General features: G+C 63.2%; 58 protein-coding genes (1 of these 58 running past the window's edge). 33 read left to right on the forward strand and 25 right to left on the reverse strand.

From position 1 onward, the window contains the following. Window positions 1-155: 155 nt before the first annotated feature. The 3 genes from GY769_08895 to GY769_08905 form a co-directional block, all read right to left on the reverse strand. A complete protein-coding gene (locus tag GY769_08895) occupies window positions 156-800 on the reverse strand; it encodes a deoxynucleoside kinase (protein MCP4202037.1) in 645 nt (214 codons plus the stop codon). Continuing rightward, window positions 797-1933 (reverse strand): aminofutalosine synthase MqnE, encoded by a 1137-nt coding sequence (gene mqnE, locus GY769_08900; protein ID MCP4202038.1) that lies wholly within the window; start codon window positions 1931-1933, stop codon window positions 797-799. Before mqnE ends, GY769_08895 begins: the two co-directional genes overlap by 4 nt. Before the next feature lie 102 nt (window positions 1934-2035). Beyond that, window positions 2036-2650: a UbiX family flavin prenyltransferase gene (locus GY769_08905; GenBank protein MCP4202039.1), complete on the reverse strand. Its 615-nt coding sequence runs from the start codon at window positions 2648-2650 to the stop codon at window positions 2036-2038. A gap of 114 nt (window positions 2651-2764) precedes the next feature. On the opposite strand from GY769_08905, the gene GY769_08910 reads away from it, so the two are divergent. Next, window positions 2765-3841, forward strand: coding sequence for a prephenate dehydrogenase/arogenate dehydrogenase family protein (locus tag GY769_08910; GenBank protein MCP4202040.1), 1077 nt, complete (start codon window positions 2765-2767; stop codon window positions 3839-3841). A 159-nt stretch (window positions 3842-4000) separates the two neighbouring features. Then, window positions 4001-4825: an NYN domain-containing protein gene (locus GY769_08915; GenBank protein MCP4202041.1), complete on the forward strand. Its 825-nt coding sequence runs from the start codon at window positions 4001-4003 to the stop codon at window positions 4823-4825. A gap of 1 nt (window position 4826) precedes the next feature. Here GY769_08915 and GY769_08920 read toward each other — a convergent pair whose 3' ends face one another. Further along, window positions 4827-6461 (reverse strand): glycerol-3-phosphate dehydrogenase/oxidase, encoded by a 1635-nt coding sequence (locus tag GY769_08920; protein MCP4202042.1) that lies wholly within the window; start codon window positions 6459-6461, stop codon window positions 4827-4829. Between the two features lie 152 nt (window positions 6462-6613). Between GY769_08920 and GY769_08925 the strand changes: the two genes are divergently transcribed. Genes GY769_08925 through GY769_08955 form a run of 7 tightly spaced genes read left to right on the forward strand, consistent with a single transcriptional unit; the run spans window position 6614 to window position 14736 of the window. After that, window positions 6614-7093: a roadblock/LC7 domain-containing protein gene (locus GY769_08925; protein MCP4202043.1), complete on the forward strand. Its 480-nt coding sequence runs from the start codon at window positions 6614-6616 to the stop codon at window positions 7091-7093. Window positions 7094-7100: 7 nt separating this feature from the next. Continuing rightward, complete coding sequence (locus tag GY769_08930) at window positions 7101-7685, forward strand: GTPase domain-containing protein (GenBank protein MCP4202044.1); 585 nt, start codon at window positions 7101-7103, stop codon at window positions 7683-7685. Between the two features lie 16 nt (window positions 7686-7701). Beyond that, complete coding sequence (locus tag GY769_08935; GenBank protein ID MCP4202045.1) at window positions 7702-8334, forward strand: hypothetical protein; 633 nt, start codon at window positions 7702-7704, stop codon at window positions 8332-8334. Between the two features lie 28 nt (window positions 8335-8362). Next, window positions 8363-9325 (forward strand): uridine diphosphate-N-acetylglucosamine-binding protein YvcK, encoded by a 963-nt coding sequence (gene yvcK, locus GY769_08940; protein ID MCP4202046.1) that lies wholly within the window; start codon window positions 8363-8365, stop codon window positions 9323-9325. Between the two features lie 3 nt (window positions 9326-9328). Then, window positions 9329-10738, forward strand: a complete 1410-nt coding sequence (gene glmU, locus GY769_08945) for a UDP-N-acetylglucosamine diphosphorylase/glucosamine-1-phosphate N-acetyltransferase (GenBank protein ID MCP4202047.1) — start codon at window positions 9329-9331, stop codon at window positions 10736-10738. Beyond that, on the forward strand, window positions 10738-12561 hold the full coding sequence (gene glmS / locus GY769_08950; GenBank protein MCP4202048.1) for a glutamine--fructose-6-phosphate transaminase (isomerizing): 1824 nt from the start codon (window positions 10738-10740) through the stop codon (window positions 12559-12561). The genes glmU and glmS overlap by 1 nt, the downstream gene beginning before the upstream one ends. 3 nt (window positions 12562-12564) lie before the next feature. Further along, window positions 12565-14736 (forward strand): UvrD-helicase domain-containing protein, encoded by a 2172-nt coding sequence (locus GY769_08955; protein MCP4202049.1) that lies wholly within the window; start codon window positions 12565-12567, stop codon window positions 14734-14736. A gap of 159 nt (window positions 14737-14895) precedes the next feature. Here the strand turns inward: GY769_08955 and GY769_08960 are convergent, their stop codons facing one another. Together GY769_08960 and GY769_08965 are read right to left on the reverse strand one after the other, a co-directional pair. After that, window positions 14896-15465, reverse strand: a complete 570-nt coding sequence (locus GY769_08960; protein ID MCP4202050.1) for a GNAT family N-acetyltransferase — start codon at window positions 15463-15465, stop codon at window positions 14896-14898. Further along, window positions 15465-16982, reverse strand: a complete 1518-nt coding sequence (locus GY769_08965) for a glycosyltransferase (GenBank protein MCP4202051.1) — start codon at window positions 16980-16982, stop codon at window positions 15465-15467. Before GY769_08965 ends, GY769_08960 begins: the two co-directional genes overlap by 1 nt. Before the next feature lie 50 nt (window positions 16983-17032). Between GY769_08965 and GY769_08970 the strand changes: the two genes are divergently transcribed. From GY769_08970 to ybgF, 10 genes are all read left to right on the forward strand, one after another. Further along, a complete protein-coding gene (locus GY769_08970) occupies window positions 17033-18364 on the forward strand; it encodes a hypothetical protein (protein MCP4202052.1) in 1332 nt (443 codons plus the stop codon). Further along, window positions 18349-19128 (forward strand): tRNA pseudouridine(38-40) synthase TruA, encoded by a 780-nt coding sequence (truA, locus tag GY769_08975; GenBank protein MCP4202053.1) that lies wholly within the window; start codon window positions 18349-18351, stop codon window positions 19126-19128. The genes GY769_08970 and truA overlap by 16 nt, the downstream gene beginning before the upstream one ends. A gap of 50 nt (window positions 19129-19178) precedes the next feature. After that, window positions 19179-19982, forward strand: coding sequence for an isoprenyl transferase (locus GY769_08980; protein ID MCP4202054.1), 804 nt, complete (start codon window positions 19179-19181; stop codon window positions 19980-19982). Window positions 19983-19997: 15 nt separating this feature from the next. Further along, window positions 19998-20819 (forward strand): phosphatidate cytidylyltransferase, encoded by an 822-nt coding sequence (locus GY769_08985; GenBank protein ID MCP4202055.1) that lies wholly within the window; start codon window positions 19998-20000, stop codon window positions 20817-20819. Between the two features lie 63 nt (window positions 20820-20882). Beyond that, a complete protein-coding gene (rseP, locus tag GY769_08990; GenBank protein MCP4202056.1) occupies window positions 20883-22205 on the forward strand; it encodes an RIP metalloprotease RseP in 1323 nt (440 codons plus the stop codon). Window positions 22206-22221: 16 nt separating this feature from the next. After that, window positions 22222-22737 carry a peroxiredoxin family protein gene (locus GY769_08995; protein ID MCP4202057.1) on the forward strand — a complete coding sequence of 172 codons (516 nt, stop codon included), beginning with the start codon at window positions 22222-22224 and terminating at the stop codon, window positions 22735-22737. A gap of 53 nt (window positions 22738-22790) precedes the next feature. Then, on the forward strand, window positions 22791-23558 hold the full coding sequence (locus GY769_09000; GenBank protein ID MCP4202058.1) for a PASTA domain-containing protein: 768 nt from the start codon (window positions 22791-22793) through the stop codon (window positions 23556-23558). Then, the gene (gene rpe / locus GY769_09005) at window positions 23555-24217 is read left to right on the forward strand and encodes a ribulose-phosphate 3-epimerase (protein MCP4202059.1); all 663 of its coding nucleotides are present in this window, start codon (window positions 23555-23557) and stop codon (window positions 24215-24217) included. Before GY769_09000 ends, rpe begins: the two co-directional genes overlap by 4 nt. After that, window positions 24214-24951 (forward strand): outer membrane protein assembly factor BamD, encoded by a 738-nt coding sequence (bamD, locus tag GY769_09010; protein ID MCP4202060.1) that lies wholly within the window; start codon window positions 24214-24216, stop codon window positions 24949-24951. Before rpe ends, bamD begins: the two co-directional genes overlap by 4 nt. Window positions 24952-24955: 4 nt before the next feature. Continuing rightward, window positions 24956-25774 (forward strand): tol-pal system protein YbgF, encoded by an 819-nt coding sequence (ybgF, locus tag GY769_09015; protein MCP4202061.1) that lies wholly within the window; start codon window positions 24956-24958, stop codon window positions 25772-25774. Between the two features lie 19 nt (window positions 25775-25793). On the opposite strand, the gene GY769_09020 is transcribed toward ybgF, so the two are convergent. The 4 genes from GY769_09020 to GY769_09035 form a co-directional block, all read right to left on the reverse strand. Then, a complete protein-coding gene (locus tag GY769_09020) occupies window positions 25794-26753 on the reverse strand; it encodes a hypothetical protein (GenBank protein MCP4202062.1) in 960 nt (319 codons plus the stop codon). Between the two features lie 150 nt (window positions 26754-26903). Next, window positions 26904-27563, reverse strand: coding sequence for a nickel pincer cofactor biosynthesis protein LarB (gene larB / locus GY769_09025; GenBank protein ID MCP4202063.1), 660 nt, complete (start codon window positions 27561-27563; stop codon window positions 26904-26906). Then, window positions 27560-28357: an adenine nucleotide alpha hydrolase gene (locus tag GY769_09030; GenBank protein ID MCP4202064.1), complete on the reverse strand. Its 798-nt coding sequence runs from the start codon at window positions 28355-28357 to the stop codon at window positions 27560-27562. The genes larB and GY769_09030 overlap by 4 nt, the downstream gene beginning before the upstream one ends. Window positions 28358-28379: 22 nt before the next feature. Further along, the gene (locus GY769_09035; GenBank protein ID MCP4202065.1) at window positions 28380-29591 is read right to left on the reverse strand and encodes a LarC family nickel insertion protein; all 1212 of its coding nucleotides are present in this window, start codon (window positions 29589-29591) and stop codon (window positions 28380-28382) included. A 44-nt stretch (window positions 29592-29635) separates the two neighbouring features. Between GY769_09035 and GY769_09040 the strand changes: the two genes are divergently transcribed. The 5 genes from GY769_09040 to GY769_09060 all read left to right on the forward strand — a co-directional run bounded on the left by GY769_09040 (window position 29636) and on the right by GY769_09060 (window position 34109). Next, on the forward strand, window positions 29636-30541 hold the full coding sequence (locus GY769_09040) for a terpene cyclase/mutase family protein (GenBank protein ID MCP4202066.1): 906 nt from the start codon (window positions 29636-29638) through the stop codon (window positions 30539-30541). 44 nt (window positions 30542-30585) lie between these two features. Next, the gene (locus tag GY769_09045) at window positions 30586-31593 is read left to right on the forward strand and encodes a DUF362 domain-containing protein (protein ID MCP4202067.1); all 1008 of its coding nucleotides are present in this window, start codon (window positions 30586-30588) and stop codon (window positions 31591-31593) included. Window positions 31594-31828: 235 nt separating this feature from the next. Continuing rightward, on the forward strand, window positions 31829-32899 hold the full coding sequence (locus GY769_09050) for a LysM peptidoglycan-binding domain-containing protein (GenBank protein MCP4202068.1): 1071 nt from the start codon (window positions 31829-31831) through the stop codon (window positions 32897-32899). A gap of 88 nt (window positions 32900-32987) precedes the next feature. Beyond that, the gene (locus GY769_09055; GenBank protein MCP4202069.1) at window positions 32988-33266 is read left to right on the forward strand and encodes a histidine kinase; all 279 of its coding nucleotides are present in this window, start codon (window positions 32988-32990) and stop codon (window positions 33264-33266) included. 123 nt (window positions 33267-33389) lie between these two features. Next, window positions 33390-34109 (forward strand): transglycosylase SLT domain-containing protein, encoded by a 720-nt coding sequence (locus tag GY769_09060; GenBank protein MCP4202070.1) that lies wholly within the window; start codon window positions 33390-33392, stop codon window positions 34107-34109. Between the two features lie 18 nt (window positions 34110-34127). Here GY769_09060 and GY769_09065 read toward each other — a convergent pair whose 3' ends face one another. Both GY769_09065 and GY769_09070 read right to left on the reverse strand, forming a co-directional pair. Continuing rightward, window positions 34128-34310 (reverse strand): twin-arginine translocase TatA/TatE family subunit, encoded by a 183-nt coding sequence (locus GY769_09065; GenBank protein ID MCP4202071.1) that lies wholly within the window; start codon window positions 34308-34310, stop codon window positions 34128-34130. 52 nt (window positions 34311-34362) lie between these two features. Continuing rightward, a complete protein-coding gene (locus GY769_09070; protein ID MCP4202072.1) occupies window positions 34363-35340 on the reverse strand; it encodes a phosphotransferase in 978 nt (325 codons plus the stop codon). A gap of 125 nt (window positions 35341-35465) precedes the next feature. Here GY769_09070 and GY769_09075 point away from each other — a divergent pair, with 125 nt between their 5' ends. Further along, entirely contained in the window at window positions 35466-35756 is a 291-nt protein-coding gene (locus GY769_09075) for a hypothetical protein (GenBank protein MCP4202073.1), read from the forward strand. On the opposite strand, the gene GY769_09080 is transcribed toward GY769_09075, so the two are convergent. Continuing rightward, complete coding sequence (locus GY769_09080) at window positions 35671-36456, reverse strand: laccase domain-containing protein (protein MCP4202074.1); 786 nt, start codon at window positions 36454-36456, stop codon at window positions 35671-35673. The genes GY769_09075 and GY769_09080 overlap by 86 nt on opposite strands. 70 nt (window positions 36457-36526) lie before the next feature. Here GY769_09080 and GY769_09085 point away from each other — a divergent pair, with 70 nt between their 5' ends. Together GY769_09085 and GY769_09090 are read left to right on the forward strand one after the other, a co-directional pair. Continuing rightward, window positions 36527-37234, forward strand: a complete 708-nt coding sequence (locus tag GY769_09085; protein MCP4202075.1) for an ATP-binding cassette domain-containing protein — start codon at window positions 36527-36529, stop codon at window positions 37232-37234. After that, complete coding sequence (locus tag GY769_09090; GenBank protein ID MCP4202076.1) at window positions 37231-38124, forward strand: hypothetical protein; 894 nt, start codon at window positions 37231-37233, stop codon at window positions 38122-38124. Before GY769_09085 ends, GY769_09090 begins: the two co-directional genes overlap by 4 nt. 65 nt (window positions 38125-38189) lie before the next feature. Here the strand turns inward: GY769_09090 and GY769_09095 are convergent, their stop codons facing one another. The 7 genes from GY769_09095 to GY769_09125 all read right to left on the reverse strand — a co-directional run bounded on the left by GY769_09095 (window position 38190) and on the right by GY769_09125 (window position 43388). After that, complete coding sequence (locus GY769_09095; protein MCP4202077.1) at window positions 38190-39359, reverse strand: tetratricopeptide repeat protein; 1170 nt, start codon at window positions 39357-39359, stop codon at window positions 38190-38192. Between the two features lie 246 nt (window positions 39360-39605). Beyond that, complete coding sequence (locus GY769_09100; GenBank protein MCP4202078.1) at window positions 39606-40319, reverse strand: energy transducer TonB; 714 nt, start codon at window positions 40317-40319, stop codon at window positions 39606-39608. Between the two features lie 9 nt (window positions 40320-40328). After that, entirely contained in the window at window positions 40329-40766 is a 438-nt protein-coding gene (locus tag GY769_09105; protein ID MCP4202079.1) for a biopolymer transporter ExbD, read from the reverse strand. A gap of 3 nt (window positions 40767-40769) precedes the next feature. Beyond that, on the reverse strand, window positions 40770-41210 hold the full coding sequence (locus GY769_09110; protein MCP4202080.1) for a biopolymer transporter ExbD: 441 nt from the start codon (window positions 41208-41210) through the stop codon (window positions 40770-40772). 24 nt (window positions 41211-41234) lie between these two features. Then, window positions 41235-41900, reverse strand: a complete 666-nt coding sequence (locus GY769_09115) for a MotA/TolQ/ExbB proton channel family protein (GenBank protein MCP4202081.1) — start codon at window positions 41898-41900, stop codon at window positions 41235-41237. A 230-nt stretch (window positions 41901-42130) separates the two neighbouring features. Continuing rightward, a complete protein-coding gene (gene ruvC, locus GY769_09120) occupies window positions 42131-42643 on the reverse strand; it encodes a crossover junction endodeoxyribonuclease RuvC (GenBank protein MCP4202082.1) in 513 nt (170 codons plus the stop codon). 1 nt (window position 42644) lies between these two features. Next, window positions 42645-43388 carry a YebC/PmpR family DNA-binding transcriptional regulator gene (locus GY769_09125; protein ID MCP4202083.1) on the reverse strand — a complete coding sequence of 248 codons (744 nt, stop codon included), beginning with the start codon at window positions 43386-43388 and terminating at the stop codon, window positions 42645-42647. Between the two features lie 127 nt (window positions 43389-43515). Between GY769_09125 and GY769_09130 the strand changes: the two genes are divergently transcribed. The 3 genes from GY769_09130 to GY769_09140 all read left to right on the forward strand — a co-directional run bounded on the left by GY769_09130 (window position 43516) and on the right by GY769_09140 (window position 48612). Beyond that, window positions 43516-46335 carry a protein kinase gene (locus GY769_09130; GenBank protein ID MCP4202084.1) on the forward strand — a complete coding sequence of 940 codons (2820 nt, stop codon included), beginning with the start codon at window positions 43516-43518 and terminating at the stop codon, window positions 46333-46335. 79 nt (window positions 46336-46414) lie between these two features. Beyond that, on the forward strand, window positions 46415-47269 hold the full coding sequence (locus GY769_09135; protein MCP4202085.1) for an acetyl-CoA carboxylase carboxyltransferase subunit beta: 855 nt from the start codon (window positions 46415-46417) through the stop codon (window positions 47267-47269). Beyond that, complete coding sequence (locus GY769_09140) at window positions 47266-48612, forward strand: bifunctional folylpolyglutamate synthase/dihydrofolate synthase (GenBank protein ID MCP4202086.1); 1347 nt, start codon at window positions 47266-47268, stop codon at window positions 48610-48612. The genes GY769_09135 and GY769_09140 overlap by 4 nt, the downstream gene beginning before the upstream one ends. On the opposite strand, the gene GY769_09145 is transcribed toward GY769_09140, so the two are convergent. The 3 genes from GY769_09145 to GY769_09155 all read right to left on the reverse strand — a co-directional run bounded on the left by GY769_09145 (window position 48609) and on the right by GY769_09155 (window position 51974). After that, on the reverse strand, window positions 48609-49853 hold the full coding sequence (locus GY769_09145) for a serine hydroxymethyltransferase (protein MCP4202087.1): 1245 nt from the start codon (window positions 49851-49853) through the stop codon (window positions 48609-48611). The genes GY769_09140 and GY769_09145 overlap by 4 nt on opposite strands. 11 nt (window positions 49854-49864) lie before the next feature. After that, the gene (locus GY769_09150) at window positions 49865-50260 is read right to left on the reverse strand and encodes a histone (protein ID MCP4202088.1); all 396 of its coding nucleotides are present in this window, start codon (window positions 50258-50260) and stop codon (window positions 49865-49867) included. A 142-nt stretch (window positions 50261-50402) separates the two neighbouring features. Beyond that, on the reverse strand, window positions 50403-51974 hold the full coding sequence (locus tag GY769_09155; GenBank protein ID MCP4202089.1) for an acyl-CoA carboxylase subunit beta: 1572 nt from the start codon (window positions 51972-51974) through the stop codon (window positions 50403-50405). 59 nt (window positions 51975-52033) lie between these two features. Here GY769_09155 and GY769_09160 point away from each other — a divergent pair, with 59 nt between their 5' ends. Together GY769_09160 and GY769_09165 are read left to right on the forward strand one after the other, a co-directional pair. Then, a complete protein-coding gene (locus GY769_09160) occupies window positions 52034-53344 on the forward strand; it encodes a hypothetical protein (protein MCP4202090.1) in 1311 nt (436 codons plus the stop codon). Next, window positions 53341-54645: a hypothetical protein gene (locus GY769_09165; protein MCP4202091.1), complete on the forward strand. Its 1305-nt coding sequence runs from the start codon at window positions 53341-53343 to the stop codon at window positions 54643-54645. Before GY769_09160 ends, GY769_09165 begins: the two co-directional genes overlap by 4 nt. A 12-nt stretch (window positions 54646-54657) precedes the next feature. Here GY769_09165 and GY769_09170 read toward each other — a convergent pair whose 3' ends face one another. Further along, on the reverse strand, window positions 54658-55341 hold the full coding sequence (locus GY769_09170; protein MCP4202092.1) for a tetratricopeptide repeat protein: 684 nt from the start codon (window positions 55339-55341) through the stop codon (window positions 54658-54660). Then, window positions 55338-55892 carry a hypothetical protein gene (locus tag GY769_09175; GenBank protein MCP4202093.1) on the reverse strand — a complete coding sequence of 185 codons (555 nt, stop codon included), beginning with the start codon at window positions 55890-55892 and terminating at the stop codon, window positions 55338-55340. Before GY769_09175 ends, GY769_09170 begins: the two co-directional genes overlap by 4 nt. A 21-nt stretch (window positions 55893-55913) precedes the next feature. On the opposite strand from GY769_09175, the gene selA reads away from it, so the two are divergent. Then, on the forward strand, window positions 55914-56558 hold the beginning of the coding sequence (selA, locus tag GY769_09180) for an L-seryl-tRNA(Sec) selenium transferase (protein ID MCP4202094.1). Its footprint extends 738 nt past the window's final position; only the first 645 of its 1383 coding nucleotides appear in the window; its start codon is at window positions 55914-55916; the stop codon falls past the right edge of the window.

The raw sequence follows: 56558 nt of genomic DNA on the forward strand, positions 1-56558 counted from the left end.
ATTCCCAGATGAGTCCGGTCTTCAACGCCTTTCACGGCGCGGTGTTGAAGCTCACCAACGGCACCAACGGCGGCTTCTGCAGCCGCTGCGACACGCCGGGGGGGATGAAGCTCGAGGAGCCCGAGTTGGAGGCGTCGAGCCTGAAAAGCCCGGTGTCAGCCGCCCAGGGGCTGGTAGTAGTGCGTGCCCTTGAGCGGCTGGGAGATGCGCTGGATCAGGTCTTCGAAGTGCTCGGGCTGTTTGGCGAAGTTGAGGTTACGTGTGTCAACGACTAGAAGCGGCGAGCGGTTGTAGTAGTGGTAGTAGTGATTGTAGGCATCGATGAGCTCGGTCATGTAGTCGGTGGACATGTCGCGCTCGAAGTCACGACGGCGCCTGTCGATGCGGCCCATGCAGGTATCGAGGTTGGCGACCAGGTAGATGACCAGGTCGGGCACCGCGAGCTGCGGTTCGAGCAGCGTGTAGAGCTTGTCGAAGAGCATGAGCTCGTCGTCTGACAGGTTCAGATAGGCGAAGATCCGGTTCTTGGGGAAGGTGTAGTCGGCCACCATCAGTCGATCGAAGAGCTCGCGCTGGGCCACGTCCTGCTGTTGCTTGAACCGGGACAGCAGGAAGTAGAGCTCGGTCTGGAAAGCGGCTCCCGGCCGATCCTCGTAGAACGACGGCAGGAACGGGTTCTCGACGTCCTCGAGGAGCTTGACTCCGTCGAAGCGCTGGGCCAGGAGCTCGACCAGGGTCGTCTTGCCCACCCCGATGGGACCATCGACCGCGATGTAGTGGACGGGAAGTGACTCGGTCACGCGCTGGCGGCCGTCGGGCGAAGTACGGGTTGATAGAGGGTGTCGCGCTCTATGGGCTTGTATCCCGCCTCGCGCACGATGCGCTCGAGCTCGGTGCGAGAGAGGTGCTCATCGGTCTCAGCGCCCGCCATGTGGTAAATCGTCTCTTCGACCACCGTGCCGTCGATGTCGTCGGCGCCAAACGAAAGTGCAACCTGAGCAAGCTTGGGCGAGATCATGATCCAGTAAGCCTTGAGATGGGGGATGTTGTCGAGAATCAACCGGGAGGTCGCGAGGTGCCTCAGATCCTCGGTACCGGTGGTGTGGTACTTCAAGCCCATGTAGTTGTTTTCCGGGTGGTAGGCGAGGGGTATGAAGCAGTTGAAGCCACCGGTCTCGTCTTGAAGCTCGCGTAGGCGCATCAGATGGTCGACCTTGTGCTCGGGCTTCTCGACGTGCCCGTAGAGCATCGTGCAGTTGCTGCGAATACCCATGCGGTGAGCAATGCGGTGAACCTCGATCCATTCGCCCGCGTCTAGTTTTCCGTTGCAGATCTCCTCACGGACGTCGTCGTGGAAGATCTCGGCGCCGCCTCCCGGCAGCGAGCCCAGACCCGCGGCCCGGAGCCGCTCGAGTACCTCCGCGATGGGGATTCTCTCGTGCTGGGCAAACCATCCGATCTCGATCGCGGTGAAGGCCTTGAGGTGCACGCTCGGAAAGCGCTCCTTCAGGCCGCGCAGCATCTCGCAATACCAGTCGAGCGACAGGTCCGGGTGCAGGCCGCCGACGATGTGAAACTCGGTCACCGAGTCGCCACCCTGTTTGGCTGCGTGCTCATAGACGTCCTCATGCGACATCTCCCAGGCGTGGTCTTCGCCGGGAAGCGCCGCGAAACCGCAGAACTTGCAGTCGTAGGTGTAGACGCAGATGTTGGTCGGGTTGATGTGCCGGTTGACGTTGAAATAAGCGATGTTGCCGTGGAGCCCACGGCGGACTGCGTTCGCCAGCCGGCCAAGATGGAGCACGTCCGGCGTCGTCAGGCAGAGTAGGGCGTCGGCCTCGTCGAGCCTCTGGCCGGCGCGCACTTTGGCGGCGATCTCTTGCAGCGGCTCGGGAAAGCGCTCGGGTCGAATGTCGGCTGTGGAGAGGCTCATGGCGCGCGAGAAACCCGTTCCTCGGGATTCGGAGTATATCGGGCCTCGGAGGGAGCCTCTCCATCTACTGATGGCTCCCGGAGAGGCAGCACCGGCGTGACTCTATCCCGATGTCGGCCAGCGAAGCTCTTTGGAGTCGACGGAGCGCAGCCCGAGCCGATCCATGACCCGCAAGCTGTAGTGATCCAGAAACCGCTCCATAGAGTCACCGCCGATGTAAAAGGCGGGCAAGGGCGGCAGGATGATCGCGCCGGCATAGGCAAGGCGTCGCAGGTTCTCGAGGTGGACGATCGAAAGCGGGGTTTCGCGAAAACCCAGCACCAGCGGCCAGTGCTCCTTGAGCGCTATCGCCCCGACGCGGTGAACCAGCGTTCGCGCCGAGCCGGTGGCCAGGGCTCCGAGGGTGCCGGCGCTGCAGGGCACGACGGCTGTGCCCGAGAGTCGATACGAGCCCGAGGCGATGGCGGCGTCGAGCTCGCTGTCGCGGTGCACCGTGATGCGCTCGCGGGCCTTCTCTGCGAGCCGAGCCGCGTCGATGAGATCTTCGACGCCGGTCTTGTCCCGGCCCAGCTCGTGCTTCAAGACCTGGCTGGCGCCGGCCGAGACCACGAGGTGAACCCGTTCCACATCGGGGTGCCGAACCAGGTTGCCGAGCAGCGCTCGGGGAAGGCTCATTCCTGAGGCGCCGCTGACGAGAAGGGCGATGGTCTCAGACATCCGGGGCCGGATCGTATCAATCGTCGCCGGAGCCCGAGCCTGCGGCTTACACTCGCTGAGAGTTGCGCTCTTCCGGAGATTACGTATTGTGTCCCCGACGGAAAGGAGACTGCGGTGGATCTTGAAAGCGCCAGACGTCGAATCCAGGAGCTCGACCAGGCAATCCTCGAAAACGTCGCGGAACGGATCAGGTTGGCAAGGGAAGTCGCCGAGATCAAGATGGCACGAGATCTGCCGACGGTCGACTACCGCCAGGAACGCAAAGTGCTCGAGCGGGGCAGGCGGCTCGCGGTGGCATCGGACATGGATCCGATTCTGGCCGAGGAGCTGCTCTCGACGCTGATGTCCGCTTCGGTAACCGAGCAGGAAGCTCGGCGCCTTCGCTCCGTGGCCACGGGCAAGGGCAAGACCGCGGTCGTAGCGGGAGGTGCCGGTCGCATGGGGCGCTGGATGGTGAATTTTCTCGGCGCCCAGGAATTCCAGGTCGAAGTGCTCGATCCGGCGGCCCCGGGAGGCTTCGATCAGGAGGTGCAGAATCGGCTCCCCGACGCGGACCTTGTGGTTTCGGCGGCGCCGCCGGGTCAAACCGCCGGGCTTTATCGCGAGTGGTCGGAGAAGTCGTTCTCGGGAGTGATCTGCGACATGGCGAGCATCAAGACACCTCTGATCGAGGCCATTGGCGAGCTGCAAGGCAAGGGCGCGCGGGTGGCCTCGTTCCACCCGCTATTCGGCCCCGCCACCTCCGTGCTACGCGGTTCCGACGTCGTTCTCTGCCATACGGGCGACCTTGAAGCTGAGGGCTTCGTGATCGATTTGTTCGCACCCACATCCGCGCGCATCGTCAGAGTGGGGCTCGATGAGCACGATCGCCTGATGGCCGACATGCTGACCCTGGCACACGCCGCCACCCTGGCCTTCGCCGGAGCTCGAATCGAAAGCCGGCCCGCTGACGTGGCCCTCCACAGCACCACCGATCGAGCGCTCGAGAACCTGGCGGCGAGCCTGGTGCGCGAGAGTCCGGAGGTCTACCTGGAGATCCAGGCGGACAACCCCTACTCTGGAGCCGCGGTGTCCCGGTTGAGCCGCGCGGTCGGGCACCTCCAGGACCTCGTCGAACGCCGCGATCTCAAGGGATTCCGGGATTGGATGCGCCTGGCCTCGGAGCGGCTGCCCGCGGGGCAGAATAGCTAGCTGCACTCGAACTTGAGCGAAGGGTGCTAGGATTAGGAGCCGAAGGGTTCGGGTCCCGGCTCTCCTCTCTTCTTCCAATACAAGACAGCCCTGGGAATCGACGGCACCGGGCCGTGAACCCGTGAGACGGATCAGAAGAACTAAGCAAAGGAACAACCTGTGAATGACGAACAGACGATCGCGCTCTTTTGCGATCTAGAGAATATTGCGCTCGGAGTGCGTGACTCGGATATCAAGAAATTCAGCATCAATCTGGTGCTCGAGCGGCTGGTGGAGAAAGGCAAGATCATCGTAAAAAAGGCTTACGCCGACTGGGAAAACTACCGCGACTTCAAGCGCGAGTTCCACGAGGCCGGTATCGAGCTCATCGACATTCCCAAGCGACGCTATTCGGGAAAGAACTCGGCCGATATCAAGATGGCCGTTGACGCGATGGACGTCTCCCACGCCAAGGAGCACATTGACACCTTCGTTTTTCTTTCGGGCGACAGCGACTTCACACCCCTGGTGACCAAGCTCAAAGAGAACAACAAGATCGTGATCGGGGTCGGAGTCAAGAACTCGTCGGCCAACCTGCTGATCGACAACTGCGACGAGTTCCTCTTCTACGAGGACATCTACCGGGAGAGTCGCCAGGGCGAGAAGCTGTCGGCGGTGTCGGGCGTGCCGGAAAAGAGCGCCGAGGCGTTCGCGCTCATGGTGGATTCGATCAAGGCGCTGCAACGAGAGAACAAGGACGTGCTCTGGGGCTCGATGGTCAAGCAGACGATGCAGAGAAAGCGTCCCGCGTTCAGCGAGAGCTACTATGGCTACTCGTCCTTTTCCGACCTGCTCGAGGACGCGGAAAAGAACAAGTTGATCGCCCTCAAGAAGGACCCGCGCGCGGGTACTTATGTCGTCACCGGGCTAGTCGGTGGCGGCCGGTCGCGAAAGCGCCCTGCAAAGCGCACGGCCAAACGAGCCAACGACCGCAAGAGCGCTTGAGTCAGCTGGGTAGCGGAATCGAGGCGGCGCTGAGGTCGCGGGCGATGCCATCGCGCAGCTCGGCGGCAGCCTGCTCGATGTCCTGACCGGTCCAGCCGAGGTGCGATCCGAACTCCCGGGCGGCGGCCGGCGCCTCGCGCCAGCAGTGCTTGAGGTCGAGTGGCCCGGGTTCGAGGCGCCTGAGCATCAGGTCGTCGAGCGAGAGTGCCGACTCCCTCTTGACAGCCATGGCGATCTGGGCCCGCCGAAAGTCGGATTCGGGGTTCTCGGTCGGAGCTTCCGGGAGGAACTCGGCCAGCTCTTCGACGCTGTCGCCATAGAGCGCGATTGCCGAGTCCACGGCTCCAGCCGAGACTCCGCGTGCTTCGAGCCGCCGCCGGCCGGCATCGAGACTACCGGCGAAGAGCTTGCTTTGGGTCGTGGCGCACTCTCCGGCCTCCGATCCCAGCTCGGCGAGAGCCGGAACGATTTTGTCGACGAGATCTTCAGCCATTCTTCGGTGGGTCGTGAGCTTGCCCCCGGTGAGAATCCAGAGCCCAGGCGGACCGGCGACAATCTGGTGCCTGCGCGACAACGCGTCGGCGTCCTCGCCGGTCCCTTCCGCGACCAGAGGTCTCAAGCCGGCCCAGGCTCCGGTGATGTCTTCGGCGGCTACGTCCACGGCCGGAAATGCGTGATTGGCGAGCTCGAGGAGGTACTCGGTATCTCGAGCGGTTGGTCGAACCAGTCCAGGCTCCGTGCGATCGTCGTCGTCGGTGGTTCCAAAGACGATGTAGTGACCGATGGGCATGGCGAAGGCGAGCCGTCCGTCGCGAGGCGAGCGCAGCGCGATGTAGCCGTCCAAGGGTATGCGCCGGTTCTTGACGGAGATGTGAGTGCCGCGAGCGGTGCGAAGCTCGATGGTGGCGGGTGGGTAGAGCGTTTGCCAGGGGCCGCAGCACAGTGCGGTGGCTTTGGAACGGATCTCGATCTCATGCCCCGAGAGAAGGTCTCGAATCCTCGCGCCCCGGGTGCGGTCCTCAGTGCCTGTCAGCCCGAGGGCGCGGCAGCGCGGCACCAGAATGGCGGCCGCGTTCCTGGCGGAGCGAGCTACGGCCAAGGTCAGCCGGGTATCGTGAGTGGCGGCATCGAAGTACGATACGGCACCCTGAAGACCGTCGCGCCGAAGACCCGGGATCGAGCTCAGAAGGCGGTCGCGATTGAGGCGCTTGGTATCTCCCAGGCCGTAGCCGAGCGACAGGGCATCATAGAGCCGCACGCCCATATGTACCTTCCAGAGCCGATCCGGATCGCCCCGATAGACGGGGTAGATGAAGCGGACCGGCCGCACCAGCCCCGGAGCGGCTTCCAGGAGACGCCGGCGCTCGACCAGCCCTTCGCGGACCAAGGAGAAGTCGAAATTGGCCAGGTAGCGCAGCCCTCCATGAACCAATCGCGACGACCGGCTGGAGGTTCCGAAGGCGAAATCCCCCTGTTCTACAAGGGCGGTCTTGAGTCCACGCAGGGCGGCGTCGCGGGCCACGGCCGTCCCGGTAATGCCGCCGCCGATGACCAGTAGATCCCAGGATTCGGCGCCGAGCCGCGCGAAATCAAGATCCCGGTCTGAGGTGGATCTCGGAGGTATCAGTGCGCGCATCGGAGGGACTCGACTGGAGGCGGCGAATGACCTTTTCCTGCAGGCACAAATACCGTACCATCAAGCGTTTGAGACGCCTTGCGGGCGTTGTGATATTTTTTCGCGGCGTCGTTCAAGCTCCGTTCAACCTGGATTCCGGTCAAACACAGATTATGCAAGAAGTTTTCGAGGCAGAGTTTCGCCGGCTCGAGGACGCGCTGAAGCGTCTCAAGCACGACGCCAACGGCAAGGCGGTCTTCTTGATCGACAAGAACGGCCAGCACATTGCGGCTGCCGGTGAGACCGAGGAATTCGACTCGACGTCCCTGGCTTCGCTAACCGCCGGCAACGTCGCGGCCACCGACGGTCTGGCCAAGCTCATCGGCGAGCGAGAGTTCTCCGTTCTGTTTCACGAAGGGCAGCGCGATCACATCCATATCTCGATCGTCGCGCGGCGTGCGATTCTGCTGGTGATCTTCGACGAGCGTTCCTCTCTGGGGTTGGTGCGTTTGAGAGTCAAGCGGGCCAGCGTCGAGCTGAAGAAGGTCTTCGATGAGATGGACCTCAAGAGCGAGCCCGAGGTCGGCGTCAAGGAACCGAGCCCGTTTTCCGAGATCACCGACGAGGACATCGACGCACTCTTCAGCGAGTAGTTGAGCTATGACCTTCATCAACTACGCGGCCAAGGAGATCAACTGCAAGATCGTTTATTACGGACCGGGTCTCGGCGGTAAGACGACCAACCTGCAGTACATCTACAACAAGACCGCGCCCGATCGAAAGGGCAAGATGATCTCTCTGGCGACGGAGGCGGACCGAACTCTGTTTTTTGATTTTCTGCCGCTCGACTTGGGCTCGATTCGTGGGTTCACCACCCGCTTTCATCTCTATACGGTGCCCGGTCAGGTTTTCTACGACGCCAGTCGAAAACTGATCTTGAAGGGCGTGGACGGCGTCATTTTCGTTGCCGACAGCCAGCGAGAGCGGATGGAGGCGAATGTAGAGTCGATTCGCAACCTCGAGTCCAACCTGCGTGACCACGGTTTCGACCTGAAGGAAGTTCCTTCGGCGCTTCAGTTCAACAAGCGAGATCTCCCCAACGCCATGCCGGTGGACGAGATGTACCGCATGCTCAACTACAAGCGCGAGCCGACGTTTGAAGCGATCGCGCCGCAGGGCGTAGGCGTTTTCGACACGCTCAAGGCGGTCGCGAAGCAGATCCTCGTCGAGTTGAGAAAACGCTAGCAGTATTGGGAGAGTCATGGCGAAGCGTTGGAAGCCCACAGAGATAACCTACATGAAGCGATACGCCGCGAAGCGCCGGCTTGCGGAACTTGCCGAGCGGTTCAAGACGGACACCGCCACTGTGGAGACGAAGCTCACCGAGCTCGGATTGGCCGCGCTCGACATGGTCGTGGCGCCGAACCTGGCCGAAGATCCCAATGTCAAGCTGTTCGAGCGGGCGGTCAAGGCGACCTATCAAAAGAAGTGGCGCGAGGCAGCGAAGATGCTGGAGCAGGTAAGACGGGAGACCGACTTGTCGTCTTTGGGCGAACAGGCTCGCCGCTTCCTGAATGTGTGCGAGGAACGCCTGGCTTCGACGAGCAAGCAGGCGGTCGATCCCTTTCTGGAGGCCGTGTTCTTGCGGAATCGAGGGGAGCTCGATGAGGCGCTCCGAATCTGCTCGGGTGGTGGTAGAGCCTCGAAGGATGAACGCTTTGCCTATCTTGCGGCCGCGATTCACGCCGTGCAGGGGGATCACGCGAAGGCCGGCGAGCTTCTGGGCAAGGCGATTGAAGCCAACGGCCGAAATCGAGTGGTAGCCGCTCGCGATGAGGATTTCGAGTCGTTGCGGAGCGATCCCGATTACTCCTCACTCTTTGTCGCCAACTGAACGCAGAGAGCCTCCGCGGATTGTGGCCGTGGGCGGTGGCACGGGCTTGGCCGTTCTGCTGAGGGCTCTCAAACCCGAGGTCGGCAACGAGATCGGAGACCTGACCGCGATCGTGACGGTCAGCGACGACGGCGGCTCTTCGGGCCGTTTGCGACGCGAGTTCGGAGTGCCCGCGCCCGGTGACATCAGAAACTGCCTGGTGGCGTTGGCGGACGACGAAGACCTCGTTGCCAAGCTCTTCCAGTATCGATTCGCGATGGGAGAGGGGCTTGCCGGCCATTCCTTCGGCAACCTCTTTCTGACCGCCTTGACCGGAATCACCGGTGATTTTTCGCAGGCGATTCTCACCGCCGAGTCGATCCTCTCCGTGCGTGGACGTATTCTCCCGGCAACCCTGAGCGACGTGCGCCTGAGAGCCCGGGGAGTCTCGGGCAAGGTGTACGAAGGTGAATCGGCGATCGGCCTCTCAGGCGAGGCACTCGAGGAGATCGGTCTCGAACCGGCTCGGGTGGCGCCGTTTCCGGCAGCGGTCAGAGCCATCGCGGAGGCCGATCTGATCCTGCTGGGGCCGGGCTCCCTCTACACCTCGATTCTCCCGAATCTGCTGATTTCGGGAATCGCCGAAGCCCTGGGCGAAAGCCGGGCCGGAATCGCGCTGGTCCTCAATCTGATGACGCAGCCGGGCGAGACCGACGGAATGGACGCGATGACCCATCTCGAGGCTTTGCGACGGCTCGGTGGTAATGATCTGGTGGATCTGGTGTTGGCTCATCGAGGCGAGCATCCGGAGACTCTGCTGAAGCGCTACAAGCAGGCGGGTGCGGAGCCGGTGCGGGCGGTCGAGACCCTGCCCTGGGGAAGCGATCTGCCGCGCCTGGTGCTGGCCGATCTCGCCGAGGAAGGTGATTTCATTCGGCATGATCCAGCCAAACTGCGCCAAGCTGTGCTCCAATTGGTCCGCGAACGGCAATTTGAACGTCGCGTCTCCTGATTCATGAGTAAACGACCGCAAGAACCCGCGCCGACGGTCGCGGTGATTCTCGCCGCCGGCCAGGGCACCCGAATGCGTTCGGTGGAGCCCAAGGTCCTGCACCGGGCGGCCGGGAGACCCCTGCTTGATTGGGTGATCCGGGGGGCCCGAGCGGCAGGCTGCCGCAAGGTCCTTCTGGTGGTCGGTCATCGGGCCGAGCGAGTCAGAGCGGCGTACCGAGATTTCGACGGCGATATCGAGCTCGATTTCGTCGAGCAGGTCGAGCAGAAGGGGACCGGCGACGCGCTTGCGCGCGCCGTGGCCCATCTCGATACACCGGCGCGCCTGTTGGTGCTCTCGGGCGACGTTCCGCTGGTTCGGGGCGCAACCCTGGAGGCTCTGCTCGACGCGGCCGGGACCGGCTGGGCGCTTGCGGTCGCCGATCTCGCTTCCCCCGGCTCGCTGGGCCGGGTCATCGCGGACGCCGAGGGTCGCTTGTCGCGCATCGTCGAGTCGGTGGACGCGACCGCCGAAGAGCTGGCGGTTCGGTCGGTCAACGCGGGTATCTACGTCGTGCCCTCCTCGCAGATCGGCCCCCGTCTGAGTCGGTTGGAGCCGGCCAATGCACAGGGCGAGCTCTACCTGACCGATGCGTTTACCTCGGCGGCCGATGCCGGCACGAAGGTCGAGCTGTTTTCTCTCGACGACTCGGACGAGGCACTCGGGGTCAATGATCGCTCGGACCTCGCACGCGTTCACAGGGTGCTCCTGGATCGCAAGTGTGCGCAGCTCATGACAGAGGGCGTGACCATTCTCGAGCCCGCCCGCACCGTGGTCGAGGCGGAGGTCCGGATCGGACGCGATAGCGTGATCCATCCGGAGGTCTATCTTGGGGGAGGCACCGTGATCGGCGCCGGTTCGACGATTCACTCGGGTTCCTGGATTCGAGACGCGATCGTTGGAGACGGTGTGGAGGTCGGTCCGATGACGGTGGTCGAGGAGGCGGAGATCGGTGATGACAGTCGCGTTGGTCCCTTCGCGCGTCTGCGTCCCGGCGCCCGGCTCGGTGTCGGCAACCGCATCGGTAACTTCGTCGAAGTCAAGAACTCCCAGCTCGGAACCGGCGTCAAGGCCGGACATCTCACTTATCTGGGTGATGCCGAGGTCGGCGATCGTGCGAATATCGGAGCGGGTACCGTGACCTGCAACTACGACGGTGAGAACAAGTACAGAACCGAGATCGGATCCGAGGCCTTCGTCGGCAGCGATACCATGTTGGTGGCGCCGGTGCGCGTCGGAGAGCGAGCCACGACAGCCGCCGGCTCGGTGATCACGACCGACGTCCCCGACGGCGCTCTGGGCGTCGGGCGGGCCCGGCAGAAGAACCTCGAGGCCTGGGCCGATCGCAAGAAGCGAAGGAGACAGACGGACTGATGTGCGGAATCGTCGGGTACCTGGGTGACAGGGAAGTCGTGCCGCTGCTCGTTGACGGCCTGCGCAGGCTCGAATACCGGGGCTACGATTCCGCCGGGGTGGTCGTGCGCAACAACGGCGAGTTGGAGACGATAAAGGCCGAAGGCAAGTTGGATCGACTGGCTTCGAAGCTCGAGGGTTCCGGCCTCGTTGGCTCTTATGGCCTTGGCCACACGCGCTGGGCGACGCATGGTGTGCCCAACGAGCGCAATGCCCATCCGTTGAGCGACGGTAAAGGACGACTGGCGCTGATCCACAATGGCATCATCGAGAATTTTCTCGAGCTCAAGACTCGTCTTCGGACCGAGGGTTGGGAGTTCATCTCGGACACGGACACCGAGGTCATCGCCAACCTGGTGAGCTCGCATTTCGAGGGTGACCTGCTCGAGGCCGTACACAAGTCCGTAGCCGAGCTCGAAGGAATGTACGCGTTCGCCGTGATCTCCCGCGAATCGTCACAGGCTGAGATCGTCGCTGCACGCAACGGTCCCCCGTTGGTACTGGGTCTTGGGCAAGGTGAGAACTTCCTGGCCTCGGATCCGTCCGCGCTGTTGGCCTACACCCGCGATGTCGTGTTACTGGAGAACGGCGATGTGGCGCGCCTGCTGCCCGAGACGGTTACGGTCTGGTCCGACGGCCCCACCCGGGTAGAGCGCCCGGTCGTGCGTCTGAGTTGGGATCCGATTCAGGCGGAGAAGGGCGGCTTCAAGCACTTCATGCTCAAGGAGATCCACGATCAGCCGCAGGCGATTCAAGACACCTTCGCGGGGCGCGTTGACTTCGAACAGTGCACCGTCGGCTTCGACACCCTTGAGCTTTCCGCGGCCGATGTCGAAGCGGCCCACCGAATTCATCTACTGGCCTGCGGCACGTCCTGGCACGCGGCCTTGGTTGGAAAGTTTCTGATTGAAGAGCTGGTGGGGATTCCGGTGGAGGTCGACTACGGGTCCGAGTACCGGTATCGAAAACCGCTGGTGTCCGCGGGCGATCTCGCCGTTGGCATCTCGCAGTCGGGAGAAACCGCGGATACGGTGTCGGCGATGGAGGCGGCGAGTGAGCGAGGGGCCCGACTCTTGTCGATATGCAACGTCGTCGGTAGTCAGACGACCCGGCTCTCCGACGGCGTGATTTACACGCATGCCGGTCCCGAGATCGGCGTAGCGTCGACCAAGGCCTTTACCACGCAACTCATTGCTCTCTACCTGCTCGGGCTCTACCTGCGTCAGCAGATCGGGCTGAAACTGACACCCGAGATTCTCGTCGACCTGGCTCACCTGCCCGGAGCGGTGGGCGAGATGCTGACCAGTGTCGATAACTACGAAGTGCTTGCCCGCCGCTACTTCGAGGCCCAGGATTTCCTCTACATCGGTCGCGGCATCAACTATCCGATCGCTCTCGAGGGAGCGCTGAAGCTCAAGGAGATCTCCTACATTCACGCCGAGGGCTACCCCGCGGGCGAAATGAAACACGGTCCGATCGCTTTGATCGATCGCAGGTTGCCGGTCGTGGCTCTCGCCACCGGTGAACGCGTATTCGACAAGATGCGCGGGAACATGCAGGAAGTCCGTGCCCGAGACGGGATCGTCATTGCGCTCACCGATCGGGATCCGGGGGAGGTAGCGGACGCTGCGGACGAGGTGCTTCAGGTGCCCAGGGTTTCCGAGCTGCTGCAGCCCGTCGTCAATGTCGTTCCCCTGCAGCTGTTCGCCTACTTCACGGCAGTGCGCAGGGGGGCTGACGTCGACCAGCCGCGCAACCTGGCCAAGAGCGTAACTGTGGAATAAGCCTTGGATCTGGAACGCGATCTCAACGCGCAGCAGCTCGAAGCGGTTACCCACGGTGAGGGCCCACAGCTGGTGCTGGCGGGTGCCGGTTCCGGCAAGACCCGAGTCATAACTCATCGTGTCGCCTGGCTGGTGACGCAGCTGGGAATCGATCCGTCCGCGATCGTGGCCGTGACCTTTACCAACAAGGCTGCGGCCGAGATGCGCGAGCGCGTCGAGGGTCTCGTGCAGTTTCGGCCTCTGCCCACCTTCGTGGGTACGTTTCACGGATTCTCGTTGCGCCTGTTGAGGCGCTACGGCGAGCGCGTCGGCTTGAAGCCGGGGTTTCTCATCTTCGATCGCGACGACCAAATCTCCATGGTCAAGAAAGCGTTGAAGAACGAAGGGCTCGCGGACTCTTCGTACCCGCCACGTAGCGTCCTGGCCGCCATCGGCTCGGCCAAGAATCGCCTCCTTGATCCGTCGATGTTCGAGTCCCAGGCAGGCAGCTTCTTCGATCAGAAGGTGGCGATTCTGTACCGCAGTTACCAGGGACTTCTGCAGCGCGGCGGGGGAGTCGACTTCGACGACATGATTCGACTCGCGGTCGCCCTGCTGGCCGACAATCCGGATATCAAGGAGCGCCTGCACAGTCAGATTCACTACCTGATGGTCGACGAGTTTCAGGACACCAATCACGCGCAGATGCGTCTCGTGCTGGAGCTGGTAGGAGCGAAGGGAAACCTGACCGCGGTCGGAGACGAAGATCAGGGAATCTACCGCTGGCGCGGCGCGGACCTGGACAACGTGCTGGATTTCGAGAAGTACTTCGACGATCCGGCGGTGAGAAAGCTCGAACGCAACTATCGCTCCACACAGAACATCCTCTCTGCGGCCGGTGCCGTGGTGGAGAACAACAGACGCCGCCGAGGCAAGACGCTGTGGACGGACTCCGGCTCCGGCGATCCGGTCGAGCTCTACCGTGCTGGCGACGAACAGGACGAGGCCCGCTGGATCGCGAATACGCTCGAGCTCTTGCGCGACAAGCGGCGCTGGAGCGAGATGGCGGTGTTGGTTCGCACCAACGCCCAGACGCGCGCGATCGAGGAACGCTTGCTCGATCGGCGGATCCCCTATGTGCTGGTTGGCGGACTGCGATTCTATGAGCGCGCCGAGATCAAGGATCTAGTCGCCTATCTGCGACTGCTGCGCAATCCGCAAGACGATTACTCGCTGAGCAGAATCATCAATCAGCCGCCTCGGGGAATCGGCAAAGCCACTCGAGACCTTCTCGAGCAAAGTCAGAGCTCGACTTCCTCGACCCTCTGGGACGCCCTACTGCATCTCGAGCCGGGGCGGTTCCCGCGCCGCAGTGCCAAGGCTCTGAATGGCTTTCGTGATTTGATTCTGCGACTTGCCGAGGACTCCAAGCATCTCGCCCTGCCCGAGCTTCTGGAAAAGATCCTCGAGGAGACCGGGTATGTCGACCTCTACCGCAAAGAGGATCAGGAGTCCCAGGCCAAGCTCGAGAATATCCGCGAGTTCGTGACCGCGGTTCATGAGTTCGTCGAGGAGAAGAGACACGAGGAAGAGGATCTCCTGGGAGCCTTCTTGGATCACGCGTCTCTGGTCTCCGATATTGATGGCTGGCAGTCCGATCGGGGGGTCTCGGTCATGACGCTTCACAGTGCCAAGGGGCTGGAGTTCCCGACCGTGATTGTCGCCGGGCTGGAAGAGGGGCTCCTGCCTCACTTCAACGCGCTCGGTGGAGAGGAAGACGTCGAAGAGGAACGCCGTCTCTTGTACGTCGGCATGACGCGAGCACAGAAGACGCTTTTCCTGACCTGCTGCCGCCGACGTAGGATTGCGGGTCGCTACCAGGACCAGGAGCAGTCGCGCTTCATTGTCGAGATTCCGGAGGAATGTCTCACGATCTCGGACAGCCCGGATCTCTTTGCCAACGCCCGGACCAGCGGCGTTTACAGTTTCTTTGGGCGCACTCAGCCAAGCTCGCCGGACCCCTCTTCCGGGTCGCGAGGCTTATCGCGAGGCCGTCGTGTGCGTCATCCGACTTTGGGTGACGGCGTCGTGCTCGAAAGCGAGGGCGAGGGCGACAGCGGCAAGCTCACGGTCTACTTCGACCGGGTTGGCAAGCGGAAGCTGGTGGCCAAGTACGCGAGCCTGGAGTACCTCTAGCAGAGCTTTGCCTCAAACCGACGAGCGTCGAAGCCGGCAAGCGGTTTTGTGTAGCGGTCGACCTCCGTACACCGATTTGAACCGCACCGATAGAGGCCGCCGGTGCCGCCTCTGCGCCAGCGAAGAGAGGCTCGCTCCGAGGCGCACGCGGCCGGCCTTTCATAAGCCGACGCTCAGTCGCCCCGGTCGCCGGTCGTCTTTCAGAATCGCATAGAGATAGTTGTCTATCTCCTGCCCGCGGAGCACGAAGTAGCCACGTAGCCGACCTTCGCGCTCGAAGCCCACGGCATCGAGGACTCGCTGCGACGCTCGATTGCTTATCGCGCAGCGCGCCTCGACGCGTCGAATGGTGGTGTGCTCGAAGAGGTCGGCCAGCAGGATCCGGAGGGCTTCGGCCATGAGCCCTCGGCGCTGGAACTCGGTCGAAAGCGCGTATCCGATCTCGGCGAGCCCGTGGCTCCAATTGATGATCACCAGCGTGATCCAACCCGCCGGTTGAAGCTCGTCGAGTACCAGCCACTGGAATCTCTGGCCGCGCGACGAATAGAGGTCGTCGCTTCGTTGGCGGTTCAGATCCGCGAGTAGCTGCGCCGCGGAGGCATCGGACAGCGGTTGATGCTCGCGCACGCTCGGCTCGAGTCGCCATCGATCGAGCAACGCCGCGTCGGAGGCCCGAACCGGCCTGATCGTGACCGAGTTGGGCTTGTCTTGAATTCGCTCCGGATGCATCAGGAACCCGCATCGACCGGGGTAGCGGCAACCGCCTTAGGCGCTCGGAACGAGCCGCCGAGACCTCCTGAAAATAGCGACAGAGCGTAGATGTAGCAATAACCCTGAAGAAAAAGATACAGAAAAGGCAAAGACAGCCACATTCCCCATTGCCAGGCCAGAACGAAGACCACCGCAAACCAGACAGCCAGGATGCCCTCGATCGTAGTGGCGAGGTTGGTTCGAACCTTGTACTTCTTGCCGCGCCAGTCGTCACGACGGTCTTCGATCCTGTATTTCGGGGTGCGCTCGAAGACGCCTACCTTCCTCGACAGACCTTCCAGCACAGCGCGTGAGTTGTTGATGGCGAGCCCGATGCCCAGACCCATCAGGGGAGCCAGATGCTTGAGGCGTTTGCCCCCACCCTGCCTCCCGGAGAGCTGGCTGGTGGCGTAGAACGCCAGCACGGACAGCGTGGCGCACAAGAACAGCGGTAGGTCGATGAGCAGCAGAGTCGAGGAGGGAGCGCCCCGCCTGAACACCATCGCCGGAAAGACGAGAAGCGACAGCACGACCATCAACAGGTAGCTCAGGTTATTGGTCAGATGAATCAGCGCCTCGGCCTTGACTCTCAGGGCGATCCGAGCTCTCAGGATTCGCGGCAGGAGCTTGCGAGCGGTTTGGATCGAGCCCTTGGCCCATCTGAACTGCTGGCGCTTGAACGCGTTGACATCCACCGGCAGCTCCGCGGCCACTTTGAGCTCCGGCACGAACAGGAATCGCCAGCCGGCGAGTTGAGCCCGATAGGACAGATCGAGGTCCTCGGTCAACGTATCGTGTTGCCAGCCGCCGGCGTCGAGAATGGCCTGTTTTCTCCAGATTCCGGCGGTGCCGTTGAAGTTGAAGAAGCAGCCACTTCGGTTGCGGGCGGCGTGTTCTACCAGAAAGTGACCGTCCAAGAATATCGCCTGAATTCGCGTCAGTAGTGAGTACTCGCGGTTGAGATGCTCCCAGCAGGCCTGCACCATGCCGAGGCCGGCACCGGTTTCCGGGTCTGCGAGATAGGGAACGATCTCGCGAAGGTAGGTCGAGTGGGGTACGAAATCGGCGTCGAAAATTGTGATCAGGTCGCCTGGCGCCATCGCCAGGCCGTGTTCAAGAGCGCCGGCCTTGAACCCCGTTCGATCGCTTCGCTGGACGTGCACGATGGAAACGCCTTGCTCGCGCTGTTCCTCGACGGCTCGGGCGACGATCTCTGAAGTTTCGTCAGTCGAATCGTCCAGAACTTGGATGTGAAAGCGATCGCGGGGATAGTCGAGTGCACCGACCGCGCGAATCAAGCGCTCGGCGACGTACATCTCGTTGTAGAGAGGTAGTTGAACGGTGACCACCGGCCACTCGGCGGGTTCTTCCGGACGGGCCGGGGCTCGGTGCCGTGTACGATAGTAGAGGATCAGGAGGACCATTCGATGTCCGCCAAACACGGCCAGTACTCCGAGCGTCAAGTAGTAAAGAACCAGCACAAGGTCAGCGGTCATGGTTGGATCCTCTCGGAGATCCTTTCAGGAGCTCTTCCGGGCTGTCGGGTTTGAAGTTGCCTACCCGGGCCGGGCGAACACGTTACCTGGTATTGCTCTTGCCCCATTTGGGCCTGCTCGCGACTTGGGATCTCGCGACTAATCTTCCGGCCACTCTGCTCTGGTTCGCTTTGGGGCTGGCCGTCATGGCGTGGGCTCGCCGCTGGCGGCCGGTTCCTTCGTTGCATGTGGTCCTTCTGATTGCGGCCGGGCTGCGCCTCTTCATGCTGCCGCTGCCGCCGACGCTGTCCGACGATGTGTTTCGATATATCTGGGACGGGAGGGTTGCTGGCGCCGGTTTCAATCCGTATGAGCTGTCGCCGGATGCTCCGGAGCTCGTCACCATGCGAGACGACCTTTGGAAGACGCTGCCACATCGCGACGTAGCCACCGTCTATCCGCCGCTGGCCTTGACGCTCTTTAGTATAGCGGCCAGGTTTCCCTGGCCAATCCTTCTCTGGAAGCTGGTTTTGATTGCGGCGGACCTTACGGCTTGCGTCTTTCTTTTCAAGATCGCCGCTCTGCGCAACGGCGACGGCAGCGCGGCGATCTGGTATGCCTGGAATCCCCTGGCGACGCTCGAGATCGCCGCCATGGGGCATGTCGATGCTTTGGGTGTATGTGCCGTGGTCGTGGCGGTATGGGCTCTGATCGCTCGCCGAGGCACCGCTACGGTCGCCGCCGCGGCGGCAGCCGGCGTGCTGGTGAAGATCGTACCCTTGGTTGCTTACCCGGTCTGGCTGCGCTTCAGCCCGCGCCGCTGGCTGTTTGCCGGAGTTTCGGCCCTCGCACTCGGAGCGGCGTTCGGACCCGTGGTCGCCGCCAGCGGCGGCGTCCCGGGCGGCTATCTCCGCTTTGGCGGCTCGTGGGAGTTCAATGGGCCGTTGTACGAGCCGCTGTGGCGCGGTCTGGAGGAGGCCGATTCCCGAGGCTATGTGGGTCGAGCGCTCGACCGGCAGAAGACCAGAACCGGGGATCATCAGTTCTGGAATCGCTTCTACCCTCACAACCACTCCCGGACGCACGCCCGCCTGCTCTTGGCCGGGGTGTTCTTGGTTCTCGTCATCTTGGCCTGGCGCCAGCCGGACGTGATTGTCGCAACGGGCTCGGTGTTCGAGGTCGTCCTGCTCTGTTCGGCCACCGTGTATCCCTGGTATTTACTGTGGCTGTTGCCGTTCGCGGCGATTCGGGGCCACTTGGCCTGGCTGGTCTTGTGCTGCTCGGCGTTTCTGTCCTACATTCCGCAATTCACCGAGATCCCTCTGCTGCCGTGGGTCTTTCTGGCGTGCTGGGGACCGTACGCCGTGGCCAGGGGACTGGAGAGACGATGGTTCGCTGCTTGACCGTGGCTTATCGGGGCACCCGATACTCCGGCTGGCAGCGGCAACCGAACGGCGTCACGATTCAGCAGCGCCTGGAAGAAGCGCTCGAGGCAGTCCTCGGCGAGAGAGTTCGGGTGATCGGTGCCGGCCGCACGGATGCCGGAGTCCACGCCCGCGGTCAAGTGGCCCACATCGGCCGCTACCCAGGAGGGCCGGATCGTTCGGTCGGGAGTGATCTTCCAGACGCGGCCTTTGTCCACGGTACGAATCGCCATCTTCCACCGGACATACGCATCCTGGAGGCTCGCCGGATGGCCGAGGGCTTCCACGCCCGCAACAGCGCGATCAGCAAGGTCTACACCTACAGGATGGTGCCGACCCGTGTGCTGTCACCGCTCGACAGCGTCTTTGCGGCGCAGGTCGACCCCAGGATTCGGGTCGAACCGATGCGAGAGGCCCTGGCGGGGCTCGTGGGCCGGCACGATTTCACCGCGTTTGCGCTCGCCGGGGGCGCCCACAAGGATCCCCATCGGCGCATCATGCGAGCGGCGTTGCGCGAGAGCGACGGTGGCGATTTGATCTTCGAGGTCGAAGGCGACGGCTTTTTGCGGGGGATGGTCCGGTCCCTGGTCGGAACGTTGCTGGAAGTCGGGCGAGCCAGGAGGAGTCCGACCGAGTTCCTGAAGCTGCTGGCGGGGGCACCGCGCTCGGCGGCCGGCCCGACCGCACCGCCTCAGGGACTGGTTCTGGAGAAGGTCCGCTACCCCTCGACCCCAGCCGAATAGTGGTCTGTTTGTGCTAGATTAACCGCTTCAGCGAGTGAGCTCTTGCGGAGATGAAGAAGCTAGTACAGCTGGCGGAACCGGGTTCTGCTGACGACCTTTTGGCGCGCAAACTGGACCTGGGCGCCTTGCCTCGGCACGTTGCCGTCATCATGGACGGCAACGGCCGCTGGGCACAGAGCCGCGGCCTGCCCCGGGTCGAAGGCCATCGTGCCGGTGTCGCTTCGGTGCGCGACACGATCGAAGCCTCGGCACAGCTGGGTCTCGACGTTCTGACCCTCTACGCGTTCTCGGTCGAGAACTGGAAACGGCCCCGCTACGAGGTTTGGACCTTGATGAACCTTCTCAAGGAGTACCTGCTCAAGGAGATGGCCAGCCTGGTCAAGAACGACATTCGCCTCAAGGTCCTCGGTCGCTGGCGTGAGCTCGATCCATCGGTCGTGTCGCTGATCGAGCGTGCCGAGAGGGAGACCGAGGACTGCGCCGGTCTGCAGCTCAACATCGCTCTCAATTACTCGGGCCGCTCCGAGATCGTCGACGCCTGCCGGCAGATTGTCTCCGATTGGGCGCAGGGCAAGGGCACCGATATCGACGAGGAAACGCTTGGCCGCTACCTCTATACCGCCGGCCTACCAGACCCCGATCTCCTGATCCGAACCTCCGGTGAAATGCGCATCAGCAATTTCTTGCTCTGGCAGATCTCGTACACGGAGATCTACGTGACCAAGACTCTCTGGCCGGACTTTCGACGCGCCCAGCTGTTTGAAGCGATCCTCGACTTTCAATCCCGCGCCCGGCGTTTTGGCGCGCTGCTCGAAGACTCGGACCGGGACGTTCGCAACAACCGGTCCGGATAGCCGTCAAGCACTACGATGGCGCGCGTCCTAACGGCGGCGATTGGCGCACCGTTGGCGCTGGCGGCGCTGTTTCTTCTCCCACGAGAGGGTTTCTTGGCCGTGGCGGCGGTGCTGTGCCTAATCGCCGCTGTCGAACTTGCGCGTCTGAGCCGAGCAACGGGTGCCAGCCGGGCAGTCTCCCTTCTACCGGCCTTCGTTCTACTGGCGACGCTACTTCTGGTGGAGCCTGCCATCGGTCGGTTTGCCGATCTGGAAGCCAGCTTGCGCCTTCTCTTGCTGGCTCTGCTGGTGACGCTGGGAGCCTCTCTGGCAGGGCTTCAGTCCAAGGGCAAGATCCGCGAGCGAGGCCTGGCTGCGTCGTTTCTGGGATTCGGTACGGTCTACGTGGCGCTTCCGATTGCGGCGTTCGATCAACTGCGGGCGCGAGATCCCTGGCTGGTCGTTCTGCTGCTCGCCACCGTCTGGCTGACAGACACCGGGGCTTTTCTGGTCGGCAGCAAGTGGGGGAGGCGGAAGCTGGCGCCGACGGTGAGCCCGAACAAGAGCTGGGAGGGAGCCTGGGGTGGATTGCTGCTGGGATTGCTGGCCGCCGGTCTCTGGTCGTGGTTGCGAACCGGGGCACTTGAGCCGCTGTGGCTCTTAGCGGGCGCCGCGATTTCGGTCGCGGGTCAGCTTGGCGATCTCTTCGAGTCGATGTTCAAGCGAGCAGCCGGGGTCAAAGACTCAGGAGCGCTTCTACCGGGACATGGCGGCATGCTTGACCGCCTGGATTCGCTGATCGTGGCGGCGCCGGTTCTGGAGTTGATCTGTCGCCTCTTCCACCCGGCCGGGCCCTGACGGGCAGCCGGAGGCGGTGTATGATGGGCGGCCTTCGCGGACGTCTGCGAGGCCAAGCAATCCATGACGACGCTCTTGATCAATTCGGCTGCGTTTATTTTCGCCCTTGGGGTGATCATCTTTGTTCACGAAGCCGGTCACCTACTGGCGGCCAAGCTTTTTCGCGTCCATGCCCATGTTTTCTCACTCGGCTTCGGCAAGCGCCTGTGGGGGTTCAATCGCGGCGGTACGGACTACCGGGTCTCGGTTTTTCCCCTGGGCGGCTACGTACAGCTGAGTGGTGAGGATCCGAGCGAGGTCGGGGATGACCCGAGCGAGTTTCTGAACAAGCCTCGCTGGCAGCGCATCGTGGTCTATCTGGCCGGACCGGCGATGAATATTCTGCTCGCGATCTTTCTGGTCGCGGTGGTGTTCATGGTCGGAATCGAGGTCGCGGCACCGCCGGATCTGCCTTCGATAGTCGGTAGCGTGCGACCCGATTCGCCGGCCGATCGGGCCGGATTGGCGCCGGGGGATGTGATCACCGCCATCGGCGAGAAACCCGTGAAGCGGTGGGAGGAAGTCCGTTTCGCGATTCTGACCTCTCCGGGCAAGCCGATCGAACTCGGATTCCAGAGAGCGGATGAAGAGCTGACCACGACGGTTGTGCCGGATACGGTCCCGAAATATGAGTTCGGCGACGCCGGTGTGTTTCCGGAGATGCTGCCCCGCGTGGCCGGGCTCTTTCCGGGAGACCCTGCCGAAGCGGCTGGACTGCTGGTGGGCGATGAGATTCGCACTGTCGACGGCCGCCCTCTGAGCGGGCAGCGAGACTTCGTCGACTACCTGTCAAAGCGGCCGGGCGTACCGATCGAGATCGAGGTTCTGCGCGGAAGCGGAGCTCTGAAGCTGGAGGTCGTGCCTCGGGAAAGCGACGGGCGAGGTTGGATCGGCGTTAGCCTGGCGTCGACCTCGTTTCAGCGCTATGGACCGCTCGAGGCCGTCGTGCAGAGCTGTCGGTTCAACTGGGACGTGACTTTGCAGACGTTCTCGGTTCTGGGCAAGATTTTCTCGGGTCAGCTCGCCGCCAAGAGCGCGCTCTCTGGACCGATCCAGATCGCGGCTCTCAGTGGTGCGGCGGCTCGCTCGGGCTTCCGCAATCTGCTGTACCTCATGGGCCTGATCAGCATCAGCATTGCCATTCTGAATCTGATGCCGGTGCCGGTCCTGGATGGCGGCCAGATCGCGATTCTCTTGGTTGAAAGCGTCTTCCGGCGCGATCTGTCGTTGACTCTCAAAGAGCGAGTCAATCAAGTTGGATTCGTTTTGATCATCATGTTGATGGTCATGGTCATCTACTTTGACCTGCGCAAGGTGATTCCGGAAGGCATGCTTCCGGGCTCGTGAGTGCGAGGAGTTTCTGATGCCAGAAGCACTTCAGATCGGAGACGAAGCACCCAACTTTGATCTCGCGTCGACCGAGGACGTCGTTCTCATGCTCAGGGACGAAGTGCCGCGGACTCCGGTCCTGCTTTTCTTTTTCGGTTCGGTAGAGGCCGAGGCAACGAGATCCGACCTGGAGGTTCTGCGCGAAGCCTCGAGAGAGCTGGCCGAGTCGGGAGTCAAGATCATGGGCGTCTCGGCGGCCAAGTTGGAGGAGCTCAAGGCCGTGCAGAGGGAGTTGGGTCTCGGGTTTCCACTGCTCCACGACGACCGCAATCTTTCGGCGGCGTACGGCGTTGAGGCCCGAGAAGGGGCGCAGAGCGAAGCGGAGGTTCTCGTTCTCGTGGGACGGAACCAGAAGGTGCGCTGGATCGGTCGGCCTCCGGCTGCGATCGAGGCCATCCGGGCGGCAGCAGCGCCCGCCCAGAAGGTGTCTTCGACCGTCAACTATCCCCGAAAAGTAATCAATCGGCTCGTAGACCGTTGGGTCAACTGAGCGATTTCCAGTCGCTGCTCCCGCCTGGGGTCTCAAAACCTCGAAACTGATCCGTGAGTCCCTCCGTCAAACTGCGCGGTCATTCCGCGAAACCGCTCCGCTGGCTGGCGTGGTTGACCTACGCCGGAATTCTTGGGGTCGTCTTCGTGGTTACCGCCTATTTCTCATTCAGCTTCTTCGTGCGCAGCGGGGTCACGGCGGTTCCCGACTTGCGGGGAGCCTCCATTACCGACGCCGAGGCTCTGGTTCGCGATCAGGGGTTGCGAATCGAATGGTCCGAAGAGGCCCGTTATGATGAGTCGGTAGCGGCCAACCACGTGATGCGGCAGGAGCCTCGTTCCGGCTCTCTGGTCAAGCGCGGTGCTCTGGTCAAGGCGACGGTTTCGTTGGGAAGGGAGGTCGTGATCGTGCCGGACGTCTCGGAGCGAGCCCTGCAAGCGGCACAGGTGACCTTGGCCGCCCAGGGCCTGTCGTTGGGCAAGGTGGCGAATGTGTTCAGCGGCGGAGGCCGGCCGGGGACCGTCGTAACCCAAGACCCACCGGCGGGCGCGAGCGTCAACCGCGGACGTCCGGTCGACCTGTATCTGAACCTGGACAACCGAGCGTCGGTCTTCGTCATGCCCGATCTGGTATACCGCGGGTACGCGGAGGTCCGTCGCTACTTCGAGCGTCGGGACATGCGGCTGGGCAGTGTGAAGTTCGAGTCATACGAGGGCATTTCTCCAGGCATTATTCTGAGGCAGCATCCGTTGCCCGGTCACCCTTTGCGCAAGTCCGACGTGATCTCTCTGGTCGTGACCCACGAGGAGCTCGAAAGCTGATGCGGATCGCTCCCTCTTTGCTCGCGGGCGACCTCGCCCGCCTCGCGGACGAGGCGGCCACTTGTCAAAGGGGACGGGCCGATTTCTTGCATCTGGATGTCATGGATGGCCACTTCGTGCCCAATCTGACCTTTGGCGCTCCGGTCGTTGCCGCGTTGGCGAAGCACACCGATGTGCCCCTGGACGTTCACCTGATGGTCTCGAACCCCGATCTGCTCCTGGACGACTACCTAGCCGTGAAGCCCGCTCGGTTGGCGGTGCATTGGGAGGCGGTCACTCATATGGATCGGCTGCTTGCCAGAATAGGCGAGGCCGGAGTCGACGCGGGCATTGCCATCAATCCCGCGACCGGTGTCGAGGTCCTGAGAGACGTCCTGCCCCTGACGAAATTCGTGCTCTTCATGACCGTGAATCCCGGATTTGCAGGCCAGGCGTTCATACCCTACGTGCTGGACAAGATGAGGCGCTTCCGCGAGATGGTCGCTCGCGACTCCGCGACCGTTGGAATCGCTGTGGACGGAGGTGTCGGACCGGATACGATCCGTGGCGTGGCCGAGGCCGGAGCCGATCTTGCCGTCGCAGGCTCGGCGGTTTTCGGAGCAGCCGAGCCGGAAGAAGCTATCGCTCGACTTCGGAGCCTGGCGGAGGGAATCGATTGAAGCGCTTACTGTACCTGCTGGCCATTCTCGGATTCTTCAGCGCGTGTGGCAACGGCGTTACCGACGATCCGATCCTGCGGCTCTCGGCGGCAGAGGCCATGGCTGAGGGCAAGGCCCTGGTCGAGAAGGGGAAGTACGGTTTGGCGCGGGAGTATTTCCAGCATGCGTTCGAGGTCGAGCCAAACTCAGCCATGGGGCGGGAGGCACTGTTGCTGGTAGCCGACGCGCTGTTTCAGCAGGGAGGCTCCCAGGGCTATCTCAAGGCGGAAGCCAAGTACCGAGATTTCCAGAACCGGTTTCCCACCAGTGACCGGTCGGCCTACGTTCAGTTCCAACTCGCGCGCAGCTTGGAAGAGCGCATTCGTCCGCCGGACCGGGATCAGTCGATCAGCCGCAAGGCCCTCGAGGCTTTCGAAGACGTGATTCAGATCTTTCCGACCAGCGAGTATGCCGTGGAAGCGCGCGAGAGAATCAAGGGCATCCGGCAGACCCTTGCGCAGTCGGAGTTCATGAAGGGACGGTTCAATCAGAAGATCCGGCTTCATCAGGCGGCGGCGAGTCGCTATGAGGAGATTCTCGAGGAGTTTCCGGAGTACCTCGAGACCGACAAGGTGCTTTTCTTTCTCATCCGGTCGCTGCAGGTCCTCGAGCGGGCCGACGAAGCCGCGGAAATCCGCAAGCGGTTGACGGAAGAGCATCCGCAGAGCGAGTATCTGAGCCAACTCTCGGAGTGACGCCATGAGGAACTCGATCTGCTCCGTCGGGCTGCTCGTGACGATGATGGTATCTGGCGGCTGCTCTTTGGGCTCGGCCGGCAAGAGCTTCGGCTCGAAAGGCGAGTCCGATTCCGAAGAGGTCGCCGCGCTCAAGGCGCGGATCGTCGAGCTTCACAGGCGAGCCGTTCTTGCCGAGGTGGAGCTCGCGAGGCTCCAGAGGCATTTGACCGAGCTCGAGGGCCAGGCGCCAAGCGAAGTGGCAGCGTCCGATGCAACCGCTCCGGTTGGGCGGGACGATGCCGCCTCCCGGCCCGCCACGCCAGTCTCCCCGGTCTTGGACGACGGGGATGCTTCGGATCTCGAAGTCTCAGATTTGCCGCTCGGTACAACAACCGCGGCCGAGGCCCCGGCCGACGCTCCGGCCGGCGGCCAGCTTGACGGTGCAAACCCGGGCATCGATCTGACGGTGGCCGCTCAGGCGCTCTACGATCGCGGCTACACGCTGTTTCACCGAGGTCGTTTCGTCGATTCGGAGACGGCATTTCAGCAGTTCCTGCGGCGTTATTCGGCGACCGTTCTCGGAGACAATGCTCAGTTCTGGATTGCCGAGGCCCGCTACGCGCGCGGCGATCTCAATGGGGCCCTGGCGGCCTATCGAGAAACCGCGACCCGGTTTCCCGACGGCAACAAGGTGCCGGATGCCCGTCTCAAGATCGGCGACTGTCTCCGCGACCTGGGCGACACCGAGGCGGCGCGAACGAGCTATCGTGCCGTGGTCCAGGACTTCCCGAGCTCCGCCGCAGCCGCGATCGCCCAAGAGCGCCTCGCGCAATCCCCCTAGGGCACCTCCGCGGCCCCGGTCACCAGCGCACTTCGGACAGCTGCAGCCGATGATAGCTCTGCTGCTCCACGGAAGCGGTCGCCACCGTTTCGAGGGTGAACGGAACCGTTCCTGCCCGCTCGACGAGCATGTCATGTTGAAGTTCCCAGTCCAGGAAGTGGGTGACGTTTCGTTCGCGCAGCAAAGCGCCCAGCTCACCCTCCTTGAACGCCGCAGCGGCCGCGCGATCTACGACGCCGTCGAGGTTGTGCACGGTCACGTCCTCCGGAGCGAAGTAGCTCGTAGCGCCGCTCTGCAGTCCGGCGACGACCGATCCGGGAGGAATCGCAGCCAGTAGCTCGACGGTTGGTGCGCGGTACCCCGTCGCACCGTCCACGGCGTGATCTTCGGCGATCCTCGGGTACACGGCGAGCCGCCGTTCCACACCGACGAGCGCCGTCAGGATTCCGGCGCCGAGCAGCATCAAGGCCAGCCTGCCGGTCAGGCGGGCGCGCTGGTCCCATCCCCAGGCCGCGCCAACCGAGATCAGGACGGTGACCACCACCGCTGTGGGCGAGGTGTAGCGCCGAAAGAACCACAGCACTGGAACATAGTAGGCGTAGAACGCCGCGATGATCGCACCGTGGAGGACCAGCACCAGGAACGGAGAACGCTGTCGCGCGTCGAGCGAGCGGGCGATTCGGATCGCGGTTGGAACGAACAGGTCGAGCAGTAGGACTGCACCGGCGATGCACGCGATGAGCCTGACCGCGTGGGCGTCCTCGGCCAAGGAATACAGGGACAGGCGAACGAAGCGCAGTTCCACGAACGGCGCCCCGAGAATCGTCCAGGTCGCCCAGAGGGTTTCGCTCAATGGGCTCAGAAACTCGCCCTGGTAGGCATGAACGACCTGGCGCGCCGCCGCGCCGCTGTCCGACACTACCGTGCCGAAGCGCGAGAGGCAGTAGCCCCACCATGGCGTGACCACCGCCGCCGCCATCGGCACGATTCCGAAGAGGTACTTCCACTGCCGACCGAACAGCTCGACGAGCCCGAGAAGGACGACAAAAACACCGTGTCCACTCGAGCGAGCAGCGCCAGACCGACCGTTCGACGTTCATGGAGCTCAGTGACCCTTCAGGCAAGAAGCTCAGGTCTTGGTGCCCAGGATTCGAAGTGTTGCGCAGGCGGCGCCGAAGCCGTTGTCGATGTTGACCACGGCCACTCCGGGTGCGCAGCTCACCAGTGCGGCGCGCAGAGCTGTCTCGCCTCGACCTGCCACGCCGTAACCGGTCGAGGTAGGCACCGCAATCACCGCGCCCGGAACTTGCCCACCGATCACACTCGGGAGAGAAGCATCCATACCCGCGACCGTGATCACCACGGACTTGTCGCGAAGCTCCTCGATGCGTTCGAGCAGTCGCCACAGGCCCGCGACGCCCACGTCGTACACTTCGAGGCAGGGCTGCCCGTAGTAGGCCAGCGTCCGCACGACCTCGCGGGCAACGGGAGTGTCCGAGGTGCCCGCGGTTATGACCGCGATTCGTGAATCACCCACCGGCGCGGCAACCTCGCCGAAGTACGCGGTACGCGACAGGGCTTCGTAGTCGAGTGCGCTGCGGTGCACCGGCGGCAGCTCCTCGAGTTGCCCGGGCGAGAGTCGGGTCAGCAGCAAGGGCGCGGACCGCTGACGGGCCTGGTCGAGGATGACCGCGAGTTGATCGGGCGTCTTGCCCGCGCACAGAATGGCCTCGTCGAAGCCGATGCGGTCGCGTCGCGATGTGTCCGGCCTGACGTGATTCTCGGTCACCGGGCACCGGACCGTAAGAACGCGCTACCCATACGGTAGTCGGTGAAATCCACAGATACTGGAACGCCGAGCTGATCGAAGCGGGCCGCAATGGCTCCGGTAAGCCATGCACGGCGGTCGGGGTCCAGGAGACTTAGGCTCTCGGTATCGAGCTCCACGACCAGGCCTTGACGTCGGACACGGCATCGGACAGTCCGTGATGAGATCGTGGCGCCGACCAACCTCTCGCAGGCATCGACCGCAGTCAGGAGTCTCGGATCCACGGCAATTCCCGTTTCGATGCGGCTCGCCAGGCACGGCGCCGCCGGCAGCTCGGCCAGGTCGTCGAGGTCGAGCATTCGGGCGATGGAGCGGACGCCTTTCTTGGCGATACCCGCCTCGACATAGGGATGGCGCACTTGATGGGCCGCGGCGGCAGCAAGCCCGGGCCGGTAGTCGTCCAGATCGTCCAGATTCGTTCCGGAGACCAGCACCGCCGAGGTGCGCTTAGCGATCGCGGAATACAGATGGCTCTTACAGAAGTAGCAACGGTCGGTGGGGTTTCCCACATAGCGCTCGTCCTCGAACTCGCCGGCATCGGCAACCTCGAGACGCCACCCATCACGCTCGGCGTAACGGCGCACGCGCGCGCTTGCATCCGGAGGCACGGCCGCAGAAATGGCGTGGAACATTGCTGCGGCCGACCCGAGTGTGCTCTGGGCGACGACGGCGAGCGTCATGCTGTCGACCCCACCGCTCACGGCCACGACGAGCTCGCTCCCGGCCTCGAGACAGGCCTCGAGAGAGCCTTGCAAGGCCTCGAGTCGGCGCGCGGCCTCACTTGCCATTCTGCTCCTCGCGGTCACTCACCGGGCCGGCCACAACCGTCTCCGCTCGTCGGCGCAGCAGCTCGCGTTTCTCCCGGCCGCCGTGCGCACCGGCCAGGTCGTCCATGCCCGCTTTTGCCGTCACGATCTCACCGGGCCTCCGGGTCTGCTTGACCGCCACAGTTCGGTCGCCCAACTGAACCTGGCTTTCGTGTCGCTCGAGGACGGCGCGCTCGACCGTCTGCCAACGAATGCCGAGCGTCGTCGTTTCTCGAAAACACGCATCCAGAGCACTCGGCACGGCATCGGGCTCGGCGAGCACCTGCACCCGAACGGCCAGGCGGCCCTTTTTTCCCGAGATCGGGGATTGAGTCACGTCCAGGACGCCGGGGACGGCTCGCACCCGGTCGAGCGCAACCGCCATGTCTTCGCCGGTCTGGTCGTCCACCTCGAATGAGCAGACCGTCACCCTATCGGCGCGATAGCCGGTGCTCGCCCGCTCGAAAACGAGCAACCTGAGCGTGTTGCTGAGGTCCTCGAAGACGCTGGTTCCGAAGCCGGTGCCGCTGCGCGCGAGCCGCATGACACCGGGGATGGGGCCGAAGCTCGGATCGAGGTGGCGCACAATCGCGGCTCCGGTCGGAGTTACTCGCTCGCCACGATGCTCATCCTGGAAGGTCGGAAGTCCCTCGAGGAGTACCGTCGTGGCCGGCGCCGGTAGGGGCAAAGACCCGTGGGCCGTGGCGACGCGGCCTCGTCCCAGAGGCAAAGCCTCGCAAGACCAGGTGGCGTCTTCGAGCGCGTCGATCAGCCAAGCCGCCGAAACGATGTCTGCGATCGAATCCCAGTGACCGACTTCATGGAAACTCACCTCCTCGGGAGCAACACCGTGTACCTTCGATTCCGCGCCAGCGAGAAGATCGAAGAGGTGCAGGGCGCGCTCCCGGACTCGTCCCGCCAAGTCGGCAGACTGGATGAAGTCTTGAAGATCCCGGTGGCTGTGATGCCGGTCTGGGTTTCCTTCGGTCTGCCGCACCTCGAATCGAGAGCCCGACAGAGCGTGGTCGATATGGTCGCAGCGACGTACCGTTGCCAGGCGCAATATGCCCGCCCTTTCCAGGGCGGCGATCAGGCCGGCTTCGAGCTCCGGCCAGGCATCGAGAACGGCGGCCGCGAACATGTCTCCGGCAATTCCGCCGACAGGGTCTAGGTGCACGTGCATTGGTGTCATCGATACTGCATGAATGACTTATACTTTTCAACAACTTGCGAGACACTGCCGCACGCCTGGCGCTCTATCTCGACGCTCTCGGGGAGCGAGCCCTGCCCGGGGGTGGTCTCGCTCCGGATGCCGTTCGGCGGCGCGATCCACGTCCGGACGCCACCGCATGGGGCATTCTGGCGTTACGGGCGGCAGGGCGCAGCGACGAGATACTGGCAACGTCGAGAACATGGCTGGCTTCCCGGCAGCAACCCGATGGCCGGGTGTGCTTGACGCCGAATCACCTTGCCGCGGCCTGGCCGACTCCTCTGGCGATCCTGGCCTGGCATGGATCGCCGGCACACGTCGAGGCACAAGAGCGGGCGGTTGCCTTTCTCCTCACCTACCGCGGGCTGGCCTTTCCTCGGACGCCGTTGCTCGGCCACGACACCACCCTGGTCGGGTGGCCCTGGATCGAGTCGACCCACTCCTGGGTCGAACCGACGGCTTTCGGTCTCATGGCTCTCATCGTTACCGGTAACGCCTCCCATGCTCGCGCTATCCAGGCGAGCGAGCTTCTGGTCGACCGGCGCCTGGCGCTTGGCGGCTGGAATTACGGCAATACCGCTGCCTTCGGCCGGGCTCAGCGACCGGCGCCGGACAGCACCGGTGTCGCGCTGTCCGCTCTTATCGAGGTAGCGGAGCACTCGCTCGTCGAGCTGAGTCTGGACTATCTCGATCGCGAGGTGTCGCGTGTGCGCACGCCCCTTTCGCTGGCCTGGACTCTGCTGGGCTTAAGCGCATGGAACAGGCGCCCGGAGGCGGCGGTCGCCTGGTGCCTCGAGTGCCTCGAGCGCCAGACGAGATTGGGCAGCTACGACACGGCCCTCCTCGCCCTGGTGCTCCTGGCGGCTCATGTATCTTCGGGCTTGGTAGGGTCATTGGCCGGGGACGACCGGACGTTCGAATGATCGCCCGACGACCCGATCTGGACATGGACAAGCCGAAACCGACGATGCCCGATTCACTCAGCTATCGATCCGCTCGATCGTTGAGCCGACGCAAGTTCTTGCTTAGCGGACTCGGCGCCCTCACGGCTGGTGCCACACTGTCCGGTCTGGGCTGTCGAGGAAGCCGCGTCGCCACGTTCATCGGCAGGGCGGCAAGCTACAGCGTCGACTTCGGCTCACTGATTGGCACCGGTCTGGGTGAATTGGGTATCGGCGCGGCGGAGATCAGGGGAGCTTCGGTACTACTCAAACCCAACATGGTGGAGACCAGTGTGGGGAGCGAGCACATCAACACGCATCCCCATGTAGTGCGCGGCGCGATCGAGGCGTTCTTGCGACTCGGCGCCGAACGCGTGGTCGTCGGAGAGGGTGCCGGCCACCGTCGCGATTCGTTTCTCGTGCTCGAGGAGTCGGGCATGGAGGCGGTCCTGGCTGAAGACCGAGTACCCTTCGTCGATCTCAACTACAGTTCCACCTTCACAGTTCCCAACGGTGGCAAATACAGCGAGCTCGCTACCCTGACCTTTCCCGAGATTCTGCGCGAGGTCGACTGGATCGTGTCGATGCCGAAGCTCAAGACGCACCATTGGGTAGGTGTCACTCTGTCGATGAAGAATATGTTCGGCGTGATGCCGGGGCTCTTCTACGGGTGGCCGAAGAACGTGCTCCACCAGGTCGGCATCGAAAACTCGATTCTCGACATCAACGCCACCCTCGTCCCACAACTAGCGATTGTCGACGGCGTCGTTGGCATGGAGGGTGACGGGCCCATCATGGGTACGCCACGCCGGGTGGGCGCCGTTGTGCTCGGCCGCAACCTGGCGGCGGTCGATGCCACCTGCGCCCGAGTTATGGGAGTGCGGCCGAGTCGCGTGCAGTATCTCGCTGCGGCCGAGGGGCGGCTCGGTCCTATCGGCCGGCGCGAGATCGAGCAGCGCGGCGAGAGGATTGCCGAGCTCCGCACGAAGTTCGCGCTGCTCGACAGCATTCCGGCGCAGCGAAAGCTGAAGTAAGGGTGCAGTCGAGGCCGAACTTCAAGTGGTGCTTGAGGCTTGTGACCTTAAAACTTGACAGGTGTGAAGAAAAGGCTATAGCTTGACCGCAGGCGCACAATTCCCTTTTGATGCTTCCTGAGTGGGGGCCAATATGTACACGAACTCCCGGAAAACCGCAGCGATCTTCACGTTTGTAATTTTGGGCTGGGCTGGGCTGGCTACCGCCCATCAACCCCCGGCGGATCTACATCTTGTGGGAGACCATTGGACGGCCTGGAACCCGCCGTCGTCGTTCCCAGAGGGCGCCCAGGTTTACACGGTGGTCTCAGGGGACACCCTATGGGATCTCGCCGGGCGTTTTTACGGCAATCCCTACCTGTGGCCTCAGATCTGGGAGCACAACCAGTATGTTCTGGATGCGCATTGGATCTACCCGGGCGATCCTCTGGTGGTCGGTTTCGAGGTGACCCCGATCGAAGACATTCAAGCCGCCGGCGAGGGCGCGGAGACGGGGGAGGGTGATTCGAGCGAGGGGCTGCGTTTGGCACGTGGCGCTTCCGCCCCGACGCCGTTGGGTAGTGAAGACGATATCCAATGCTCGGGCTATATCGGCGAGCTCGACGAGGTGTTTCCTCGTCGCATCATCGGTTCCGAATACGAGAGCCTCGCGCCCACGCTGGTGCCGGCACAGCGCGCCGGCGTGGACTCGGCGTTGGGCGAGATTGACACCGTGAAGATCGATCTCTCGCTGGGCGACATTGTCTACTTGGATGGCGGCCGGCAGGCCGACTTGCTACCGGGCGATCTCTTTACGGTGGTGATTCCACGCGAAAGGGTCGACCACCCGGTAACTGGCAAACCGATTGGCCGCTTCTACGGATACGTCGGACGTGTTCGAGTCCTTTCGGTCCAGGAGGAGACTGCGATCGCGGAGATCGTGCACGGCTGTATGCCGGTGCGGGTGGGAGCCGCTCTCACACCGTACGAGCCCGAGCCGGTTCCGTTGGCTCGCCGAGGCCTGCTGGTCGGAGTCAACGATCCAGTTAGCGCCGAAGTGCTCGAAGCCGCACCGATGATCGTGCGTTCGGAACGGAATCTGGTGACGATCGGACGTGAACACCTGGTCTACCTCGATCTCGGCGAGCAGGCCGGCGTTACTCCGGGGGACATCTACTCCATCTACCGCATGAACCCCAAGGGACACCCCCCGGTCGTTATCGGCGAGCTCGGCATTCTCTCGGTCAGAGAGAAGTCCTCGGTCGCGAAGGTGCTCGATTCGCGATACGCCGTGTATGTCGGCGATCGCATCGACCCGAAGCGCTGAAGGCGGAAACAACTGCCACTTTCGGCTGGCCGGGGCCGCTGCGATTCTGCTAACCTTGGGGCCTTCCGCTCGGAATGAGACTGCGAGGATGAGGCAGAACCTGAACGGCAAGTTGAGCCAGTTGATCGAGGAGTTGGCCCGCAACGGACTGACGCTATCCCAGGTGTCTAGAGAGTTCGAGAAGCAGTTCATCCTGGCTACTCTGCGAAACCACAAGGGGAATCTGTCCCGCTCGGCCCAGCACCTGGGGATTCATCGCAACACGCTGCGCAACAAGGTCGGTAGCCTGGGCATCGAGGCGTCTGACTATTTGGCACCTTCGCGTCGGCGCCCGGGGCGCCAGTCCCGAACGCGTAAGAGCCAGTAAGTCCAACCTCTGTAAGTAGTTGAACCGCCCGCGGCTGCCGGCCGAAATGGTGGTATCGGGCTTGCAGTGATTTGTCGCAAGGCCGGGTTTCTCGGCCTTCCATTACCTAGCAAGACAGCCGTAATGTCGATTCGAACTCGCGCATCCCGCGTCACTCTGGCGACCGCTCTCTTTTTGGTCGTGACCTTGAATTCACCCCCGACGATCCCGTCGATCTCCGAGGATCGACCGGCGCCGCCCTCGCCCGAAGAGATCGCGGTCTTGAACGAGCTGCTTCAGTGGATTGGTCCGGAGGATCGGGACTTTCTTGCGGTGCGGCCCGCGGATGTGGCTCAGGCCGTGCGCTCACGCCGGACCAGCTTCCAGCTTTTCCGTTCGATGAACCCGCGCGACGAGCGGCTGGCTCTTCTCAGCGACCTGCCCTATGCTCGCTTGATCGAACGGGCAGCCTCCCGATACAGCTTGGATGAGCTGCTGCTGGCCGCGGTCATCGAAGTCGAGTCGGCGTTTGATGCCGATGCCGTGTCGCCGGTCGGTGCCCTAGGCCTGATGCAGGTGATGCCCTCGACGGCGGAGCTCTATGGGTACAAGGATCCTCTGAATCCAGCAGCGAACGTCGATCTTGGCGCCCGCTATCTGAGCGGTATGCTGCGTGCGTTCGACGGCGATCTCGAGCTGGCCCTGGCGGCCTACAATGCCGGTCCGGGGAATGTGCGCCGCTTCAACGGCGTGCCGCCGTTTCGCGAGACCAAGGCCTATGTCGGTAAGGTGCTCGCACGCTATATCGACCACCACCAGGACGTCTGGCGCAAGTCAGGTCGCATCGACCTGTTCGCTTCGTAGGGCGCAGATCCGTCAGTCCTAGTCGGCCGAGCCGCTCTTAGAGGCGTCGGTTTCGTCGGGGGTATCGTCCTTGACGCCCTTCTTGAAGTTCTTGATTCCCTCACCGAGACCCTTGCCTAGCTGGGGGAGCTTGGAAGCTCCGAAGATCACCAGAACGATGAGTAGGATGATCAAGAGCTCTTGTACACCAAGTGTCGGCATCGTTCTACCTCCTAAGACGGGGCGAGCAGTCGCCTCGCTCCGCTCCGAGAGTCTAGCACTGCCGTCTCAGCAGCCGATCCAGGCCCCTTGCGATCGAGTCCCGGTTCCGCCAGCGGCTGCAGATGGCGGCGGAGACTCGGTTTCCCTCGGGCAGACGCTCGATTTGTGCGGCCGCACGGGCCAGAGTCCGAGCCACGAGAGCGAGGTGCCGGTCGGACCCCCTGAGGGCGAACTTGATATAGGTGGCGGTCGCTTTCAGCGTGCGTTGGACCGCGCAACGCCGGTAGGACGCAAGCGCAGGTGGGTCGTCCGAGATCCGACTCAGAAGCTCGCTCTCCTGAGAGCGCGACAGAAACAGACTGTCGTTCAAGAGCGAAGCCAGATCGTAGTAGCGCGGTGCGAGGCATGCGTCTTGGTGGTCGATCACAGCCAATCCGGAGGTATCGGGCGGGAGCATGAGATTACGACTCATGAAATCGCGGTGGCTGGGCACCAACGGCTCGGAGGCCAAGGCGCCCAGAAGCTCTTCCAGAACCGAGTAGAGCGCTTCTCTCTCCGAGTGAGTGCCGGAGAACTCCGGTGCACTCAGGAAGACGTCCTGCGCGTCATGAAGCTCAGCCTCGAGCCTGCGGGCGTCCAGTTTCGGGTTGAGTGAGGCGAACTCGGCCTTCGGGCGCCCCGCGAGCGTCTCGACGAACTCGATTGCGGTTTCGACGTGCGGCTTCACGTCGGGCCAGGCGCGATCCGTCAGATCGAAGACCGTCGTGCTGCCCAGGTCCTCGAGAAGCATGAAGCCCTTCGTCGGGTCAGAGGCCAGAATCCGTGGAACCCGAATCCCCGCTGATTCGAAGAGCTCGGTGCTGGCGAGGAAGCGCTCCGACACGGCGCGCTCGGCGCTCGGATAGAACGCCAGAACGGCAGGGCCACCGCTCGCGCCGAGGACTCGAAAGTAGCGGCGTGCGGATACGTCGCCCCGCAGGGCAGCTAGCTCCGCCGCGGCGAAGCCCAGCGAATCGAGCCAGGAAAGCATGCGCTTCTCCACCGTCACCATCGGCTTCGCGACCGTAGCACAAGGAGAGTCCGCTCTCGTCTGTCAAGTTTGACAGCCTCCGGGGGCCACCGCATAATCACTGGGCCGCAGCTGGATGCCATCTCATGAACCCTCGCGCTACGAATCTGCTGAAAGACCTTCGCGCCGCAATCGTGCGTGCTCTTTCGGGATCCTCGGAGGTTCGAAAGCTCTTCGACCAGGTTCGAGAAGAAGGCTACTCGCTCTATTTCGTGGTCAATCGCACGTTGGGCGAGGAAGCTCCGAAGTCAAGGCTCGGCGACGGCAGCGAGAAAGAGGCAACCCCGGTTTTCAAGATCGACGGCCGGGATCTTTCGATTCTGCGCGACCTCGGCATTGATCCGACCCGCTCGACCCGGCGCCGCCGCCAGCAGTGACCGGCGCGGTCGCGAGCCAGGCAAAGGTCTGGTTGCGGCCGTTGGTCCTGGACGTGCCCCGGTAGCTCCAGAGCAGGTCCGGATTGCACTTCGTGCACGCCTTGGCGCGGTGAACACGGTTTACGCCGAGTCGCCGCAGCTGGAGATCGGCTGCCCGGTGGAGGTCGATGGTTGGCCGGCCGGCGCTGCCGGTGGACGCAATCGATGAGTCTGTGGCGGCGATCACGCGGGCCGCGACGTCAGTGCCGACCTCGTAACAGCAGGGCCCGATAGCAGGACCGAGCCAGGCCTCCAGCGTCGAGGCCGGACAGGGCAGCTCGGAGAGCGTGGCCTCGATGACCCCGCCGGCCAGCCCGCGCCAGCCCGCGTGAATCGCAGCCATTCCGTTCTCGGATCCGCAGACGATCGGTATGCAGTCGGCCGTGACAATCGAGAGGGCCAGACCACGCCGTTGGGTCCATAGGCCGTCGCCCTCGCCGCAGTCCCCGATCGCGGCTGGCCGCACGGTGGCCGAGTGGCGCTGGTTGAGCCAAGCCAGGTCCGAGGGGGCGCCGTCGAGCCGTCGCAGAATCGCGGCTCTGGTGGACTTCTTACCACCGGGTATTCGGCCGGCGAAACAGACCGAGAGACTCGAAGAGTCGTACCGCCATTGAGGGAATGGGCGAGAGTGAAAACGAGCACTCCCGGGATCGCGGCTCACCGTGCGACGCTAGCACGATGCCGAGCATCGGCGTCCGCTAGACTACCGATCCGATGGGCGACGTACGATTGTGATCGAGTTTTTCAACGTATCGAAGGTCTACCCAGGCAACCGCGTTGCGCTCTCGGACGTCACGCTGCGTATCGATCGCGGTCAGTTCGCCGTTCTGGCGGGGTCGAGCGGCGCGGGCAAGTCGACCCTATTGCGCTTGATCTACAGAGCTGCGGTGCCAACGGAAGGCCAGATCCTGGTCAACGGCCGCAACGTCGGCTCCTTGCCGGGCAAGAAGGTCCCCTACCTCCGCCGGACAATGGGCGTCGTTTTCCAGGACTTCTCACTCATCGAGCGCAAGACGGTGCTCGACAACGTGACGTTCCTGCCGAGAATCCTGGGAGTAGATGCGAGGAGCCGGCGGCAACTCGCGGAGCAAACACTGGAGCGAGTAGGGCTCGAGAGCCACTTGGATTCCTACCCGGCTGAGCTCTCTGGCGGCGAACAGCAGAGAGTCGCCATCGCCCGCGCCGTGATCAACAAGCCCGATCTGGTGCTCGCCGACGAACCGACGGGCAATCTCGATCCGCATCTCTCGCGCGGCATCATGCACCTCTTTGCCGAGATTCACCGGGAGGGCGCGACGATTCTCCTGGCCTCACACGATCCGGAGCTGAGGCGCGAGTTCGGCGAGCGGCTCCTGGTCCTGGACGAGGGACGCCTGATAACCGATAAGGAGCTGGCGCGTTCGACCTCGTCCCCGAATGCCCTAACCGAGGGCGCATGAATCTCCTTCAGGCCTTGACGTACTTCGCCAGCGAAGCGTTCAACAACCTTTTGCGCGGTTGGCGGATCAGTTCACTGGCGGTGGCGACGACGGCGCTGAGCCTCTTCATCGGTGGCACCCTGATCTTGCTGGGGAGCAACATGACCCAGGCGGTTGATACCTGGCGGTCGAGTGCTCAGGTTGTTGTCTATCTGGACGAGCAGATCTCAGCGGTGGAGCTGCAGGCTCTGCGCGACGAGTTGGGCGACATGTTCTGGGTTGAGAGCGTTGTCGAAGTAACGCCCGAGCAGGCGCGAGCGCGGTTTCGCGAGCGGTTCCCGGCCTTGGACGAGGTCTTGAAAGACTTGGACCGATCGCCATTTCCCGTCTCACTCGAGATTGCCACGAAAGGTGACCAGGAGGCGGTTGCGGGATGGATCGCGGGCGTCAGCCAGCGACCCGGAATCTCGGCCGTGGACAACGACTCCGAGTGGCTGAACAGCATGAACGCAGCGGCCTCGGTGGCGAGTGCCCTTGGATTGTTGGTGGGCGGGATTCTGATGGTGGCCGCGGCGATCAGCATCGCCAGCGTGGTGCGGTTGTCGACTTTTGTCTACCGCAAGGAGATCGCGGCGATGCGGCTCATCGGCGCAACCGAGTTCTTCGTGCGAGGTCCCTTCGTCGTGGAAGGAATCGCACAAGGGCTGGCCGGTTCGTGTCTGGCCCTGGCAACGTTGTGGCTGGGCTATTGGGGCCTCGGGGAGCTCGATTTGCCCTGGTTCGTCCGGGACGCGCTGCTTGGCTTTTTCCTGAACTCGAGACAGGCGCTGGCTCTGGTCGCCCTTGGCGGCGTCGCGGGGCTTGTCGGCGGGGTCATTCCGCTGCGAGAAAGATCCGGAGTCTTCGGCTAGTCCAAAAAAAGAGAGGCCGCTTTCGCGGCCCCTCTCCTGGAAACCGGGAGACTTGGCTTGCCGGGCTAGCGCTGCGGTGGCGCGGCGCCGGGCAGGTTCTTGAGCTCAGCTTCGATCTCGGCCTGCTCGTCCTTGATGCGCTGGATCTCCAGATTCTCGGCTTCGATCCTCTTGTTCTCCTCTTCGGTTTCCTTGTTCTTCCGTACGCGCGCGGCTCCGGCACTGTCACCGCCGCGGTTGTAGGCTGTGATGGCTCCGGCGAAGTTCTTCTGCTTTTCGTAGACGAAGCCGAGTTGCTTCCAGATGGTGGCCTGGTCTTGCGGCGATTGCGCGCGATCCAGGGAAGCACGTAGCGCGGACTCCGCCGAGCGGTATTGAGCCTTGGCCGTCAAGGCTTGACCCAGGTGATAGCCGGGGAGCCAGTCGTTCGAGTTCTTTGCTGCCGCCTGCTGGTAGGTCGAGACGGCTCCGTCGTACTGTTTGGCGCCGAGCTGGGCACCACCCAGAAGCATGAGGTTGTCGAATGAGGGGTTGCCACTGACCACTCTCTGAGCCGCGACTGCGGCCTTTTGGTACTGGTCCGCCTTTGCGGAACCGCGGGCGCGGCGAGCCTGACTGACGAGCGCTTGCGCGTAGACCTTTTGCTTTTCCATGTCGGATGGGTCGAGCTGTACGGCCTTGGCCAGCGCCGGGATGGCCGTGGTGGTGTCGCCGGTGCTGTAAGCGGTCGAGCCGTAGGAGAACCAGATGTCGGCATCGTTGGGGTTGGCGTTGGCGGCCTTGCGCAACTCGCCGACAGCCGACGCGGCCTGGCCGCTGTTGGTGAGGGCAACCGCCTTGAGCTGAGCCAAATAGCCCTGAGCGTTCTTGGGGAGCGAAGCCGCGTTGATCTTGCTCAGAAACGCCACGGCGTCACTGTGACGACCGGTTTGGACATAGGCTTCTCCCAGTCGGAGCTGGATGTTGGCGTCACTCGGTTGCAGGTCGTACGCCTTGCGCAGGCTCTGAACGGCCTCCTTGCCCTTGTTCTGCTTCAGCTTGGTCCAGCCGAGCATGAAGTGGCCTCCGAACCAGTCCGGTTGAGCGTCCACGATCGCCTGGAACTCGGCTTGCGCTACCGCCCAGTTTCCGGCCTTGAAGGCGGCCGTGCCCGAGGCCCAATCGGCTTGCGCGAGGCCGGCGGTCAGGACCATGGCGAGCACGGCGAAAACCGCCGTGAGGGTTGTACGTTTCATTTCATGTCTCCTTTCGGTGTCCCACAAACTCTTCACGCGTGTTTGAGAGAGCAAGTGACGTGCCACTCCTGGACTTCCGTGCCTTCGAGCGGTCGTCGCCGATCGATGCCATATAGGCGGCGGGAGTATCCCACGAAACAACCTCTCGTCTTAGCCGGGACCGACGTCCTCGCTGGCGGACGTCCCCCGAATGGCCCACCTGCGAGATCGGCCCTTGGCCGTGACCGCTCCTCGCTGGGCGAATGCTCACTGCAATTGGAAATTGACGGTGAGATTGTAGATCACCGCCACCGGCTTGCCGTTCAGGGTCGCAGGTTCGAACTTCCAGCGCTTGACGGCTTCGGCAGCCGCCTGGTCGAGCCCCATCGGCAGACCCTTGAGCACCTTGACGTTCGTTACATTGCCCTGCTTGTCGATAATGGCCTCGACGATGACCACGCCCGTGATACGAGCCTTGCGCGCGATCTCGGTGTACTGAGGCGAGGGGAAGATGATTTTCTTTGGAGGCTTCACATCGCCGCCCACGCGGATGGGACCGGTGGGTTCCATCGGCGGTGGGCCGTCGGGGATGCCCATGATGATGTCGGTGTCGGGCATCTCGACTTCGGGCTCGATATCTTCCTGCAGTCGCAGGGGCTCCGGCTCGTCCGGAGTCGGATCGGGGATCGGTACCTTCTTCGACTTCGGCTTCGGGATCTCTTGCTGCTGTTTGGGAGGCGGCGGCTTGAACCGGACCTGCTGAACGACGTAGACCTTGGCCTTCTTCTGCTCCCGCTCCGCTGCGACCATTTCCGGGAATTGGATGACGAAGAAGATGATGTGGAGAATAACCGCAACGATACCGGCCCAACGCATTGTCTTGCGATCTTCGTCGTACTCCTGAGCGAAGGTGAGGAAATCACCAGCCGCCAGATCTGTTGATCGGTCGGGTTTGGGCTGGGTCTGTACTTCTTTCGCCATGGCGTGCTCCTAGAACCAGAACATTTCTACTTCGCGCTGCGTTGGAATCGAGATGTTTTCCACTTTCATCCCGATCTTGGCCTCCGCTTGGCGAAGCTCGTCAAAGACATCCACCATGTACCCATACTCGGTATTCTGCTGCGGGCGAATGATCACCGGCTTCTTCGGGTTGCGCTCGAGCTTCGGCTTGAGATAGTCGAGAATCTCGGAGAGCTGCATCGGCTTCTGATCGACGATGTAGACCCCACCGGCCTGGATGTCGATCAGCACGGCTTCCTCTTTCTCCACCATCGGAGGAGTGTCGTCCTCGGGCGGTAGCGAGAAGTCGAGGCCGCGGGTGGCTGCAAAAGTCGTCGTGACCATGAAGTAGATGATCAGCAGGAAGGCGATGTCCGCCATCGAGGAGGTGGGGATCTCGTCGCTGACTGCCGTTCTCTTGAGTTTCATCTTCTAGCCTCCGGTCTCATCGGCGTCCACCGTTTCCTGATTCGACAGGAGATAGATGACTTGCGCCTTGGCCTGTTTGAGAGAGTCGATCACGCCGTCGACGTACTGATACGGAACTCCCTTGTCGGCTTTGAGCACGAACGGCTTGGAGGGATCGCTCTGAACAACGCCGGCGGCGAACGAAAGGACTTCGTCCGGTCCGGGCACGGGAACGCTGATTTCATCGCCGGCCGAAACTCGAATCTGCCCGTTCTCGGTGACCGAGACGTAGGCCGCCTGCTTGGGGATCTCGAGTCGAATGTCGGTCTCGGGAAGGGTCACCTGAGTCTTATCGACCTCGAACGAGATCGTGACCATGAAGAAGATGATCAGCAGGAAAGCGATGTCCGCCATCGAGGCGGTGGGAATTCCTGTGTTTTGAACTGAACGGGCTTTGAGCCTCATCGCGTTGTCCTATTGAAGTCTGCGTCAGCTCTTTGGCGACGGCGCGTCGCCGGCGATTCCGCTCCGCTTCATCTCGCCGAAGGTCTCGATCAGCATGTTCGACGAGGTCTCGATGTCTCGAACGAATGTGTTGATCCGGCTCATGAAGAAGTTGTAGGCAAGCTGTGCCGGAATAGCCACGAACAGGCCCGCGGCGGTGGTGATCAGGGCCTCGGAAATACCCGCGGCGACCAGGCCGGGGTTCGACAAACCCGCTTCCGCGAGCGCCTCGAAGGACTTGATCATGCCGACGACCGTGCCGAAGAAGCCGAGCAGTGGCGCGACGTTGGCGCTACTGGCCAGCCAGACCAGATTACGCTCGAGCCGGCCCATCTCGTAGAGGGCGGCGTTCTCGATCGTCTTCTCGACATCCTCGCGCGGCTGCCCGTACTTGAGGAGCCCAGCCTTGAGGATCGAAGCGACCGGGCCGCGATAGTCCTCGCAGACCTTGATCGCGTTCTTGACCGAGCGATTGACGATCAGCTCTTTGCGAGTCTTGGCAAGAAACTCGTTGACGTTGATTCTCGCCCGCCTCAGTGCCAGCCAGCGCTCGATGATGAAAATCACCGAGAGAACCGAGAAGAGCAGAAGCGGCCACATGACAGGCCCACCGTCATTGAAGATCTTTACAAAAGTACCACCGTATTCCACGCTAATCCTCCTCTACGTTGACTTGGACTCCTGGTCCTGGAATCCAGTTCCAGGTTCTGCGGCGAACGCTACGCCGGCGGCTTTTCCCAGCCGCCCCAGACGTCGCTCGGGGACGAAAAACCTGCATTCCGTGTGACTTATCGAACACTGTTGTCGCTCTTGAGGCGAGCGGCGACAGTAGCACAACGTCTGGGTGAAAACAAGAAAAAGCCAATTGCCAGCAGGTTCCCTTAGCTCTGGATTCCAACGATCTCGTCGTGCCGGCTTCGATTGGCACAGCAGATGGCGACCGCCAGCGCATCGGCGGCGTCGGCCGACGGGACTTCATTCCGAATCGACAGAATCTGACGCACCATTCGATTCACCTGAGCCTTGGTTGCCCGGCCGTAGCCCGAGACCGCACTCTTGACCTCGGTCGGAGAGTACTCGCGGATCTCGATGCTTCGCCGGGCGAGTGTGGCGAGCAACGCCCCGCGCGCTTGAGACAGGACGATCAGAGAACGAGCGTTGAGACCCTGAAACGGGGTCTCGAGCGCTGCGCAGGCCGGCTCCAGGTCTTCGAGAAGAGTTTCGAGCTCGGTGGCAAGGCTGGCGAGGCGGGTGGCCAAGCCGGCCTTGGCGGGAGTGGAGAATCGGCCGAAACGCACCACTTGCAGATCGCCGCCGGTTTTGTCGATGATTCCGAAGCCCGTGTGCCGGCTGCCGGGGTCCAGGCCCAGGATTCGTGTCGAGGCCGTCGGCAAGTCAGTCCGCGTTCGCCATTGCGGCCTCGACGTTGATATTGGTCGAGACGTTCTGAACGTCGTCCAGATCTTCCAGGGCCTCGATCAGCTTGAGCACCGTTTGCGCGTGATCTTCGCGGAGATCGACGATGGTTTGTGGAATCATCGATATCTCGCCGGCGGCGGGCTCGAGGCCTCGGGCGGCGAAGGCCTCTCGGACGCTGAGATAGCTTTCCGGAGTCGTGAAGATCTCATAGCCGTCCTCGTCGGAAGATAGATCTTTCGCCTCGAGCTCCAGAGCCAGCTCCATGAACCGCTCTTCGCTCATCGAGCTTCGTTCGAAGGCGAGATAGCCGCGCTTGTCGAACATCCACGATACGCAGCCGGTCTCTCCCATGCTGCCGCCGTGCTTGGAGAACTGATGCCGAATCTCCGCGACCGTGCGATTGCGATTGTCGGTCACGGCTTCCACGAGAATCGCCGCCCCGCCGGGGCCGTAACCTTCATAGGAGATCTCCTCATAAGAGACCCCTTCCAGCTCTCCAGTGCCACGCTTGACGGCCCGGTCGATGTTGTCGCTGGGAACGTTGGCGCTCTTGGCCTCTTGCACGGCGACCCGCAGGCGGGAGTTGCCGTCCGGGTCCCCACCGCCCAATCTGGCAGCGACCGTGATCTCCTTGAGAAGTCTTGTCCAGAGCTGCCCACGGCGAGCGTCCGTGACAGCCTTCTTCCGCTTGATTTGAGCCCACTTGCTATGACCAGCCATTCTTATTCTCCGGTGCGCGGTCGGTCGGTTCGCCCGAGACTTGCCAGGCGCAAGTGTAACGCGGTTGGCAAGGGTAGTTGGCCTCCATTGACTCGGTCGACGGCGGCCTGCTAAGAATCCGGTGGTTATGATTGTGGTTCTGGTAGTTTCCAGTGAAGGGCGGATCAGCCGCCATGTTCGCAGCGTGCTCGGCTCCCAGGGCTGGTGGGTAACTTCGGCCTCAGATCGAGAAGAGGCGCTGCGGGCGTCCGCGGATCATGAGCCGGCTCTAGTGATCGTGGACTGCGAGGTCGATGGTGCTACCGAGTTGGTTCGCACCTTCGGTGCAAGGAACGGCGGCCCGGGTGTGCTGCTCCTGGAACCGCAGGGCGACACCGACGGTGCGTTTCATGCCTTCGAAGCGGGGGCCGATCAGATTCTGAGCAAACCCCCGCGCGCGCGGCAATTGCTCGAGGCCGCCGAGCGGGTCATGTCGCTGCCTCACCAGTCGGCCGGAGCGCTCGCCGCCGATATGGGCGAGAAGCTCAGCGCCGCCGAGATCTTTGGCGAGGTGCTGATGGAACTCGACGCGACCGAATCCGGAACGGCGCCGGTTCGCGAGGCCGCCCTCGCCGAGCCCGCGTCCGGGCCCGAGCCCGAGCAGGAGATTCCGGCGCAATCTGAGGAGTCCGTCGAGGCCGAGTTGCCTCGAGATGAGGACGTGGTCGAGTTCTTCCGCGATCCGGGAAACGAGCCGGAAGAGCCGGCTGTCTTCGAGGAGCACGCCCCGAGGCTCGAAGGACCGGACCTTGCGGAAGTCGCTGAGGTCGCCGAGATGCCAGAGGCCGCCGAGGCCGATGTAGTGGAGGCACACGCAGAACCGGAGGCCCCAGAGCTCGCCGAGGCCGCCGAGGCCGATGAAGTGGAGGTACAGGCAGAACCGGAGGCGCCACAGGTCGCCGAGGCCGACGAGGCGGTAGGCCTCGAAGGACCGGACCTGGCAGAGGTCGCTGAGGTCGCCGAGATGGCAGAGGCCGCAGAGGTTGCCGAGGCCGATGAAGTGGAGGCACACGCGGGAACGGAGGCGCCAGAGCTCGCCGAGGCCGCCGAGGTGGAGGTGGAGGTGGAGGCGGAGGGAGAAGAAGACACCCGTACCGAGAGTGCTGAGCCTGAGGGTATCGAAGAAGAGATGCCGGCGACCGAGTCGTGGAAAGACATTGAATTGCCGGGCCCAGCCGAAGAAACCGGTGCCGACGAGGCTGTCGCGGCGTTTGCCTCACTGCCGGATCCCGAGGTCGTGCCGGAAGCGGCCGTCGAAGCTCTGGCCGTAGCCGGGACCGAACCGGAACCCGAAGTCGCTCACGTCCTCGGCGGCGCCGCCGCCAAGGTGGTCGAGTCGGAGGTCGGGGAGATCCGAGAGATTTCCTCGGCCACATTCGACCCCACCGTTCTGGGCGCTGAAATCGACCGGATCGAGATGGAGTCAGAGTCAGGGGCAGCCGAGGAACCGGCTTCCGTCGACGAGGAGCCGGTCGCTCTGGCCGAGGCTCGGTTCTTTGAGGAGGTGAGCCCGGCCGAGGCAGAGGGAGAAGCTCTGGAAGAGGCCGGCGTGCATTCTCGGGCTGGCCTGGAGGAAGCCACGGGCACCGGCTCCGATTCGGAAGGGCCGCCAACGGTTTCGGAGGAGGAAGAGTTCTCGAAAGCGCCGGAGATCGCCCAGTTCGCGGATTTGGGTGAGCCGCTAGAGTCAGTGGAGCCACCCGAGGAAATCGAGCTGGCAGAGGTCGTCGAGCCAGCGCCATCCGAGGCGCAGCCGCCTGAACGTCATACCCCGGTCGAGGGAGACGAAGGCCGATTCGGCCAGTATCGGCTCGATGAGCGCATCGCGGTCGGCGGGATGGCCGAAGTCTGGCGAGCCAGCATGCTCGGAATGGAGGGATTCCGCAAGACCGTCGCGATCAAGAAGATCCTGCCTCACTTGGCGGAGAACAGCGACTTCGTCGCGATGTTCATCGAGGAGGCCAAGCTGGCGGCTCAGCTCAGTCACGAGAATCTGGTCGAAATCTACGATCTCGGCAAGATCGGCGAGAGCTTCTTCATCGCCATGGAATATGTCGACGGCAAGGACTTGCGGGCACTCATGAACCGACTGCAACGGAGCTCGGACCAGATGCCGATCGGCCTGGCATTGCTGATCGGGGCTGAGGTAGCCCGAGGCCTCGAGTACGCCCATACGCGTGAGGACAGCGAGGGCAGAGCTCTGGGGCTGGTCCACCGGGACGTCTCGCCGCGCAACGTGCTCATCGGGCTCGATGGTCGCGTGCGACTGTGCGACTTCGGCGTCGCGAAGGCCGTGTCCTCGGTGATTCAGACCCAGATCGGCGCGCTCAAGGGCAAGCTGCAGTACATGTCTCCAGAGCAGGCCTCCGGCCGGTCCGTCGACAATCGCAGCGACATCTACTCGCTCGGTAGCGTCATGTACGAAATGATCACGGCCCGCCGTCTGTACGAGGCGGACAATGAGATATCGCTCCTCGACGCTGTCCGGGCCGGCAATTTCGACGACCCGCGCAAGCATTGTCCCGGGCTGCCGCAGGAGGTGAGGCGGATTCTGATCAAGGCACTCGCCAAGAAGCCGTCCGCCCGCTACCAGCACGCGGGGGTCCTCGAGCAGGACTTGCGAGATCTTCTGCGGACTCTCGAGCCCGCCCCGGGCGAGCAGACCCTGAGCGCCTTTGTCAGAGAGCTGCTGGCGGAGCCTGTGGCGGCTCAGGCGCCCGCCGACGATGGTGGAACTGTTGCCTCGGCGATTTCATCGGCGCTCGAAGAACCGGACGCCGCGACCCGCAGCTTTCAGACGCATGGGCCCTTGACCGGCAGCAAGGTGGCTCGCTTTTGGTGGGGAGTGGCCGCCGGTCTGCTCGCAGCGGGAGTGGTGGCGACTCTGCTCAAGCTCCTCCTGAGCTAGCGGCGCGGACCTCTGCTTCCCGGCCCTGGTGAAGCGCGAAGACCGTTTGCCGTTTGCTAGAGTGCGATCGTCTTTCGCCATGGCCTGGTTCCGAAAATCTAAGAAGCCCCGCAGCGCGACCTCGGAGCGACCGCGTAGCTCGGTGCCCGAAGGGCTCTGGGTAAGGTGTTCCGGCTGCCGGGAGATCATCTACTCGAAAGAACTGGATCGCAACCAGCAGATCTGCCCGAAGTGCGGTTATCACTTCCGCATCGGCAGCCGAGCCAGGATCCGCCTGCTGCTCGACGAGGACGATCCTCGCGAGTTGTTTCATGGCCTGCTACCGGCCGATCCGCTCAAGTTCAAAGATCGTAAGAGCTATCGAGATCGGGTCAGGGACTACACCAAGACGAGCGGTGAGGAAGAGGCGGTGATCGTGGTCGAAGGGCATCTCGACGGTGTTCCGGCGATCGTCGCTGTAATGGAGTACTCATTCATGGGCGGCTCGATGGGATCGGTGGTGGGCGAGAAGATTACCCGCGCGGCCGAAGAAGCGGCGCGCAAGAAGTGCGGGCTGATCGTGGTCTCCGCTTCAGGTGGTGCTCGAATGCAGGAGGGCGTCGTGTCTCTCATGCAAATGGCCAAGATCTCGGCGTCGCTTGCCCGGCTGCGCGAGAGCAGCTTGCCGTTTCTGTCGGTCTTGACCGATCCCACGACCGGAGGGGTCACGGCTTCCTTCGGGATGTTGGGAGATCTGAATATCGCCGAACCGGGGGCTCTGATCGGCTTCGCCGGGCCGCGCGTGATCGAGCAGACAATCCGAGAGAATCTGCCCGAGGACTTTCAAACCAGCGAGTTTCTCCTCGAGCACGGATTCCTTGACATGGTCGTAAAGCGTCCCGAGCTCAAGCAGACTCTGGCTACCTGTTTGCGCCATCTGGGCCAAAGGGCGTGAGCGCGTCCAGCGACGCCGAACCGCTGCCGGTGCTCGACCCGGACCGGATTCTCGAGACGCTCGAAAGCTGGGGGGCCCGTCTCGAGCTCGACCGGGTGAAGCGGTTGCTCGAGCATTTCGATTCCCCTCAGGAATCGTACGCCACGGTTCTCATAGCCGGGACCAACGGCAAGGGCTCGACCGCCGCGTTGCTGTCTTCGATGGTGGCGGCAGCGGGCTATCGGACCGGCCTTTTCACATCACCTCATCTCGAAGGAGTAGAGGAGCGTCTTCGAATCGATGGATCCGCGGTGGGCCGAGTCGAGTTGGGCGGACTACTTCAAAGGTTCCTTGATCGGGCCAAAGCCGCCGGTCTGGAGCCGCCGACGTACTTCGAGGCTCTCACCGTAGCCGCCTGCTTGTGGTTCGCGCGCTCAGACGCCGAGCTTGCGGTTTTCGAGGTCGGTATGGGAGGGCGTCTGGATGCGACCAATACCTGCTCGCCGGTACTCTCGTTGGTGTCCGAGATCGGTCTCGATCACGTCAAACCGCTGGGTGACTCTCTCGGAGAGATCGCCAGAGAAAAGGCGGGGATCTTCCGCCCGGGCGGGGTCGCGATCAGCGCCGCCAGCGAGCCCGAGGCCCGGCGCGCGCTTCGAGCTCACGCGACCGAAATCGGGGCGAACCTGTGCGAGCTCTCGGAATGGGTACAGCGAACCACGGTCGAAGAGGGGCCGACCTCACAGCGAGTGCGAGTCCAAACCGCGATCCGTGACTACGAGCTCGAGCTCCGGCTGCCCGGGGCACACCAGATTCGAAACCTGTTGCTGGCACTGGCCGCGGCCGAACGCCTGGCCGGGATGGGCTGGCACGATCTCGACCGCCGCGCAATCGAGCTCGGAGTCCGTAACTGCCTCTGGCCCGGGCGTCTCGAACGAGTCGAGCTGCCCGATGGAAAGAACGTCTGGCTGGACGTAGCCCACAATCCTCAGGGCGCCGAATCGCTGGCGCGCTTTCTGAGCGCTCATCTGGCGGATTACGACTTGCTCTTCGGAATCCTGGAGGACAAGGACGCTCGGCAAGTGCTCGCTGCGGTCGCGCCCGGGGCCGCGCGAATCACCCTCACGCGCCCACCCAGTGACCGGGCATTGAATCCGAACGACTTGGCTGCGTGGCTTTCCGGCCCGCGGATCGAAGTCGAGCCCGAACTGGAGTCGGCTCTGGACACGGCTCTCGAAGGAGAGCGACCCCTCTTGGTCTGTGGCTCCCTCTATCTGGTGGGTTGGGTCCGAGCGGCGCTTCGCAAAAGGTTCGGGGTACCGGCGCCTGCCGCGGATTTGGTTGCCGGACCCGGCGCGGCCTAGGTGTAGAGCGGAAACCGCTCGCAGAGGTCGTGCACCTCGGACCGGAGCTCGGCCGCGAGCGCTTCATCTTCCGGGGCCGCAAGCACGCGGCCGATCCACTTGGCCACGGTCTTCATCTCCGGCTCGCCCATTCCCCGGGTGGTCAAGGCCGGTGTGCCGATCCGGATTCCGGAGGCGACCAGGGGCGGATTCTCGTCGTAGGGGATGGTGTTCTTGTTGACGGTGATGTCGGCGCGCTCGAGGGCCTCCTCGGCGATCTTCCCGGTGATACCGACCGACGTCACGTCGACCAGAAACACGTGATTATCGGTGCCGCCGGAAACGATGCGCAGTCCTTCGCTGCTCAGAGCCGTGGAAAGGGTCTTCGCGTTGCGAATGATCTGTTCCTGATACTGGCGAAACCCGGGGCGCAGCGCTTCGCCGAGGGCGACCGCCTTCGCCGCGATCACGTGCATCAGCGGTCCTCCCTGCATGCCCGGAAAGACGGCTCGGTTGATTGCCTTGACGTGTTCCTTGGTGCTCATGATCATGCCGCCACGAGGTCCGCGCAGGGTCTTGTGGGTGGTCGTGGTCACGAAGTGACAGTGGGGCACTGGTGATGGGTGCAGACCGACGGCGACCAAGCCCGCGATGTGTGCGATATCCGCCATCAGGAGCGCGTCGACCTCATCCGCGATCTCGCGGAACTTCTCGAAGTCGATGACGCGGCTGTAGGCACTGGCGCCGCAGATGATCAGTTTGGGCTTGTGCTCGCGCGCCACGCGAGCGACGTTCTCGTAGTCGAGGATCTCGGTTTCTGGATCGACGCCGTAGGCGACAACCCGGAAATCGCGTCCAGAATAGGAGAGTCGGTGACCGTGTGTGAGATGTCCGCCGCTGGAAAGGTCCATGCCCATCAGCGTGTCGCCCGGCTCGAGCATCGCGAAGTAGACCGCGGCGTTCGCCTGCGTGCCGCTGTGCGGCTGGACGTTGACGCGTTCGGCCCCGAAGAGCTCCTTGGCGCGGGCGATTGCCAGGCGCTCGGCCTCATCGACCCACTCGCAGCCGCCATAGTAGCGGCGTCCCGGGTAGCCCTCGGCGTACTTGTTGGTGAGGACCGAGCCGGCCGCTTCGAGAACCGCCGCACTGGCGAAATTCTCGGAAGCGATGAGCTCGAGGCTCTGGCCCTGTCGTTCGAGTTCCCCGGAAATTGCTCGCTGGACCTCGGGGTCGGCCTCGGCGATAGCGCGCTTGTCGAGCATCTGAGCTCCGGTCAGTCGGTTTTGGTTGCCTTGGTGGTCTTCTTTGCGGTCTTCTTCTTGGTGGTTTTCTTCGCTGTTTTCTTAGCCGTCTTCTTGGCAGGTGCCTTGGTGGTCTTCTTGGTGGTCTTCTTTGCGGTCTTCTTGGTCGCGACTTTCTTTGCCGTGGTCTTTTTCTTGGTGGCGGTCTTCTTGGTCGCGGCTTTCTTTGCCGGCTTTTCGGCTGCGTCTTTCGGAGGCTCGGCGGTGTCTTGGCTCTCCGCGGTCGGCTCGGGAGCCTCGACCTTGGCCCGCTTGGACGCCTGTCTTCGGGTCGTCTTGACCGTAGCCATGATTTCGGCGCGGCGCTTCTTGAGTCGCTTCAGACGCCGCTGACGCCGCCGTCTGAGCGATCTGTCTTTCTCTCGCATGTCTCTCCTTCAGGGTCTTCGGCGCGAACGTGCCGGGAAACCCGCTAAATTCAGGCACTGGAGCTTGTCCCAGTAGCCTTTGGGTGTCAAGCGAATGCCGGTGTCTCGGCCTCTCGCGGGATCTGTGAGCTGCGCGATCCGGCTAGAGCGGTATGTTGCCGTGCTTCTTGTTGGGGACCCCTTGCCGCTTGCCCCGCAACTGCCGCAGTGCGCGGATGACGTAGGTCCGGGTCAGCCTGGGCTCGATGACGGCGTCGATGAAGCCGCGCTCGGCCGCAACAAAGGGGTTGGAGAACTTACTTCTATACTCGCTCACCTTCTCGGTGCGCAGCTTCCCGGCGTCATCGGCAGCCTGCAGCTCGCGACGGTAGAGAATGTTGACCGCGCCTTCGGGTCCCATAACGGCGATCTCGGCACCCGGGTAGGCGAGATTCACGTCGGTTCTCAGATGCTTGCTGGCCATGACGCAGTAGGCGCCGCCGTAGGCCTTACGAGTGATCACCGTGATCTTGGGCACGGTGGCCTCGGCGAAGGCGTACAAGAGCTTGGCGCCGTGTTTGATGATACCGCCGAACTCCTGTTGCGTGCCGGGTAGGAAACCGGGTACATCCTCGAATGTGACCAAGGGCAGGTTGAAGGCGTCGCAGAAGCGCACGAATCGAGCCCCCTTGAGCGAAGCGTCGATGTCGAGCACGCCGGCCAGGTATCCGGGCTGGTTGGCCACAACCCCCACGCTCTGGTTGCCGAACCGGGCAAAGCCGACGACGATGTTCCTGGCGTAGTCGGCATGGACCTCGAAGAACCGGCCGTCATCGACGACGACGGCAATCAGGTCCTTGATGTCGTAGGGCTTGTTCGGATCCTCAGGAATCAGGGAATCGAGGCTCTCGTCTTCCCGATCGGTGGGGTCGTCGCTGCTCCCCGGCGGTGGATCCTCCAGGTTGTTGCTTGGCAGATAAGACAGCAGGTCTCTGATGGCCAAGAGACAAGCCGCGTCATTGGCCACGGTGAAATGGCTGACTCCGCTCTTCGAGCTGTGAGTTCTGGCCCCGCCGAGCTCTTCCTTGCTCACCTCTTCGTGGGTGACGGTCTTGATCACATCGGGGCCGGTTACGAACATGTAGCTGGTGCGATCCACCATGAGCGTGAAGTCGGTGATCGCGGGTGAGTAAACAGCACCACCCGCGCACGGTCCCATGATGGCGCTGATCTGTGGGATCACGCCGGAAGCCAGCGTGTTGCGTAGAAAGATGTCGGCGTAACCCCCCAGGGAGGCGACGCCCTCTTGGATTCGCGCACCGCCCGAATCGTTGAGGCCGATGACGGGAGCCCCGTTTTCCAGGGCGAGATCCATGATCTTGCAGATCTTGAGCGCGTTGGTCTCAGAGAGCGAGCCGCCGAATACGGTGAAATCCTGGGCAAAAACATAGACGGTACGATCTCCGACCGTGCCGAAACCAGAGACGACGCCGTCGCCCGGAACGGTCTTCTCCGCCATGCCGAAGTCCTGGCAGCGATGGCTGACGAGCTCATCGAGCTCGACGAAGGAGCCTGGATCCAGAAGCAGCTCGACGCGCTCGCGCGCGGTGAGCTTGCCCGACCCGTGCTGTCGCTCGATGCGCTCCGGCCCTCCACCCAGCTGGGCGAGCTCGAGTCTGCGTTGGAGCTCCTCGCGCGGAGTGGTGTTCGATTCGGTATTGCTCGTCTTGTCCATCCCGACGGCGTTTATCTTACCTTCGATGCCGGCTCGGCCGGCTGTGAAAGAATTTTTTTATGTGGTTCTCGGAGGCCGATGCGAGTGCTGTCGGTCGATGCCTTGCGCAGGTCGCGGGTGAAACGACGGAAATCGCCGATCTCTTTCTCGAACGGCGGCGCGATCTCGAGCTGCGCTCGGAAGAAGCGGGTCCGGGAGTCGTCGAACGCCGTGGCGAAGGCCTCGCGATTCGACTGGTTCGGCGCGGACACACGTACCTGGCAGCCCGCGACGGCTTCGAGGCGAGCTCTCTCAAGTCGGCGCTACGCGAGGTCGCTCGTGTAGTTCCGGCGAGCTCCTACCTGGTTCCCGAGCTGGTTCCAGGCAGAGCGCCGGAGGAGCCGAACCGGACCGGGCTGCGGGACTTCCCAACCGAGGTCCGACGGGCGGTGCGCAAACGGCACGCGGCCTTTGCGTTCCAGTTGCGAGTCGCCCGTCACAGCCGTCAGGTGCAGCTGGTTGGGCGACGCTTGGTGCCCGAGGCTCAAACCGAGGCGTTCTTCAGCCTTGCCGGCACGACTCCCTGGGGGAGGTTCGGAACGCTGGTTCCGGAGTTGGATGATCGATGCGTTGAGGCCGTGGCGGGGAGTCTCGTCGATCGCTTTCAAGCGCGAGCAGCCGCGCCGGCGGACAGGTTCTCGGGTCCGATCGTGCTCGCACCGGCGGCTGCCGCGGTTCTATTGCACGAAGCGGTGGCTCACGCCCTCGAGACCGACACTCTCGTCCTGAGCGGCAGGCCCGAGGCTGCGCTCGGAGTGTCTCTGGGCAGTGATCTTCTCGACGTCCTGGACAGCCCTGCCGATATGCCGTCGGTTCTCAGGCGAGAAACGGATGACGAGGGATTGCCTGTGCTCCGGCGGTGGCTGCTCCAGAAAGGGCGCGTCAGCCAGCCTCTCGCTGACCGCTTCCATGCGGATCGCTCGCCTCACCTTTTGCCGGGGGCGGCGCGCCGGGCGAGCCGGCACCTGCCACCGGTGCCGAGGTCCACTCATCTCGAGCTCGTGCCGGGAGAGCATGACGCAGGGCAGCTTCTGGCGGGTGCTCGAGGCATCTATTTCTCCGAGATCTCGCGCGGGAATCTCGACCCTCTTTCGGGCGATCTGCTCGTGGAGTTTCCCTACGGCCGGCGATTTCGGTCGGGGCAGCTGGGAGACTGGGTGGGGAAATGCACCCTGCGAGGGAAAGTCTCGGCGGTTCTGAGTGCGGTCGAAGCGGTTGGAGACGAGACCGAGTTTGCCGGAGCGGGCTGGTGCGCCAAGGCCGGGCACCGGCTGCCGGTGTGGGCGACCTGCCCTCACATCCGACTGGCGGGCATGGAGATCGGCGCATGACCGATATCCTGAGGTTGCTGGACCAGGTCGCCCGGTCCGTGCTCCCGGCAGGGCTGGAGGCCGTCGAGGTCTATCTCAAGGAAGGACGCAGCCGCAGAGCCGCTCTGGGATCTCAGGGCCGGCTGGCGTCACTGCACCAAGAGCGCGGTTGGGCGGTGCGCGCCAGCGCCAAGAAATCGTCGTTTTTTTCTTGCGGCAGCGGCGAGTTGCCGGTGGCCGGGCCGTGGCCGAGCCCGGACGGCTACCCGATCAGGCTTCCGAGCTCGCGTCCGGTGACCGAGTGGAGCGAGCCGGCGCAGCTGCGATCCCCTCTGTGTGTGGAGCACGAGGCTCTCGAGATACTGGAAGCCTGCGGCCGCGAGCTCGAACGCGAGCTGCCCGACGCACGTCTTCTGCAGGCGACCCTCGAAGACGGCGAGAGCAGCTCGGAGATCGCCAATAGCAGGGGCGTCGAGGCGAGCTGGCGCCAGCGCACCGCGACTCTCTTTCTCGAAGCCGCACTGGGCAACGAGAAGGTCATCGAGTTCGTCGGTGGGCGAAACGCGCGAGCGTTCAGTCCACGGGCCCTGGCACGGCGTATCGCGGACCGCCTCCTGATTCGCCGAGACGGCACGCGGGGAGAGCGCGATCGGGGTGTGGTGCTATTGGCCCCACCGGTCGCGGTTCGGATTCTGGGAGCGCTGCTGCCGCTCTTGATGGATGTGGAGACGGGACGCAAATCCGGCAGAAAGAAGGGTCACGTTCTCGGTTCGGAGCGTTTGAGTATCACCGATGACGGCCGGCTCGCGGACGGTCTGTTTGCCGCACCCGTCGATGGCGAGGGTGTTCCGACCGGCCGAACGGTTCTCGTCGAGAAAGGTATTCTGTGCGCGACACTGAGTTCGGAGTCGGTAAGAAAGGCTTTGGTGGACCGCAGCGCCGGTTGTGTCCGCCGCGCCAGTTATCGAGACGTCCCGCAAGTCGGTCCGTCTCATCTCTTTGTCGAGGCCGATCGGAAGCAGTCGGCAGGAGCGCTGCTCGCCGAGATCTCGCGCGGACACTATTTCCTGGATGTGCTCGACGCCGGCCGGTTCGACCTGGAGGGCGACCGCTTCGAGATGACGCTTGGTGGATTTGCGGTGCGCTCCGGCGCCCCCACGGCCGCAATTGCGGGCGCCAGGCTGTCGGGCAGATTGAGTCAGCTGCTCGGCGGACTCCAGGCCGCGGCTCGGGACCTGACCTTCTTTCCGTTGGGAGGACTCCTCGGATCGCCCAGCCTTTTGGTTGTCGGGCTCGACACCAACGGCAAGTCCCCTTTCTGAGCGACCGGTCGGCTATCCCTCAGATTCCGCTTTCTTTGCGCGCCGCCGTTGCTTCCTCTGGAGCTTGCGCTCTAGCTTGCGCTCGGGTCTGGGCATGCCTTCCTGAGCAGCGAGGAGAATGCTCGTGACGTTGCCCGGGTTCTCGTAGACGCGCGGTGCCAGGGCCGCGGAGGACAGGTCGGAGTAGGCCCAAAGAACCGCGCTCGAAGCGAGGGTGTTCTCGAGGATATGAGGATTGAAGGCCGGGTCGGTGAGCCTGGCATCGAGACGCATGGCGCGGGCGCAGCTCTGGATGGCTGCCGATCGCCGGCCTCTTTGAGCGAGAAGGACTCCCATCTGGTAATGCGCCCAGGCATGCCTCGGATCGATCTTCAAAACCTCCCGATACTCCTTTTCGGCCCGGCGCGGCCGCTCCGTCTGGTGAAGGAGGAGCGCGAAGTTGTATCTGAGCGATACCAATGCCGGGTCCACCAAGATACCTGCTTCGTAGGCCTCTGCCGCTTCCTTGTTCCGGCTGTCCAGATACAAGAGGTTGCCGAGATCGTTGTAGAGAGTCGCGTCGCCCGGGTTGGCGTCGATCACCCTTTGCTGCGCGGCAATTGCCTGGGGGAGATTGAGCGGCACCGTTTCGGCCTGGAGCGCCGAGGTGGCGATCAGAATCGGCAGGGCTGCGCACAGGGCTCTGAGGGACTTCATACGGCGTTCTCCTTGTTCTTGCGAACGGGCTTGGCCTTGAGCTTCAGGGTCTCACCCTCTCGCGCCACCCTGAGATGGACTTTGGCACAGCCGGTCTTCTCCCGGAGCTTGGATACCTGGCTTGCGAGGTGCTTTTCGAAGCTGCCGAAGTCGGCCTTGTTACTTCGACCGTGGCGACCATAGAGCTTTTCATAGAGGGCCTCGATGGCGGCGCGCTCGGGTCTCTCCCCGATCTCGAAGCCCCTGGAAGCATCGAGCCGAGGGCCGTGGGTGACGGACTTCGGGCGCACGATCTTGCCAGTCTCGATCTCTCGCAAGCGGCGGCCGTGCAGCTCGCCCAAGGTGTTGAAGCTCGCTTCGAGAGTGCTGAGCCTGAAACGTTGGGCGAACGAGCGCAGGCGACCCCGTCGCATGCTCCGAATCTGCTTCTCGATACGAAAGCGGAGCTCCTCCGGCGGCAAGCGGACGGCTCCGGCCATGAAGCGGTCGAACTCGATCCTGAGCAGACGCATATCCTGCTCGATTGAAGCGATCTGGCTGTCGAAGCTCAAGTTTCTCTAGAATGGTTCTCGATGACGGTTGAAGCTCGAGCCGACCTGCTTCGGCAGCTACCCGCGGTGGATATTCTGCTTGGCGATGCCGAATTAGCGGGCGCACATCAATTATACGGAAGGCGCCTGGTGCGCGTCCAAGCGGGGGTCGAGTTGGAGCGGCTTCGCGAGCGAGTCCTGGCCGGTGAGGACATCGTTATGGATCGAGAAGTGGCCGAGCTTCCGAGCACTATTCGGATTGCGCTCGAGAGCCGCTACGGAAAGCCCTTGGAGCGAGTTCTCAACGCCACCGGCATCTTGCTCCACACCAATCTGGGACGCGCGCCCTTGCCGCGAGCGATCGCTGGGCGACTTCCGGATCTGCTGAACGCGTATTGTGACCTGGAGTTCGATCTCGGCGCCGGCAGGCGGGTGGACCGCAATCATCGCGCCGCTCGTCTGCTCGAGGCCGCGACCGGCGCGCCGGCGGCCGTGGTGGTCAACAACAACGCCGCGGCGATGGTCCTGGTTCTAGCCGTGCTCGCAGTCGACCGAGAGGTCATAGTCTCCCGTGGAGAGCTTGTCGAGATCGGCGGGTCGTTCAGGATTCCCGAGCTACTGGAGGCCACGGGCTGCCGGTTGGTCGAAGTGGGTACGACCAATCGGACCCGCCTGGCCGACTACGAG

The sequence above is a fragment of the bacterium genome, from assembly GCA_024224155.1.
Lineage (GTDB): Bacteria > Acidobacteriota > Thermoanaerobaculia > Multivoradales > JAHEKO01 > CALZIK01.

Bases quoted from the DNA above. Each gene is read 5' to 3' on its own strand.
- mqnE (MCP4202038.1), bottom strand. From the start codon at position 1,933: ATGAGCCTCTCCACAGCCGACATTCGACCCGAGCGCTTTCCCGAGCCG.
- GY769_08905 (MCP4202039.1), bottom strand. From the start codon at position 2,650: ATGTCTGAGACCATCGCCCTTCTCGTCAGCGGCGCCTCAGGAATGAGC.
- GY769_08920 (MCP4202042.1), bottom strand. From the start codon at position 6,461: ATGCGCGCACTGATACCTCCGAGATCCACCTCAGACCGGGATCTTGAT.
- GY769_08925 (MCP4202043.1), top strand. From the start codon at position 6,614: ATGCAAGAAGTTTTCGAGGCAGAGTTTCGCCGGCTCGAGGACGCGCTG.
- GY769_08930 (MCP4202044.1), top strand. From the start codon at position 7,101: ATGACCTTCATCAACTACGCGGCCAAGGAGATCAACTGCAAGATCGTT.
- GY769_08935 (MCP4202045.1), top strand. From the start codon at position 7,702: ATGGCGAAGCGTTGGAAGCCCACAGAGATAACCTACATGAAGCGATAC.
- glmU (MCP4202047.1), top strand. From the start codon at position 9,329: ATGAGTAAACGACCGCAAGAACCCGCGCCGACGGTCGCGGTGATTCTC.
- glmS (MCP4202048.1), top strand. From the start codon at position 10,738: ATGTGCGGAATCGTCGGGTACCTGGGTGACAGGGAAGTCGTGCCGCTG.
- GY769_08960 (MCP4202050.1), bottom strand. From the start codon at position 15,465: ATGCATCCGGAGCGAATTCAAGACAAGCCCAACTCGGTCACGATCAGG.
- GY769_08965 (MCP4202051.1), bottom strand. From the start codon at position 16,982: ATGACCGCTGACCTTGTGCTGGTTCTTTACTACTTGACGCTCGGAGTA.
- truA (MCP4202053.1), top strand. From the start codon at position 18,349: ATGGTTCGCTGCTTGACCGTGGCTTATCGGGGCACCCGATACTCCGGC.
- GY769_08980 (MCP4202054.1), top strand. From the start codon at position 19,179: ATGAAGAAGCTAGTACAGCTGGCGGAACCGGGTTCTGCTGACGACCTT.
- GY769_08985 (MCP4202055.1), top strand. From the start codon at position 19,998: ATGGCGCGCGTCCTAACGGCGGCGATTGGCGCACCGTTGGCGCTGGCG.
- rseP (MCP4202056.1), top strand. From the start codon at position 20,883: ATGACGACGCTCTTGATCAATTCGGCTGCGTTTATTTTCGCCCTTGGG.
- GY769_08995 (MCP4202057.1), top strand. From the start codon at position 22,222: ATGCCAGAAGCACTTCAGATCGGAGACGAAGCACCCAACTTTGATCTC.
- ybgF (MCP4202061.1), top strand. From the start codon at position 24,956: ATGAGGAACTCGATCTGCTCCGTCGGGCTGCTCGTGACGATGATGGTA.
- GY769_09020 (MCP4202062.1), bottom strand. From the start codon at position 26,753: ATGGCGGCGGCGGTGGTCACGCCATGGTGGGGCTACTGCCTCTCGCGC.
- GY769_09035 (MCP4202065.1), bottom strand. From the start codon at position 29,591: ATGCACGTGCACCTAGACCCTGTCGGCGGAATTGCCGGAGACATGTTC.
- GY769_09045 (MCP4202067.1), top strand. From the start codon at position 30,586: ATGCCCGATTCACTCAGCTATCGATCCGCTCGATCGTTGAGCCGACGC.
- GY769_09055 (MCP4202069.1), top strand. From the start codon at position 32,988: ATGAGGCAGAACCTGAACGGCAAGTTGAGCCAGTTGATCGAGGAGTTG.
- GY769_09060 (MCP4202070.1), top strand. From the start codon at position 33,390: ATGTCGATTCGAACTCGCGCATCCCGCGTCACTCTGGCGACCGCTCTC.
- GY769_09065 (MCP4202071.1), bottom strand. From the start codon at position 34,310: ATGCCGACACTTGGTGTACAAGAGCTCTTGATCATCCTACTCATCGTT.
- GY769_09070 (MCP4202072.1), bottom strand. From the start codon at position 35,340: ATGCTTTCCTGGCTCGATTCGCTGGGCTTCGCCGCGGCGGAGCTAGCT.
- GY769_09075 (MCP4202073.1), top strand. From the start codon at position 35,466: ATGAACCCTCGCGCTACGAATCTGCTGAAAGACCTTCGCGCCGCAATC.
- GY769_09090 (MCP4202076.1), top strand. From the start codon at position 37,231: ATGAATCTCCTTCAGGCCTTGACGTACTTCGCCAGCGAAGCGTTCAAC.
- GY769_09095 (MCP4202077.1), bottom strand. From the start codon at position 39,359: ATGAAACGTACAACCCTCACGGCGGTTTTCGCCGTGCTCGCCATGGTC.
- GY769_09100 (MCP4202078.1), bottom strand. From the start codon at position 40,319: ATGGCGAAAGAAGTACAGACCCAGCCCAAACCCGACCGATCAACAGAT.
- GY769_09105 (MCP4202079.1), bottom strand. From the start codon at position 40,766: ATGAAACTCAAGAGAACGGCAGTCAGCGACGAGATCCCCACCTCCTCG.
- GY769_09110 (MCP4202080.1), bottom strand. From the start codon at position 41,210: ATGAGGCTCAAAGCCCGTTCAGTTCAAAACACAGGAATTCCCACCGCC.
- GY769_09125 (MCP4202083.1), bottom strand. From the start codon at position 43,388: ATGGCTGGTCATAGCAAGTGGGCTCAAATCAAGCGGAAGAAGGCTGTC.
- GY769_09130 (MCP4202084.1), top strand. From the start codon at position 43,516: ATGATTGTGGTTCTGGTAGTTTCCAGTGAAGGGCGGATCAGCCGCCAT.
- GY769_09135 (MCP4202085.1), top strand. From the start codon at position 46,415: ATGGCCTGGTTCCGAAAATCTAAGAAGCCCCGCAGCGCGACCTCGGAG.
- GY769_09145 (MCP4202087.1), bottom strand. From the start codon at position 49,853: ATGCTCGACAAGCGCGCTATCGCCGAGGCCGACCCCGAGGTCCAGCGA.
- GY769_09150 (MCP4202088.1), bottom strand. From the start codon at position 50,260: ATGCGAGAGAAAGACAGATCGCTCAGACGGCGGCGTCAGCGGCGTCTG.
- GY769_09155 (MCP4202089.1), bottom strand. From the start codon at position 51,974: ATGGACAAGACGAGCAATACCGAATCGAACACCACTCCGCGCGAGGAG.
- GY769_09160 (MCP4202090.1), top strand. From the start codon at position 52,034: ATGTGGTTCTCGGAGGCCGATGCGAGTGCTGTCGGTCGATGCCTTGCG.
- GY769_09165 (MCP4202091.1), top strand. From the start codon at position 53,341: ATGACCGATATCCTGAGGTTGCTGGACCAGGTCGCCCGGTCCGTGCTC.
- GY769_09170 (MCP4202092.1), bottom strand. From the start codon at position 55,341: ATGAAGTCCCTCAGAGCCCTGTGCGCAGCCCTGCCGATTCTGATCGCC.